The organism is Pedococcus sp. 5OH_020, assembly GCF_027812955.1.
GTDB lineage: Bacteria > Actinomycetota > Actinomycetes > Actinomycetales > Dermatophilaceae > Pedococcus.
Genome location: NZ_JAPYZV010000007.1, coordinates 223,215 through 279,357, shown reverse-complemented (window position 1 = coordinate 279,357; position 56,143 = coordinate 223,215). Strand labels below are relative to the sequence as shown.

General features: G+C 69.6%; 53 protein-coding genes and 2 tRNA genes (2 of these 55 only partly in view). 26 read left to right on the top strand and 29 right to left on the bottom strand.

The genetic code is table 11. The annotated features are described in order from the left end of the window. The 10 genes from PHA84_RS14950 to PHA84_RS14905 all read left to right on the top strand — a co-directional run. A protein-coding gene (locus PHA84_RS14950; RefSeq protein ID WP_270888918.1) for a hypothetical protein crosses the window boundary here: on the top strand, positions 1–443 show its 3' portion. 445 nt of this gene lie to the left of the window's left edge; the window shows 443 of its 888 coding nt (coding positions 446–888); its start codon lies off the left edge, out of view; it ends in the stop codon at positions 441–443. Between the two features lie 4 nt (positions 444–447). After that, on the top strand, positions 448–1,923 hold the full coding sequence (locus PHA84_RS14945) for a type IV secretion system protein (RefSeq protein ID WP_270888917.1): 1,476 nt from the start codon (positions 448–450) through the stop codon (positions 1,921–1,923). Between the two features lie 45 nt (positions 1,924–1,968). Beyond that, complete coding sequence (locus PHA84_RS14940) at positions 1,969–3,474, top strand: SCO6880 family protein (RefSeq protein ID WP_270888916.1); 1,506 nt, start codon at positions 1,969–1,971, stop codon at positions 3,472–3,474. A 3-nt stretch (positions 3,475–3,477) separates the two neighbouring features. Continuing rightward, positions 3,478–4,524, top strand: a complete 1,047-nt coding sequence (locus PHA84_RS14935) for a hypothetical protein (protein WP_270888915.1) — start codon at positions 3,478–3,480, stop codon at positions 4,522–4,524. 35 nt (positions 4,525–4,559) lie between these two features. Continuing rightward, on the top strand, positions 4,560–5,006 hold the full coding sequence (locus PHA84_RS14930; RefSeq protein WP_270888914.1) for a hypothetical protein: 447 nt from the start codon (positions 4,560–4,562) through the stop codon (positions 5,004–5,006). A gap of 24 nt (positions 5,007–5,030) precedes the next feature. Then, positions 5,031–6,599: a peptidoglycan DD-metalloendopeptidase family protein gene (locus PHA84_RS14925; protein WP_270888913.1), complete on the top strand. Its 1,569-nt coding sequence runs from the start codon at positions 5,031–5,033 to the stop codon at positions 6,597–6,599. Positions 6,600–6,700: 101 nt separating this feature from the next. Further along, complete coding sequence (locus PHA84_RS14920) at positions 6,701–7,150, top strand: hypothetical protein (protein WP_270888912.1); 450 nt, start codon at positions 6,701–6,703, stop codon at positions 7,148–7,150. Between the two features lies 1 nt (position 7,151). Further along, positions 7,152–8,636, top strand: coding sequence for a type IV secretory system conjugative DNA transfer family protein (locus PHA84_RS14915; protein WP_270888911.1), 1,485 nt, complete (start codon positions 7,152–7,154; stop codon positions 8,634–8,636). A 14-nt stretch (positions 8,637–8,650) separates the two neighbouring features. Continuing rightward, on the top strand, positions 8,651–9,304 hold the full coding sequence (locus tag PHA84_RS14910; RefSeq protein WP_270888910.1) for a hypothetical protein: 654 nt from the start codon (positions 8,651–8,653) through the stop codon (positions 9,302–9,304). Positions 9,305–9,657: 353 nt separating this feature from the next. Further along, positions 9,658–10,836, top strand: a complete 1,179-nt coding sequence (locus PHA84_RS14905) for an IS110 family transposase (protein ID WP_270888909.1) — start codon at positions 9,658–9,660, stop codon at positions 10,834–10,836. 101 nt (positions 10,837–10,937) lie between these two features. Here the strand turns inward: PHA84_RS14905 and PHA84_RS14900 are convergent, their stop codons facing one another. Further along, positions 10,938–11,624, bottom strand: a complete 687-nt coding sequence (locus PHA84_RS14900; RefSeq protein WP_270888908.1) for a maleylpyruvate isomerase family mycothiol-dependent enzyme — start codon at positions 11,622–11,624, stop codon at positions 10,938–10,940. Between the two features lie 11 nt (positions 11,625–11,635). Next, positions 11,636–12,220 carry a mycothiol-dependent nitroreductase Rv2466c family protein gene (locus PHA84_RS14895; RefSeq protein ID WP_270888907.1) on the bottom strand — a complete coding sequence of 195 codons (585 nt, stop codon included), beginning with the start codon at positions 12,218–12,220 and terminating at the stop codon, positions 11,636–11,638. 118 nt (positions 12,221–12,338) lie between these two features. Here PHA84_RS14895 and PHA84_RS14890 point away from each other — a divergent pair, with 118 nt between their 5' ends. Further along, the gene (locus tag PHA84_RS14890; protein WP_270888906.1) at positions 12,339–12,773 is read left to right on the top strand and encodes a MarR family winged helix-turn-helix transcriptional regulator; all 435 of its coding nucleotides are present in this window, start codon (positions 12,339–12,341) and stop codon (positions 12,771–12,773) included. A gap of 266 nt (positions 12,774–13,039) precedes the next feature. Here the strand turns inward: PHA84_RS14890 and PHA84_RS14885 are convergent, their stop codons facing one another. Then, positions 13,040–13,696 (bottom strand): response regulator, encoded by a 657-nt coding sequence (locus tag PHA84_RS14885; RefSeq protein ID WP_270888905.1) that lies wholly within the window; start codon positions 13,694–13,696, stop codon positions 13,040–13,042. After that, on the bottom strand, positions 13,693–14,835 hold the full coding sequence (locus PHA84_RS14880; RefSeq protein ID WP_270888904.1) for a sensor histidine kinase: 1,143 nt from the start codon (positions 14,833–14,835) through the stop codon (positions 13,693–13,695). Before PHA84_RS14880 ends, PHA84_RS14885 begins: the two co-directional genes overlap by 4 nt. A 140-nt stretch (positions 14,836–14,975) precedes the next feature. Between PHA84_RS14880 and PHA84_RS14875 the strand changes: the two genes are divergently transcribed. The 4 genes from PHA84_RS14875 to PHA84_RS14860 all read left to right on the top strand — a co-directional run bounded on the left by PHA84_RS14875 (position 14,976) and on the right by PHA84_RS14860 (position 18,463). Next, a complete protein-coding gene (locus PHA84_RS14875) occupies positions 14,976–15,875 on the top strand; it encodes an ABC transporter ATP-binding protein (protein WP_270888903.1) in 900 nt (299 codons plus the stop codon). Continuing rightward, positions 15,872–16,684, top strand: a complete 813-nt coding sequence (locus tag PHA84_RS14870; RefSeq protein WP_270888902.1) for an ABC transporter permease subunit — start codon at positions 15,872–15,874, stop codon at positions 16,682–16,684. The genes PHA84_RS14875 and PHA84_RS14870 overlap by 4 nt, the downstream gene beginning before the upstream one ends. 121 nt (positions 16,685–16,805) lie before the next feature. Continuing rightward, the gene (locus PHA84_RS14865; RefSeq protein ID WP_270888901.1) at positions 16,806–18,305 is read left to right on the top strand and encodes a DUF4389 domain-containing protein; all 1,500 of its coding nucleotides are present in this window, start codon (positions 16,806–16,808) and stop codon (positions 18,303–18,305) included. Further along, positions 18,302–18,463, top strand: a complete 162-nt coding sequence (locus PHA84_RS14860) for a hypothetical protein (RefSeq protein ID WP_270888900.1) — start codon at positions 18,302–18,304, stop codon at positions 18,461–18,463. Before PHA84_RS14865 ends, PHA84_RS14860 begins: the two co-directional genes overlap by 4 nt. Before the next feature lie 207 nt (positions 18,464–18,670). Here PHA84_RS14860 and PHA84_RS14855 read toward each other — a convergent pair whose 3' ends face one another. The 12 genes from PHA84_RS14855 to PHA84_RS14800 form a co-directional block, all read right to left on the bottom strand. Continuing rightward, the gene (locus PHA84_RS14855; RefSeq protein ID WP_270888899.1) at positions 18,671–22,006 is read right to left on the bottom strand and encodes a LysM peptidoglycan-binding domain-containing protein; all 3,336 of its coding nucleotides are present in this window, start codon (positions 22,004–22,006) and stop codon (positions 18,671–18,673) included. Then, positions 22,003–22,506, bottom strand: a complete 504-nt coding sequence (locus PHA84_RS14850) for a TadE/TadG family type IV pilus assembly protein (protein ID WP_270888898.1) — start codon at positions 22,504–22,506, stop codon at positions 22,003–22,005. The genes PHA84_RS14855 and PHA84_RS14850 overlap by 4 nt, the downstream gene beginning before the upstream one ends. Positions 22,507–22,510: 4 nt before the next feature. Further along, positions 22,511–22,963 carry a TadE/TadG family type IV pilus assembly protein gene (locus tag PHA84_RS14845; RefSeq protein ID WP_270888897.1) on the bottom strand — a complete coding sequence of 151 codons (453 nt, stop codon included), beginning with the start codon at positions 22,961–22,963 and terminating at the stop codon, positions 22,511–22,513. After that, positions 22,960–23,286, bottom strand: coding sequence for a TadE family protein (locus tag PHA84_RS14840; protein WP_442952904.1), 327 nt, complete (start codon positions 23,284–23,286; stop codon positions 22,960–22,962). Before PHA84_RS14840 ends, PHA84_RS14845 begins: the two co-directional genes overlap by 4 nt. A 100-nt stretch (positions 23,287–23,386) precedes the next feature. Beyond that, positions 23,387–23,587, bottom strand: coding sequence for a hypothetical protein (locus PHA84_RS14835; protein WP_270888895.1), 201 nt, complete (start codon positions 23,585–23,587; stop codon positions 23,387–23,389). Between the two features lie 159 nt (positions 23,588–23,746). Further along, complete coding sequence (locus PHA84_RS14830) at positions 23,747–24,583, bottom strand: hypothetical protein (protein ID WP_270888894.1); 837 nt, start codon at positions 24,581–24,583, stop codon at positions 23,747–23,749. Further along, positions 24,580–25,458: a type II secretion system F family protein gene (locus tag PHA84_RS14825; protein ID WP_270888893.1), complete on the bottom strand. Its 879-nt coding sequence runs from the start codon at positions 25,456–25,458 to the stop codon at positions 24,580–24,582. The genes PHA84_RS14830 and PHA84_RS14825 overlap by 4 nt, the downstream gene beginning before the upstream one ends. After that, positions 25,455–27,032 carry a CpaF family protein gene (locus PHA84_RS14820; protein WP_270888892.1) on the bottom strand — a complete coding sequence of 526 codons (1,578 nt, stop codon included), beginning with the start codon at positions 27,030–27,032 and terminating at the stop codon, positions 25,455–25,457. The genes PHA84_RS14825 and PHA84_RS14820 overlap by 4 nt, the downstream gene beginning before the upstream one ends. Then, the gene (locus tag PHA84_RS14815; protein WP_270888891.1) at positions 27,029–27,829 is read right to left on the bottom strand and encodes a MinD/ParA family ATP-binding protein; all 801 of its coding nucleotides are present in this window, start codon (positions 27,827–27,829) and stop codon (positions 27,029–27,031) included. Before PHA84_RS14815 ends, PHA84_RS14820 begins: the two co-directional genes overlap by 4 nt. Positions 27,830–27,832: 3 nt before the next feature. Next, a complete protein-coding gene (locus PHA84_RS14810; RefSeq protein WP_270888890.1) occupies positions 27,833–28,552 on the bottom strand; it encodes an SAF domain-containing protein in 720 nt (239 codons plus the stop codon). Between the two features lie 18 nt (positions 28,553–28,570). Continuing rightward, positions 28,571–29,002, bottom strand: a complete 432-nt coding sequence (locus tag PHA84_RS14805; protein ID WP_270888889.1) for a hypothetical protein — start codon at positions 29,000–29,002, stop codon at positions 28,571–28,573. 497 nt (positions 29,003–29,499) lie between these two features. After that, positions 29,500–30,075 carry a hypothetical protein gene (locus tag PHA84_RS14800; RefSeq protein ID WP_270888888.1) on the bottom strand — a complete coding sequence of 192 codons (576 nt, stop codon included), beginning with the start codon at positions 30,073–30,075 and terminating at the stop codon, positions 29,500–29,502. A 367-nt stretch (positions 30,076–30,442) separates the two neighbouring features. Here PHA84_RS14800 and PHA84_RS14795 point away from each other — a divergent pair, with 367 nt between their 5' ends. The 3 genes from PHA84_RS14795 to PHA84_RS14785 all read left to right on the top strand — a co-directional run bounded on the left by PHA84_RS14795 (position 30,443) and on the right by PHA84_RS14785 (position 32,263). Then, positions 30,443–31,222, top strand: coding sequence for an SDR family NAD(P)-dependent oxidoreductase (locus PHA84_RS14795; protein ID WP_270888887.1), 780 nt, complete (start codon positions 30,443–30,445; stop codon positions 31,220–31,222). A 38-nt stretch (positions 31,223–31,260) separates the two neighbouring features. Then, positions 31,261–31,707, top strand: coding sequence for a GAF domain-containing protein (locus tag PHA84_RS14790; protein ID WP_270888886.1), 447 nt, complete (start codon positions 31,261–31,263; stop codon positions 31,705–31,707). 148 nt (positions 31,708–31,855) lie between these two features. Continuing rightward, positions 31,856–32,263, top strand: coding sequence for a hypothetical protein (locus tag PHA84_RS14785; RefSeq protein WP_270888885.1), 408 nt, complete (start codon positions 31,856–31,858; stop codon positions 32,261–32,263). Here PHA84_RS14785 and PHA84_RS20815 read toward each other — a convergent pair. The 4 genes from PHA84_RS20815 to PHA84_RS14770 all read right to left on the bottom strand — a co-directional run bounded on the left by PHA84_RS20815 (position 32,241) and on the right by PHA84_RS14770 (position 34,568). Continuing rightward, complete coding sequence (locus PHA84_RS20815) at positions 32,241–32,678, bottom strand: helix-turn-helix domain-containing protein (RefSeq protein ID WP_442952902.1); 438 nt, start codon at positions 32,676–32,678, stop codon at positions 32,241–32,243. The genes PHA84_RS14785 and PHA84_RS20815 overlap by 23 nt on opposite strands. 79 nt (positions 32,679–32,757) lie before the next feature. Beyond that, on the bottom strand, positions 32,758–33,948 hold the full coding sequence (locus PHA84_RS20810) for a tyrosine-type recombinase/integrase (RefSeq protein ID WP_442952908.1): 1,191 nt from the start codon (positions 33,946–33,948) through the stop codon (positions 32,758–32,760). Between the two features lie 76 nt (positions 33,949–34,024). Further along, a complete protein-coding gene (locus PHA84_RS14775; protein ID WP_270888884.1) occupies positions 34,025–34,255 on the bottom strand; it encodes a helix-turn-helix domain-containing protein in 231 nt (76 codons plus the stop codon). Positions 34,256–34,495: 240 nt separating this feature from the next. After that, a tRNA-Arg gene (locus PHA84_RS14770) sits at positions 34,496–34,568 on the bottom strand. 392 nt (positions 34,569–34,960) lie between these two features. Here PHA84_RS14770 and PHA84_RS14765 point away from each other — a divergent pair. Beyond that, complete coding sequence (locus tag PHA84_RS14765) at positions 34,961–36,823, top strand: phosphoenolpyruvate carboxykinase (GTP) (protein WP_270888883.1); 1,863 nt, start codon at positions 34,961–34,963, stop codon at positions 36,821–36,823. A 267-nt stretch (positions 36,824–37,090) separates the two neighbouring features. After that, positions 37,091–38,557 (top strand): hypothetical protein, encoded by a 1,467-nt coding sequence (locus tag PHA84_RS14760; RefSeq protein ID WP_270888882.1) that lies wholly within the window; start codon positions 37,091–37,093, stop codon positions 38,555–38,557. Between the two features lie 35 nt (positions 38,558–38,592). Here PHA84_RS14760 and PHA84_RS14755 read toward each other — a convergent pair whose 3' ends face one another. Genes PHA84_RS14755 through PHA84_RS14740 form a run of 4 tightly spaced genes read right to left on the bottom strand, consistent with a single transcriptional unit; the run spans position 38,593 to position 41,985 of the window. Continuing rightward, positions 38,593–38,997 carry a universal stress protein gene (locus tag PHA84_RS14755; RefSeq protein ID WP_270888881.1) on the bottom strand — a complete coding sequence of 135 codons (405 nt, stop codon included), beginning with the start codon at positions 38,995–38,997 and terminating at the stop codon, positions 38,593–38,595. Then, positions 38,994–39,824 carry an ATP-binding cassette domain-containing protein gene (locus PHA84_RS14750; protein WP_270888880.1) on the bottom strand — a complete coding sequence of 277 codons (831 nt, stop codon included), beginning with the start codon at positions 39,822–39,824 and terminating at the stop codon, positions 38,994–38,996. Before PHA84_RS14750 ends, PHA84_RS14755 begins: the two co-directional genes overlap by 4 nt. Next, positions 39,821–40,846 carry an ABC transporter permease gene (locus PHA84_RS14745; protein WP_270888879.1) on the bottom strand — a complete coding sequence of 342 codons (1,026 nt, stop codon included), beginning with the start codon at positions 40,844–40,846 and terminating at the stop codon, positions 39,821–39,823. The genes PHA84_RS14750 and PHA84_RS14745 overlap by 4 nt, the downstream gene beginning before the upstream one ends. 2 nt (positions 40,847–40,848) lie before the next feature. Beyond that, positions 40,849–41,985, bottom strand: a complete 1,137-nt coding sequence (locus PHA84_RS14740) for a substrate-binding domain-containing protein (protein ID WP_270888878.1) — start codon at positions 41,983–41,985, stop codon at positions 40,849–40,851. A gap of 155 nt (positions 41,986–42,140) precedes the next feature. On the opposite strand from PHA84_RS14740, the gene PHA84_RS14735 reads away from it, so the two are divergent. Next, positions 42,141–43,136 (top strand): LacI family DNA-binding transcriptional regulator, encoded by a 996-nt coding sequence (locus PHA84_RS14735; RefSeq protein WP_270888877.1) that lies wholly within the window; start codon positions 42,141–42,143, stop codon positions 43,134–43,136. Positions 43,137–43,421: 285 nt separating this feature from the next. On the opposite strand, the gene PHA84_RS14730 is transcribed toward PHA84_RS14735, so the two are convergent. After that, complete coding sequence (locus PHA84_RS14730) at positions 43,422–43,850, bottom strand: hypothetical protein (RefSeq protein ID WP_270888876.1); 429 nt, start codon at positions 43,848–43,850, stop codon at positions 43,422–43,424. Positions 43,851–44,020: 170 nt separating this feature from the next. Here PHA84_RS14730 and PHA84_RS14725 point away from each other — a divergent pair, with 170 nt between their 5' ends. The 4 genes from PHA84_RS14725 (at position 44,021) to PHA84_RS14710 (ending at position 49,639) form a co-directional block, all read left to right on the top strand. After that, the gene (locus PHA84_RS14725; protein WP_270888875.1) at positions 44,021–44,755 is read left to right on the top strand and encodes a response regulator transcription factor; all 735 of its coding nucleotides are present in this window, start codon (positions 44,021–44,023) and stop codon (positions 44,753–44,755) included. Further along, complete coding sequence (locus PHA84_RS14720; protein WP_270888874.1) at positions 44,752–46,227, top strand: sensor histidine kinase; 1,476 nt, start codon at positions 44,752–44,754, stop codon at positions 46,225–46,227. The genes PHA84_RS14725 and PHA84_RS14720 overlap by 4 nt, the downstream gene beginning before the upstream one ends. A gap of 75 nt (positions 46,228–46,302) precedes the next feature. After that, entirely contained in the window at positions 46,303–48,369 is a 2,067-nt protein-coding gene (locus PHA84_RS14715; RefSeq protein ID WP_270888873.1) for a glycosyltransferase family 39 protein, read from the top strand. 10 nt (positions 48,370–48,379) lie between these two features. After that, positions 48,380–49,639: a glycosyltransferase gene (locus tag PHA84_RS14710; protein ID WP_270888872.1), complete on the top strand. Its 1,260-nt coding sequence runs from the start codon at positions 48,380–48,382 to the stop codon at positions 49,637–49,639. A 72-nt stretch (positions 49,640–49,711) separates the two neighbouring features. On the opposite strand, the gene PHA84_RS14705 is transcribed toward PHA84_RS14710, so the two are convergent. Continuing rightward, positions 49,712–49,801: transfer RNA gene (locus PHA84_RS14705), tRNA-Ser, on the bottom strand. A gap of 101 nt (positions 49,802–49,902) precedes the next feature. Beyond that, on the bottom strand, positions 49,903–51,477 hold the full coding sequence (locus PHA84_RS14700; protein WP_270888871.1) for an LCP family protein: 1,575 nt from the start codon (positions 51,475–51,477) through the stop codon (positions 49,903–49,905). Positions 51,478–51,672: 195 nt separating this feature from the next. Here PHA84_RS14700 and PHA84_RS14695 point away from each other — a divergent pair, with 195 nt between their 5' ends. After that, positions 51,673–53,586 (top strand): penicillin-binding transpeptidase domain-containing protein, encoded by a 1,914-nt coding sequence (locus tag PHA84_RS14695; protein ID WP_270888870.1) that lies wholly within the window; start codon positions 51,673–51,675, stop codon positions 53,584–53,586. 113 nt (positions 53,587–53,699) lie between these two features. On the opposite strand, the gene PHA84_RS14690 is transcribed toward PHA84_RS14695, so the two are convergent. Then, positions 53,700–53,903 (bottom strand): cold-shock protein, encoded by a 204-nt coding sequence (locus PHA84_RS14690; protein ID WP_056915917.1) that lies wholly within the window; start codon positions 53,901–53,903, stop codon positions 53,700–53,702. Positions 53,904–54,291: 388 nt separating this feature from the next. After that, on the bottom strand, positions 54,292–56,143 hold the end of the coding sequence (locus PHA84_RS14685; RefSeq protein ID WP_270888869.1) for an OmpL47-type beta-barrel domain-containing protein. It continues 6,971 nt past the right edge of the window; 1,852 of the gene's 8,823 nt are visible here — the last part of the coding sequence; its start codon lies beyond the right edge, outside the window; it ends in the stop codon at positions 54,292–54,294.

Genomic DNA, 56,143 nt, shown 5'->3' with positions numbered 1-56,143 from the left:
AGGTCTACGAACAATGGGCGCTACCAGGCGGGGCAGGCGTGGCCGGCTGGGCCCTGACCAAGAACGTCCAGACCTTCCTCGCCAGCGCGGGGCAGGGGCAGAGCAAGGACTCCACGGTCGCGGTGACCGCGATCCCGGCGGCCGGGCAGGTGAAGGCCACGGACGGGCCCGACTGGGCGCTGGCCTGTGTCCTGCTGGACGTGCGGGCGACCATCACCGTGCAGGCCCGCATGGGCTACGGCTACTGCGAACGCATGCAATGGCACGCCACGCCGACAGGGAGGGGCGGCCACGGCGGACGCTGGATGATCGCGCCCGGCGCGCCGGCCGCGGCCGCACCCTCGACGTGGCCGGGAACCGACATCGCCTTCAAGGCCGGGTGGCGAACCTGGGCCAGCAGCGACGAGACGGGCGCGGCCGGCACCTCGACCAGTACGGAGTAGCGCCATGGACTTCCTCAACCCGTTCACCTATCTCGGTTCAGCCGCCGGCAAGGTCGTCGCCGACGGGTGGACCGCGGCGATGCTCGGCCTGTGGAACGCCGGGCTGTGGCTGTTGAAGCTGGTCCTGACGATCGTCGACGCGTTCACCGTCCCCGACCTGCGCGAGGGTGGCGCCGGTGCGCAGGTGTACCAGATGACGTTCTGGATCGCCGGAGCGCTCATGCTCCTGCTGGCCATGGTGCAGCTGGGGCTGACCGCCGCCCGGCGGGACGGCAAGTCGATGGCGCGGGTCCTGGTCGGGACGGGCCAGTTCGTGATGGTGTGGGCCGGCTGGATCGCCCTGGCGGTGCTTGTCGTCGCCGCCTGCGGAGGACTCACCCGCGCCCTGATGTCCACGCTGCTGCACATCGACAAGTGGGCCCAGTTCGACCCGCTCGGCACCCAGATCTCGACCCAGGACATCAGCGACGGCACCGTGGCCACCGTCCTGGGGTTCATGGGGATCTTCATGGTGTTCGCCGCGATCGGACACCTGCTGGTCATGCTCACCCGTGCGGGCGCGCTGTTGGTGCTGGCCGCGACCACGCCCATCGCCGCCGCGGGCCTGGTCAGCGACGCCGGGCAGAGCTGGTTCTGGAAGAGTTTGCGCTGGTTCATCGCCGCGGCGTTCACACCCGTGGTGATGGTCCTGGTGCTGGGCATCGGGGTGCAGATGACCTCAGGGGTCGCCACCGGAATGACCGACAACCTGCAGAAAGCCATCGGGACTGCCGTGCCCGGCGTGGTCCTGATCTGCATCGGTTGCTTCAGCCCCCTGGCGCTGTTCAAGCTCTTGGCGTTCGTCGACCCCGGAACTAGCTCCGGGTCCGCGCTGCGCGCCGGTCTGGGCGCCCAAGGTGGGCTCAGCGGTGTCCTCGGTGGCCAGGGTCAGGCGCAGGGCGGGTCCGCGGCGGCGTCGATGACCGACGCGAACGGCCGCTCCCAGGGTGAGAGCTCCGGGCAGGACTCCACCAGCGCGCGCTTCAGTTCCGGTGCGCGTGGGCTGATGGGCCAGGTCGGGGGCGGGCTCGGGCAAGCCGTCGGCGCAGGCATGGGAGCCATGGAGAGCATCGGGCCGCGCGGGGCAGCGGTGGCCGCCGACGTGACCAACCAGATGGGTGTCGGCCACAACAACTACGTGCCTGACTTCAGCAAGACCAAGTATGGGTCGAGCCAAAGCCGCGGCGGCGGCACGCAGGCAGACGACGACAACCCCGAGATCAACGGCTCCGGCCCCAACACCACGGCGGACCGCGGCATCCCTTCCCCCGCAGCACCTCGGATCGGGACACCGCGGATCGGGACACCGCGGATCGGGACACCGCCAGCGCCGACACGCTCCCCAGGCGGACTGGGCGGTGCCGGTGGCGCGGGTGGCGCGGGCGCCGCAGGGGGCGAGGCCACCGCTGCCGCAGCAGCCGTGCCGATCGTCCCGGTGTGACCACCCAAACCCGAATCCCATTGTTCGAAAGCAGAGGAGAGTCTCATGGCGGTCATCTACAGCGACTACAGCCGGGCACGGATCGGGTGGTTCTTCGGGCTGTCCGGGTGGCAGCTGGCAGTCGTCGCCGGCTCGACGATGCCGGTGTTCTGGTCCGTCCAAGCCGGCGCCTGGATCTCGGCGGTGCTGTTCCTGGCGCTCTGGGCCACGATAACCGTGGTCACCGTGACCCCCGTCCGGGGCCGGTCCACCTTCGGCTGGGTGGCCGCCTGTCTGGCGTTCGCCACCGGTGGCCTGGCGGGGTGGACCCGCTTTCGTTCCAAGGCGACCCGAGGGCAGGTGGACGCCCTGCAGGAGGCAGACCTGCCCGGAGCGCTGCACGCCGTGCAGATCCACGACGGACCACCGCAAGGGCCCTCGTTCTCACGGGTGGCGATCATCCAGAACCACAGCACCCGAACGTGGGCGGTGACCGCGGCCGTCGTCCACCCGGGCATCGGGCTGCGGGAGATCGAGGAACGGCAGCGGCAGGGCCGGGGTCTGAGCGAGCTGCTCGACATGGCCTCCCAGACCGAGCTGATCGACGAGATCCTGCTGTTGGTGCGCACCGTGCCCGAGGACGGTGCCGAGCGTGACCAGTGGCTGGCCCGCCACCGCCGGCCCGGCGGTTCCCAGGGCGCCCGCCAGGTCAACGACGAGCTGCAACAGGCCCTGACCAAAGCCAGCGTGCGCACCGAGTCCTTCGTGACGGTCGTCATCCCCGAGGGACGGCTGGGCAAGGCGGCCAAGGAGTCCGGCGGCGGGCTCGAGGGGCGCGCCCGCGTGATCTACGGCGTGTTGGGCGAGATCGAGGCGCAGTTGCGCGGCGGACTGGGCATGACCAGGGTCACGTGGCTGAGCAGCCCCGAGCTCGCACTGGCCTGCCGGACCGGGTTTGCCCCAGGGGATCGGGCAGGGATCATCGACGCCCTCGGCGCCCGCCAAAGCGATCCGGGCGTGAACGCCGACATCCCGTGGGCGCTGGCGGGACCCTCTGGAGCCGACCTCGTCGCCCGGCATTACAGCCACGACGCGTGGAACAGCATCAGCTCCACCATCAAGCTCCCCGTCAAAGGGGCGGCCATGGGTGCGTTGCTGCCGGTGCTGACCCCGACCGAGCCGGGGGAGCGTCGCTCCTTCCTTGTGGCCTACCCGATCCTGAGCCAGTCGGCGGCCGGCCGGCAGAGCGCCACCAGCGAGTGGGCCGCGGACATCGGCGAGGAGCTGCGCGCCAAGGTGAAGGTGAAGCAGAACGCCAAGGCCAGGGACGAGGCCGAGAAGGTGCGCCGGCTGGACGGCAAACTCGCCCGCGGCAACTCCCTGATCCGCCCGTACGCCCTGTGCACGGTCACCGTGCCCAAGACCGTGAGGGTGGCGGAGTTCGGGCGGCGGCTCGATGCGTCCGTCCGCCGAGCCGGGTTCGCGCCGCTGCGCCTGGACCTGGCCCAGGACGTGGCGTTCGCCGCGTCGACCGTCCCGCTGGGCGTCAGCCTCACCCGGAAGGGGGACTGAGCGATGAGCGGATCCCCCCGCACGCCGCGTCGCCCGAACGGGGGCCGCACCGTCTCCCGGCTGCTGGCCGACTTCGGCCACGACCTGCCCTGCGTGCCGCCCGTGCAGCAGGGCGCCAGGGAGGCGCGGCTGTTCCGGCACGCGTCACGGCGAGGGCCTCGCAGGGCCGGCGGCGGCTGGGCGCCCGCGCCCGCGCCCGTCTCGGCCTGGCGCATGACCTCCGACCAGGCGCCGGTGCTCTGGCCGTTCATCTCCACCCCTGGCCTCCCGCCGACCGGTGCTCAGATGGGCATCGACATGCTCTCCGGCGGCGCGTTCTACGCCGACCCCAACGGGTGGATCCTCGACGACGACGTCCCGGTCACCAACCCCAACATCTTCAGCTTCGGCAAACCCGGCCGCGGCAAGTCAGCGACCACCAAGGCGTTCTGCCTGCGGATGACCGACTTCGGCTACCGCATCCTGGTGCTCGGCGACCCCAAGGACGAGTACGAGGGGCTGTGCCGGTTCTTCGGGGTCGAACCATTCGCGATCGGGCACGGCCTGCCCACCCGGATCAACCCCCTGGCGTTCGGGCCCCTCCTGCAGGGGTGGGAGCAGCTGGACGCCGCGCAGGCGCAAGGCCGCGCGGCGGTCGTCTTCGGTCGCTGGCTGACCCTGGTGCGAGGCCTTGTCGGAAGCCAACGGATCGGCGAGGAGCGGGTCCCGTTCGGACCCACCGACGAGGTCGTCGTCAAGGCAGCCCTGCAAACCCTCACCGGGTACGCCCACGGCCAGTCCCAGCTGACCGAGACCACCATCCCCGCCCTGTGGCACCTGCTGGACAACCCCACCGGCGACCTGGTCGCAAAGTGCCGGTACGCCGGCGAGCGGCACTTCCTCGACGACACCAGGCTCCTGCGGGACGCCCTGGGCCAGCTCGTCGGCGGCGCCCTGGCCGGGCTGTTCGACGACCACACCACCATCGACGTCGACTGGTCCGCCCCCATCCAGTCCCTGAGCCTGTCTCGGCTCGAGGCACTGGGGGATGAGCAATCGGGATCGCGCTGACCTGCCTGAACTCATGGGGTCGAGGTATGCGGGAGATGGCAGCACCGGAGGATCTGCGGGTGGTCGTGCGGGACGAGTCGTGGAAGCAGCTGCGGCTCGGGCCGGAGGCGGTCAAGTCCTTCGACGCCGACCTGCGCCTGTCCCGCCGCGACGGGGACGTCCAGTTCGCCGTCGCGCACAAGCCCTCAGACCTGCTCTCAGCCGGTGACACCGGCTCCCAGGCCGTCGCCATAGCCAAGGACCTGCTGCACCTGGCCGACGTGAAGATCCTGCACGGCCAGGACCTGGGGGTGGCCCGCGAGCTGGAGAACATGCTCGGGCTGGGTCCGATGGCCCGCGACCTGGTCACCGGGTGGGCGATGCAGGGCAAAGGCCGGGCACTGTGGTGCGTGGGGGAGCAGCACTACAAGGTGCAGACCGTGCTGCACCCGGTCGAGCGCGAACTCACCTTCACCAACCAGGCCATCGCCGGCGCTGCCTGACCAAGGCTGACCGGAGCCGACCCCATGAAGAAGATCGCGCTGTTCCTCATCCCAGCACTGCTGCTGGTGCTCGGGCTGCCGGTGGCCGTCGCCCTGATCGTGATGACGGTGAGCGCACCGGCGGCCGCAGAGCAGCTGCGCACGATCGCCTGTGCCGGTGTCATGTCGGTCACCGGCGCCTGGCGGCCCCCGTTCGCGCAGGCCTACACCGTGGGCCAGCGCGGCTTCGGCCAAGAGTTCCATCCGATCTACCACGACTGGCGCCTGCACACGGGGCAGGATCTGGTGTCACAGCCGGGACCGGGCCCAGTGGTGGCGATCGGGGCGGGACGGGTCGTCTTCGCAGGCGGTATGGGCGGGTACGGCAACGTCGTCGACGTCCAGCACGTCGACGACCCCACCGGGGCAGCGGTGGTCAGCCGCTACGCCCACCTGGTCTCCGTGAGCGTGACCGTCGGCGCGACGGTCACCGGCGGCCAGCAGTTGGGGGTCGAGGGCTCGATCGGTACCAGTACCGGCGACCACCTGGACGTCGAGATCCGGGTCGGCGGGAAGCCGGTCGACCCAGTGCCGTGGATGCTGGCTCACGGTGCGCCGCTCAATGGCCAGGCAGTGGGCACCTGGACGCCACCACCGGGAGAGGCGGTCGAGGAGGGCGGGGTCGGCTTTTGGCTGCCGCCACCAGGCACGCCCAGGCAGGCGTCTCTGCACAGCCCGGCGCAACCAATCCCCGCCCAGGTCAAGAGCGACTACCTCGCGGCCGCCGCCCGGTACAAGATCCCGTGGGCCCTCCTGGCCGGGATCGGGATGGAGGAGACCGCCCACGGCCGCAACGCCGGCACCAGCTCCGCCGGAGCTCAGGGCCTCATGCAGTTCATGCCCGCCACCTGGGCCACGATGGGGGTCGACGGCGACGGCGACGGCCGCGCGGACATCACCAACGACGCCGACAACGCCATGTCGGCCGCGAACTACCTCACCCAGTCCGGCGTCACCAACGGTCCGGCTGGCGTTCGGGCAGCCATCTTCGCCTACAACCACGCCGACTGGTACGTCAACGACGTCCTGTACTACGCCGCGGCCTACGGCAGCGGCACCGTGCTGGGCAGCACGACCGAATGCGGGCCGGGACACGGGAACCCGAGCCTGCCACCGCTGACCAGCAACCGCCTCCGAGTCGTCCTCACCTGGGCCACCAGCCACCTCGGCGACCGGTACATCATGGGCGCCAACGGACCCAATGCCTGGGACTGCTCCTCGTTCACCCAGGCCGCCTACGCCCAGATCGGCATCACCACGCCCAGAACAGCCCAAGCGCAACGCGACTGGCTCGCCGCCGGGAATGGCTTCCGCGTCGACCCCCAGCAGGCCAGACCAGGCGACCTGATCTTCTACGACTCCTACCTCGGGCCCAACACCATCGGCCACGTGGCCCTGGTCTTCGACCCCAGCAAACAGTCCACCATCGAGGCGATGAACAGCCGAGACGGCGTCACCTACGGCAGCTACGCCGGCAAGGCGGCCACCAAGCACATCTTCGAAATCTGGCGGGTCGGCAACGTCTCCGACCAGCCGTCCCGGACGGCCGCCTGACGGCCGAACGTCCCGTGCGCGCGGACGCTTGCGCGGGCATGTCGCAGGTGTGACCACCCAGGGCCGCCCCCGGGCATTGGGTGGCAGGAAGGAAGCAGCCCATGCAGCGAGCACGACGAACCAACCCCTACCCGTTCACCTGGGAGATCCCCATGGCGGCAGTCGTCGCCACGGTCCTTCTGGTGGTCCTGGGGATCCACGCCGGGGGAGCGTGCGCCAACCTCGTCGCCGGAGGGGGGCTGATCCTGCCCTCCCGGGAGACGCTGTTCACCAGCGTGCCCGCAGTGCTCGGTGGGGACGCCGGCGCAGGCCTCAGCGGCACGGCCGCCCACCTGGCCGGGGCGACGGCAGTCAGGGTGTGGGTGGCCGTAGTCGAGGCGGTGGTCCTCACCCTGACCGTCCGGGTGGCCAAGGTCGGTCTCGGCCGGTGGGGGCCCGGCCGAATCCAAGGCATGGCTACGCGGGAGGAAGCCGAACGGCTGCTCGGCCGGAGCCGGCTGCGCAAGGTCGGCGCCGTCGTCCGGCCGGATCTCTACGGGAAGGGACGCTGAGATGGCGCTGCTAGGCGACCGCCGGCGGGCACCGTTGCGTCCCGAACAGGTTGGGTGGCGACTGGGCAACGGTCAGGAGCCGCGCGGCGGCAAGCTGTGGGTGCCGTGGGACCGCACCGCCGGTGTAATCGGCCCGCAGGGCAGCGGCAAGACCCTCGACCTGCTCATCCCCGCTCTCCTGCGGGCACCCGGAGCCGCCCTGGTGACGCTCACCAAGGTCGACGACCTGCTGCTCAGCATCACCGCCAGGCAGGCGCCGCGGGCGGAGGAGGATGAGCAGCGACCGTGCGTGGTGCTCGACCCGTTCGGTCTGGCGGTCGGTCTTCCGGAGCTGGTGTGGGATCCGATCGACGGCTGTGTCGACCCGATGGTCGCCGAGCGCCGAGCCAAGGCATTCACCGCGGGCACCGTGAAGGGGGCCGTCGCTGGCGGGCACGGCGACGACGCTGCCCGGTTCTACGCCGCCGAGGCCGCCAAGGTGATCCAGGCCTACTTTCACGCCGCGGCGCTGACCGGGCGGGACCTGGAGGACGTGCTCCGTTGGGTGGCCAACCCGCTGAGCGCCACCGACCCCACCGAGATCCTGCGCGAGCACCCTCACGCTGCCCCCTTCTGGCACGGCCTGCTCCATGGGGCTCTGCACGGGGATGATCGCACCGCCGGTAACACGATCACCACGGTGCAGCAGGCGCTGAGCCTGTTCTTCCAAGAGCCGATCCGGCGTCGGTGCGTTCCTGGTCCGGGACGCAGCGCCACAGACATCGTCGACGTGATCCGCCGTGGCGGCACTATCTACCTGCTCGGCCGAGAGGACCCATACGCCAGCGCGTCTCCGCTGATGACCGCCGTGGCGGAGCACGTGCTGGACACCGCATTGGTCGAGGCGAATACGTCGCGGTGGGGTCGGCTGTGCCCACCCATGTTGGCCTGCCTGGACGAGCTGCCCTCCACGGCGCCATTGCCGACGCTGCGTACCCGGATGGCCAACGAGCGCGCCCTTGGCATCTCGTTCATCTGGGCCGCGCAGACCAGGCCGCAGCTGTCCGCGATCTTCGGGGACCAAGAGGCTCAAACACTGCTCGGCTTGACGAACAACCTGATCCTGTTCGGCGGCTCGAAGGACGTCGCGTTCAACCAGGAGATCTCCGACCTGCTAGGGCCGGTGCGGATCTCGCGGACCAGCTGGCAGAGCGGCCAGATGGGCGGCCGCACCACCACCGCGGAGGACATCCCCATCCTCACCGCCGCAGAGGTACGGCAACTGAAGGAACGCCACGCCCTGGTCGTGTCCGAGAACGGCAAACCCATGATCGCCCGGCTCACCCGGTGCATCGACGGACGGGCCGGCCGCCGCCTCCTGGCGCAGCAGGAGCAGGCGAGGACCCTCCTCGGGCGCAGCCGGCACACCACCGTGTCGGTCGATGTCCGCCGCACCGCCGCACTCGTCGAGGCTCGCCGAGGGGGCCTGTCCAACGACCTGACTTGACGACGGAGACGAGCATGAACCCGAAGAGCAGCCCGGACCCGACACCCGGCCCGATGGTGGCCACGTTCCCGCACCCTGGGCGCCAGCTTGAGCAGGCGTACCGGGAACTCGACCTCGCCCTCAACGGGACCGACGAGCAGCGCAAAGCGTTGGGCAGCCTCAAAATGCTCCCTCGGCCCTGGGACCCGGACAGCCTCACGCGTCCGCAGCTGCGCCGTGAACTGTGGGACTGGCTTGACGCCTTCACGATCTGGCTCAACAGCGAGTACGTGTGGGACGTCGTCGGTGTCGTCCCACACTGCTGGCCGCAACACGAGCACCTGGTGCGTGAACTAGCCGTGCTGGCAGACCAACGTCGACGAGCCGCGCTGGCGCTCGGCAGCGACGCCCTCGAGGAATGGCACCGCTACGCCCTCCCCGCGTTCATCGACCGGATGCGTCAGAGGGTCAAGGACCACTGCGAAGACGGACACCAGCAGTGGCCAGCCAAAGGCCGCCACTCGCGCCACCTGGCCGAACCCGCCACGACCCAACGCGCGCAGGCATTCGACCAAGATGCCGCACACCACAGCCCGCCGTCAACGAGCAACGAAAGCACGCCGCCACGGCTCCGGGTCGTCGACGGCCAGACCATCGATACCGGCACTGGCGAGATCGTCGACTCTTAGCAGCATCCTGCTCGCACTCCGGAAACGGAGAGGACCGCTGCGGCCCTTCCTCGACTGGATTCGCAACTGGCCATCAGATGGAGAACGTCCGGGTCAGTCAGACGTCGGTGGGCGGGTTATGGCGGCTACTTGACGATTGTCGGCAGGACCGGTGTCCGGCCAGACTCGGTCCAGGTGCTCGGCGGGATTGCTCTCCTCGCGGCTGCCCACCGGTTTGTTGGTGTGGCTCTCTATCGGTTTGCGGTCCCATCGGGCGCCGTGTCGGCGCGTGGCTCCAGAGGGGTCTGCCCAGCTCTCAGTAGCAATGCTCGCCCGGCGTTCTCAAACCGACAACGGCGCGAAGCGAGGCAGTCATGGCGAAGGTGTTCATCGGGGTCGTCGACCAGCGCGAGAGGGTGGTGGCGACGGGTCGGTTCGGCACCGACAAGGTCGGGTACGCCGCGATGCGCAAGCACGTCCACGCCTGGCCGGAGCGGGTCTGGGCGGTCGAAGGCAGCAACGGCGCCGGCCGACCGTTGGCGCAACGGCTCCTAGCCAACGGCGAGCATGTGGTCGACGTGCCGGCGAAGCTGTCGGCCCGGGCCCGGTTGTTCGACACCGGTCACAACCGCAAGACCGACGCCCACGACGCGCATGCGGTGGCAGTGGTCGCGGTCCGCACTTCTGGTTTGCGCGTGCTGTCCTATGACGCCGAGCTCGAGGTGCTGCGGATCCTGGCCGACCGCCGTGAGGAACTCACCCGGGCACGGGTCCAAGCCGTCAACCGGCTGCAACGGCTGCTCTCGGAACTGAGGCCCGGTAAGGCGAAGAAGGACCTCACCGCGTTGCAGGCCAAGACAATCCTGGCCTCGGTACGGCCACGGGACCTGGCCGGCAAGACCCGCCGCCGCCTCGCCGCCGAGCAGCTCACCGACCTGGTCGGCATCGAGAAGAAGATCAAGTCGCTGACCAAGGAGCTCAAGGCGCTGGTCCTGGCCCGCGGATCCACCCTGATGGAACTTCCCGGCGTCGGCCCAGTCGTCGCGGCCCGCGTGCTGGCCGACGTCGGCGACGTGGCCCGGTTCGCCAACCGCAACCGGTTCGCCTCCTGGACCGGTACCGCACCCATCGAGGCATCCTCCGGCGAGATCGTCCGACACCGACTCTCCCGGGCCGGGAACCGGCGGATGAACCACATGATCCACATCGCCGCGGCCACCCAGATCCGCCTCGAGACTCCCGGCCGGGCCTACTACCGGCGCAAGCTCGCCGCCGCCAAGACCCGAGCAGAAGCCATGCGCTGCCTCGAGCGACGCATCTCCGACGCCATCTATCGCCAGCTCCTCATCGACGCCAGAGCCGGCCTGGGCGAGCAGGTGGAGGCGGGCCCGGGAGGGCACCGCGGGGCGTCACATCAATCCAGCGCGGCCGGCTCGCACCCGCACACCGGCACTTCGGATCAGCCACTTCCCGGACCCGCACACCCGACGCTACCCGCGCCCGTACTGACGCGGAAGACCGTTGACTCAAGGCCGCTCCAACCCGCCTCTTGACATCAGAGGGGTGCCGATATGACGCACGTTGATCGGCATGACGGACCGGCGTCCACGTGAGAGTCCGATCGTGGTCATGCGTGAGCGTCGGTGCCGTCCGTTTACGCGGATCGGGTCTGGGTGAGACGGAGGGCGTCCGCGCCTTTGCCGGCGAGCTGTTCTAGAGCGGCGGTCCTGCCGGTGAGCAGGAGCAGGATGGCGCCGATCGGGCCAGCCGCCTCGGGTCCTTGGCCGCGGCTCCAGTCGGTGTCGGTGGCGGTGAGCCGGCAGTTGGCCCATGGCAGTCGGTGGTTGACGCTGGCGAGCCAGGTGTCGCGGGTGTCCCACCGACGGGTAGCGGCCAGGGCGCCCAGTGCGGGCGGCATGGGCAGGTGCAGGCCGAGGGGAATGGCGATGTCCTGGCTGTGGACGAGGATGTCGGTCAGCGTCTCCAGGGGGGTGAGCCCGGGATTGTGTCGACGTGATCCCATGCCGTTCCTGATGGCCGCGACGATTTGCTCGGTGGACATGGCCTGCGCCTGCATGACGCCGGCGTCGTGGATGAAGGTGTTCAACGGCATGCTCCGCAGAATTCGCGGATGACGGCTGATGAAGCCCATCGCATCGCGCACTCTTTGCTGCTGCATGGTGAGGTGCGCGGCGACGTGTCGCACGGTCCAGCCCTCGCACAGCGACGGGTGCTCCCATTGCTCGGGTGTGAGGCCTTCGAGCAGTGCGGCGGTCCGGCCTCGTTGGTCGTCGACCCCCGCCCACAGGGCGTCTGCGTCGGTGGCGGTCAGAGTTGCCATCTCTTCCTCCTTCAGGTGAAGACCGGGGGTTGGACCCGGGTGCGCTTGAGCTCAAAGAACTGCGGATAGCCCGCGAGAAGCCGCGCGCCCTCGAATACTTGGACTGCGCGCCGGCCCCGAGGGATGGCGTTGAGGACCGGGCCGAAGAAGGCGACGCCCTCGATGGACGTGATGGGCGTCCCCACGTCGCTGCCGACCAGACCCACCCCAACGTCATGGCTGGTGCGCAGGGCCTCGTCGTACTCATCGGACTCCATGGCGTCCTCCAGGTCGGCCGGCAGCCCCACTTCGGTGAGGGCAGCAGCGATCACCTCGTGATACTCCCCAGCGGTGGGTCGGCGCCATACGTCGAAGACCCGCCTGCCGAAGGCGGTGTAGAAGTCGATGAGTGCCTTGGGGCCGCATCGTGTCACCACGGCAGTTGCCACCTTGGCAGGTCCGCGGCTCGTCTCGACGTTATGGCGATACTCCGCCGCGATGTCGGTGCGCTCCTGGTTCAACAGGTAGAGGCTCAGGACGTGGTGGTGCACGGTCAGCGGCCTGCGCTGGCCCACCTCGTGAAGCCAGCGCGAGGCAGTCCAGGAGTAGGGGCACACCGGGTCGAACCAAAGTCGACCACCGTGTCGCGTGTCGCGGCCATGACGCCTCCGAGGTAGAACTAGTCCTAGCAGCGAACTATTATAGTTCGTTGATAGGACTATGGGAAGAGGTCACATGGAGCGCGAACTGCCGGCGAGCCTGCTGATGTTCATCTCCTCGCGATCGGCCGCGAACCGCATCTTCGAGGCGCTCCAAAAGCAGGGCTTCGGCGACCTAACGATCGCCCAGAGCCGGCTCATGATGGGCATCGATCCCGAGGGGACCCGGCTGAGCGTGCTCGCCGAACGCGCCCAGATCGCCAAGCAGACGGCGACAGCCCTGGTCGACAAGCTCGAACGTGCTGGCTACGTAGAGCGCGTTGCCGATCCCACGGACGGCCGGGCCCGCCTGGTGCGCATGACCTCCCGCGCGAAGAAGGCCATCCCGCATGCCCGCGCTGAGGAGGACCGCATCGAAAGGGAATGGCGCGCACACCTCGGCACTGAGCGCATGCAGTTGCTGCGCGAAGCCCTCACCGACCTACGGAAGATCACCGACCCCTACCAGTGATCGCCAACCTTTGGCGGCGAAAAGACTCACTACGCGGCCAGCCTCATGTCGGCTGCCGACCAACGGATCCCCGGCGACACCCGCGTGGTGTTGGAAGAACTGATCACGGAAACCGGGTGTTGACTGGCGAATATCGGGATGGACAACGGCACCCAGCTCACCGCACACGCGATGCGCGGCTGGCGCCGCATCTCCTTGACGAGACCGCGTTCATCGAATCCTGCTTCCTTGGCGGAACGGCTTCTCCGAGTCCTTGGACGGCGGCGTCAGTCCCCCACCCGGCCGGTGTCGTAGGCCCACATCGCGATCTCGACCCTGTTGCGGGCGCCGATCTTGGTCAGCAGGCTCGCGACGTGGGTCTTGGCGGTCGTCAGGCCGATGAAAAGGTCGGCGGCGATCTCGGCGTTCGTGCGGCCTCGGGCGACCAGCGCCAGCACCTCCTCCTCGCGTTCGGTGAGCGGCTCGATCGGTTGAGCACGTCGTTTCGACAGTCCCCTGGCGGCTAAGGTGGACAGCAGCCGCCGGGTGATGTTCGGCGCGATCAGGGCATCGCCGACGGCGGCGGCATGCACGGCCTGGACGAGCAGCTCCGGCCCGGCGTCCTTGAGCAGAAAGCCTCGGGCGCCGGCCCGGAGCGCGCCGTGGACGTACTCGTCGAGGTCGAAGGTCGTGATCACCACCACCGCCATAGGGTCCGGGACGCCCCGCCCGGCGAGGAGCTCAGTCACCTCGATGCCGTCGAGCCCGGGCATCCGGATGTCGACCAGGCACACGTCGGGGTGGAGCCGACGCGCCAGCTCGACCGCGGCGTGGCCGTCGGCGGCCTGACCGACGACCTCGATGTCGGGCTGGGCGTCCAGGATCATGGACAGCCCGGTACGCACCAGATCCTGGTCGTCGGCCACCAGCACTCGCACCGTCATCGGCGGACCTCCGTCGGCAGCTCGGCGTCGACCGTCCACCCGCCCCCAGGCGTCGGCCCGGCACGTAGTGTGCCGCCGAGCAGCTGCACGCGCTCGGTCATCCCCAGCAGCCCGAAGCCGTGGTTCGACGCCCGCGCCGGATCTATCTGTCCGTCGTCGGTCACGTGTAGTCGCAGCCTTCCCCCACCCTCACCGACCCGGATCTCCACGCGCGAGGCGTTGCGGGCGTGCCGCAGGGCGTTCGTCAGCGCCTCTTGCGCCAGCCGGTAGACCGCCGCGTCGACCTGGAGCGGAAGTTCGCCTAGGTCACCCGGCACCTCCACGTCGACGACCGGCACCGGTTCGCGGCGGGCGAGCGACACCAGGTCGGCAACGCCGGGCTGGGGGGTGTACTCCGCCGGCGCTCCCTCGCGCAGCACACGGACCATCGCCCGCATCTCCGCGAGCGTTCGCGATGCTTCCCCTTCGATGACCGCCAGCGCCTCGAGCCCCGCTTCGGGTCGCTGTCCGGCCATCGCCCGGCCCGCCTGCGCCTGCACCGCGATCGCCGAGACGTGGTGGGCAACCATGTCGTGCAGCTCGCGCGCGAGGCCAACCCGCTCCTGGCTGCGGACCTGGTCCAACGCCCGGCGCCAGCTCTCAGCGCGGTAGCGGAACGCCGCTCCGCCTGCTGCTGCAGCTGTCAGGATGCCGAACCCGCCGACGAAGTCGGACGGGCCGGTGTAGTCGGCGACCGTACCGATGACCGCAGCGACCAGCACCACCGTCAGCCCGATCACGATCTCGCGCCCTGAGCCCCAGCGGACCAGCGCGTAGACGAGCACCAGGATGTAGATCAGCGAGGGGAGCCCCACACTGCGGGGCCCGCCCGCCAGGGTCGCCAGTCCCAACGCCATCGCGGTGCCGAAGCCCACCACGACACAGGCCAACGGCTGGGTACGCCGCCAGAACAGCACCGGCGCGAGGCCCACAGCTACGATCGTCGCGAACGGCCGCCAGGCGACATCGTCCCGGAAGACCCCCTCGAGCAGCGCCGTCACCATGACCACCCCGACCAGCACCCAGTCGCGCCACATCCGGTCGGGAGCGTCGGCCGCGCGGGGCTCGGCCCATAGCGAGCGGAGGGCGTTGGTGACCACCCGCCCAGCCTAGGGACCACCGAGGCCTCGGGGACCGACCGAAAGAACGAGCCCCCCTCCTCCTAGCTCCTTCCAATGGGCGAGGAGGGTGCGGCCTCGACGCCGATGTGCGCACGCCGGGACGCGGCGAGGGTTGTCACATGATCACTGTTGAGTCACTGACCCGGAGGTACGCCGGCTTCACCGCCGTCGACAACGTCTCCTTCACCGCCCTGCCCGGCCGCGTCACCGGCTTCCTCGGCCCGAACGGCGCCGGCAAGTCCACCACGATGCGCGTCATGGTCGGCCTGACCGCCCCCACGTCCGGCACCGCGACCATCAACGGAGAGCGGTTCGCCAACCTCCCCAACCCCGGCCTCGAGGTGGGCGTCCTCCTGGACGCCTCCGCCCAGCACGCCGGCCGCACCGGACGCGAGATCCTCACCGTTGCCGCCGACACCATGGGCCTGCCCCGCACCCGTGTCGAGGAGATGATCGAGCTCGTCAGCCTGACCCCCACCGAGGCCAAGCGCCGAGTGCGCAACTACTCCCTCGGGATGCGTCAACGCCTCGGCATCGCCACCGCACTCCTCGGGGACCCCAAGGTGCTGATCCTCGACGAGCCCGCCAACGGGCTCGACCCCGCGGGGATCCGGTGGATGCGCGACCTGCTGACGAACTTCGCCAGCCAGGGCGGCACCGTGCTGTTGTCCTCCCACCTGCTCCACGAGATCGAGGTCATCGCCGATGACCTGGTCGTGATCGGCAACGGCAAGATCGTCGCGGCCGGCAGCAAGGAAGAGCTCCTCGTCGCGGCCGGGACGCTCGCCCGCTCGACGTCACCGCGCGACCTCGCGCACGCCCTCGAACAGGCGGGGATCCCCAGCACGCTCGCCAGCGACGGCTCGGTCCGTACGGACGCCGATCCCGCTCGGGTCGGGGCCGTAGCCCTGACAGCTGGCATCGCCCTCACCGACCTCCGGTCCGCCGAGGGCGCCGGCCTCGAAGACATGTTCTTGTCGCTCACTGCCGACACCCAACGCGAAGGAGTTGCGGCATGACCGCCACGATCGTCCCTCCCGACACCATCGAGGCCGAGCCGGCCCGACGGACCGCGCAGCCCATCCCGACCAGCCGACTCGTCAAGGTCGAGCTGCGCAAGATGTTCAACACCCGCTCGGGATTCTGGATGCTCATCAGCATCGGCGTCCTGTCGCCCATCTCGGCCGGGTCGCTCCTCGTCTTCGGCCTTAACAGCGACGTGACCTACCAGAACTTTGTGAGGGCGAGCGGGTTCCCGATGTCGGTGATCTTGCCGATCATCGCGATCCTGGCCGTCACGGGTGAGTGGAGCCAGCGAAGTGGGCTCACGACGTTCACGCTGGTGCCGAGCCGAGGCCGCGTGATCGGCGCCAAGGCGATCGCGACCCTCCTGGTGGGCCTCGGCGCCGTCTCCGTCGCCTTTGCGGTGGGCGCCCTCGGCAACTTGGCCGGGTCCGCACTCGCAGGCGTCGACACCGCGTGGGACGTTTCGTTGTCCATGGCACTCCAGATGGTGCTCTACAACCTGGTTGGCATGGCCTTCGGCTTCGCCCTCGGTGTCGTGCTGCGCAACTCCGCGGCCGCGATCGTGGGCTACTTCGTCGCTTCACTGGTCATGCCGGGCATCCTCGCGCTCCTGGCTCAGGTGCGTTCGGGGTTCGAGGACCTGCAGCCGTGGATCGACTGGCACTACACGCAGGTGGCGCTCCTCGATGGCGCCACGAACACTGTCAAGGAGTGGGCGATGCTCGGCTCGACCACGACGATCTGGATCGTCCTTCCCCTCGTCTTCTGGCTGCTGTCCCTGCGCCGCTCCGAGGTCAAGTAGTCACACACGGGCGGCGCTGTCCGACACTCATCTGTGCGTTCCAGACATCGCCGTTTCGTGGTGGATCGGCTTAGCGCCGCGGCCATGACGTCGCCTGGCGACGAGAAAGGAGACCACAACCATGACCACCTACACCCCACCACCTGAACCAGGCCGCACCGGTTCACGCAGGAACCGCCGGGTCCCCCTCATCATCGGCATCCTGCTCGCGCTCGTGGGCTTCCCGCTGCTGCTCGGAGGCCTCGGCCTCGGCTGGGCGATGGCCACCCAGCGCGACGACGACGGATTCTTCAGCACCCCGACCGAGCAGCTCACCACCGAGACGGTGGCCCTCTCCAGCGAGGTCGTGAACCTCGGCGAGGCCGGCCCCGACGACTGGTGGGCCGACCGTCACCTTGCCACCGTGCGGCTGAGCGCCCGGTCCGAGGGCGCAAGAGCCGTCTTCATCGGGATCGCACCGAGCGCCGACGTTGCGCGCTACCTGGGCAGCGCGTCCTACGACGAGATCAGCGACCTGCGCATCGACCCGTTCGACTACTCGCTGACCCGGCGTGGCACCGGCGGTGACCTGACCGCGGCTCCCACGGCCCAGGGGTTCTGGACCGCGCAGAACAGCGGCCCCGGCACCCAGGCGCTGACCTGGGACCTCAAGCCCGGCACCTACACCGCCGTGGTCATGAACGTCGACGGCTCGCCGGGGGTCGCGGTCGACCTGTCCGCGGGCGGACGCCTCGGCTGGCTCACACCTCTGGCATGGAGCCTCGGCCTGCTGGGTGGCGCCCTGATCCTCGGCGGCGCACTGCTCGTCGTGTATGGCGCCAGGCCGCCGGGACCGCGGGTCCCCCGCCAGGCCGCGCCCGGTCAGCCTCCGGAAGCAGTCCGGCCCGACACCCCGGTGACCCTGGTCGGCGCGAAGGACCCTCGGCTGAACCGTGGGCTCTGGCTGGTCAAGTGGTTCCTGGCGATCCCGCACTTCGTCGTCCTCGCGCTGCTATGGCTGGTCTTCGTGCTGCTCACCGTGGTGGCGTTCTTCGCGATCCTGGTCACCGGCCGCTACCCCCGTGGCCTCTTCGGCCTCAACGTCGGCATCCTGCGGTGGACCTGGCGGGTGCAGTTCTACGCGACGGCTGCGATCGGCACCGACCGCTACCCGCCGTTCACCCTCGACCACACCGACTACCCGGCCGACCTCGACATCACCTACCCCGAGCGGCTCTCGCGCGGCCGGGTGCTGGTCAAGTCGTGGCTGCTGGCACTACCGCACCTGGTCGTGCTGGGCGTGCTCGCGGGCACGTGGCAGTTCGGTGACGCGCACGGCTACCAGTTCGCCGTCGGTGGTCTGATCGGCGCGCTGACGCTGGCTGCCGGGCTGCTGTTGCTCTTCACCGGCCGCTACCCCGCATCGTTGTTCGACCTGCTCGTCGGCCTGAACCGATGGGTCTACCGAGTGACCGCGTACGTCGCGCTGATGACCGACACCTACCCGCCGTTCCGGCTGGACCAGGGCGCGGCGGACCCCGGTGGCGTCGCGCCCAGGCCGAGCACCCCCGACGCGCCGGCCCGAACCGGTCTCGGCTGGCCGGCCGAGGAGCGTCGTTCTGAGCGTGAGGTGGAGGTGTGACGATGCCTGCCCTCTCCGCGCTCCCCGCGAGCACCCGGCCGAGCGGTGCCGGGTCGACGGAGTCGTCGCGGCCCTCGGCAGGGCTGGCGATCCTGCTGGCCCTGCTGGGGCTCGGCGCGATGGCCACGGCCCTGCTCAGGCCGCTGGCGCTCGGCTGAATCTACTACCACGTGTCGTCGGGGGCGGCCGACCAGGTGCGCGGCGGTGACGTCGCGGGGCTGTGAGGGCGACGGCGTACCTTCGTTCGCTGGGTGCCTGCCGTCCGCGTCGAGGAGCTGTGTCTTAGTGGGCGGTTCGACGCGGGTCCGCACGCGACCCGATTGTCACTGCGGGAGGGGCTTGGGGCTGCTGACACTCTGGCTAGCTCAGCCGGCCTTTCGGGTTCGCTCGTGCCATTCGCGTGTGGCGATGACCCGTTTGGTTCGGTCCGAGAGTTCGGGCGGGGCGTCCTCGTCGTCGGTGCGGTTGCACACCTCGTCGCGCAGGATCCGATCTGCCTCGCCGGGGTGACCTTCGGCGTCGGCGACCGCGGCGAGGTCCAGTCTGGGGATCTCTTCGTCGGGGGCCGCGAGGGCCGCCGTCTCTGCGGCCAGCCGGGCTTGGCGGGTATCTCCGGCTTGGAGGCTGTAGGTGGTGACGAGGTGCGCGACGTCGACGATGGCGCAGATCATGTGCTGGTCGAGGCGGTCTCCCCCGGACAGGAAGGACCATCCGCCGTCGCGGAGCCGATCGAAAGGCCGGCCCTGGACCAGTCGAAGCGCCTTGCGGAGGTCCTCGACGCCGTCCGGACCACGCGACTCCCCCCGAACGCGGAGCCTGCGGAACAGGTTCGCGTCGACGAGCAGGTCGAGAACCTGGTACACGCCGACACCTCTGGCGATCGCCGCTGGCGCCCTGCGTGCGTCGGGCAGGTGGGCCTCGCCGGTCCGCGGGTTCCTGCCGAGCCAGTCGCGGACGATGCGGACGTAGTCTCGGGCCTTCGCCGGGGTGATGCTGAAGGCCTCGGCAAGCTCTTCCGGGGTCGCGCCGTGTGCCCGGGTGGCCAGGTACGCGAGCATCTCGGTGTAGTACGGCTTGCGCTTGGTGACCGGGGTGCCGCGGGTCCGGGCGGCGACCGGTCCGAGCACGGTCAGCCTGGGCAGCGGGCAATCCTGGGACCACCACATGGCCAGGTCGTCGTCCAGGGTGGGGTCTGCGTCGGCGACCGCGTCGCTCACCCGCTCGGGTACCTTGGGCGCGAGGGTTTGGAGGTCGTCCTGCGTGGTGGCGCAACTGCGCAGGTAGTCCTCGTCGTCGTGCTCCAGGAGCGAGACCGCCCGGGCGTCGCCGCTGGCCGGGGCGTGTCGGGCGATGGTGTGTTCCTCACGTAGTGCGCCGGCCTCGTCCGACCAGGCCCGCCACCCGTCGCGGGCGTGCTGATCGACGGGCATGGGCGCGTCGACCAGGTCCTCGCTCAGCGCCAAGAGGGCGGCGCAGCCTTGCGCCTCATCGCTGGTCAAGCCGACGGCCACCAGGTCGAGGCCTGCATGAGGGAGGCTGACCCGGCCGTTGCCGGTGACGCGCAGGACCACGCCCGGGGTGCCCTCCCGCTCGCCGCGGACGACCACAGAGGTGCCGGTCTGCCCGGGGTGCTGATAGACCGTCTCAAGCAGCTGCTCCAAGGCTGGTTGCAGCCCACGCGCCGCGGACTCACCGGGTGAGCTTTCGTTGTCCTCGGCCGCGTCGACCAGCAGGAGCCGCGCCGGCCATGCGTCGGCGCCGTCTTGGCGTGCCCGGGCGGTGGCGATGTCGGCGTCGGCCGCGGCGCTGCGGTCGATCATGGTGATGGCGTCGGCCAGGGCCCCCGCCGCGGGATCTGCTTCACCGCTGGTGTGGACGTGTATGCGGTCGGTGTTCATGGCCGCGACCTCGTGTGCGACGCCGACCAGGTCGACGCGGACCCCGTGCGACCAGGGGTTGCAGGCGATCTCGGCGGCCAGGTACCGGGCGAAGTCGCGCCCGAACGTGGCGTCCCCGGTGATGCTCAGGTCGAGGTCCTCGATGTTGAGCAGCCACACGTTCCCGTCGTCGCCGGCTCCGATGGTGACCAGCAGCGGGTACGGGGCGGGCTGGTCGGGGGTGAGCGGACCGACGTCGCGCAGGTCGGCGCCAGCGGGCAGGGTCCAGTGCAGCTGGTCGGTGCTCCCGACCCAGGGTGGTTGCAGTGGCGTCGGGGTCGACAGGTGCAGGGTCAATGCTCGCTGGGCCAGCTCTACGGCCGCCAGCTCCGGCATGGGCGCGGTCTCCGCGGCGAGGCGTCGCAGGGCCTCGTCCATGACCTTGACGTCGATGCTCGCTGGGCCGCCTGCCGCGGTGAGTGTCTTCTCCACGGGTGCGAGCAGCGGTTCTGGGGTGGCGATGGTGCGCCCCGGGCGCCGGGCCCGGAACTGGGCTTTGCGGCGGCTGCGAAGTGCCAGCAGCATGGCGCCGGCTAGCATCGCTCCCCCGCCGGTCAGACCGGCCAGCATCCACGGCGCATGCTTGGGGTCAGCATCGTCGTGGGAGTCGTGGTGGGTGTCACCGCTGGTGGCCGCGGGGGTGCGCTCTGGTTGCCGGCGTGACGGCGCGTCCGCCGCTGGCGTGGCCGGCGACTGCGGTGCCGCCTGTGGGGCAGATGTCTGCGGGGTCGGCTGGACCGGGGCGGCCGGCTCGGAGGACCCGGGTCGGGGGTGCTCGGTGCCGGCTGGCGCGCGCTGCGCGTTCGCGGTCGCAGGGGCGGCTGCCTTCACGGCCGGGATGGAGAGCTCCCAGCCGGGCAGGATCAGGTCGGGGTCGCTCAGGTGGCGACCGTCGGGCTGCACGGTGTCCTTGGATGCCTGGAAGATCTCGGGATACCTGTCCGCGTCGCCGAGCTCCTCCTCGGCGATCTGCGACAGGGTGTCGCGACGGTGGACGGTCACCACGTGTCCCACAATCTGTCGATCTGAGTGGGCGCCGGTGGTCGATGCCGCGGCCGGCACCTGGAGGACCTCGCCTACGGTGAGGAATCCGGGGTTGGGTCCGAGGACGTCACGGTTCAGGTCAGCCAGTTCGGTGTAGCGGCTTCCCGCCCCCAGGTACCGCTCCGCAAGGGACCAGAGCGTTTCGCCGCGCTCGACGACGTGTTCCACGGTCGCGGGGTCGGGCCTCGCCGTCGTGGCCTGCGCCGGGGAGTGACTGGCCGTGTTGCGCGCGCGCTCTGGCTCTGGCGTGGGTATGTCCTGATGAGCGCGGGTGACGGGGGTGGCTGCGCGGGCGGCCGCGGTGGTGACGGCCTGGGTCGTCACCTGCATCGTCATCTGAGCGGCCTTGGCGGGGGTGCCGGTCATGGGGGCGGCCACGAACAGCAGGATCGCCGCGCCGACCAGGCCCGCAGCAGCCGTCTGGGGCACGTTCAGGCCGCGTAGCCGCGGCGCGCGGACGCCGCGTGCCCGGGCCAGGATCTCCAGCGCGATCGACCCGGCCAGGAACAGCCAGGCCGCCCACCCGAGAGCCTTGAGCGCACCCAGTGCCAGGGTCCCGTCGTCCGGGTTGGTCAGCGCGGCCGCGACCTGGTCGAGGGTGGGCCAGGTGTCGGGTAGCGGGTTGGCTCCGGCAGCGAGGAGGGTGATCGGCAGGGCGATCACGATGGCGACTATGGTCAGGGCTGCGATCAGTGCGGTGAGCCGGGTTCGTAGTGTCATCGCTGCACCCCTTGCAGTGCTCTGGTGATGGTTGCCTGCGCGTGGCCGGTCACGGTGAGGTGGTTGATCCCGATGATGGACAGGAACTTGGTGGTGTAGACCGCGGTGGTGGTGACCTCGATGGTGTCTCCGCCGGTGACCCGGGCGGTGCCGGCGACGTCGCCGGCGGCGAGGTACGTGCGGGCGGCCTGGACTGCTCGGGAGGTGTCCGCGATGGCGCCTTCACCACGAATGGCCGGTGCGGCCTGGAGTTGCTGGCCGCCGGCCCGGGCTGCCTGGCGGGCCACGTCTCGGGCGTGCTGTTGTGCGTACACCTGGCCACCCAGGTCCACAGCCATGCCGACCAGGACGATCATGACGAAGCCGGCGGTCACGATCCAGATGGTGACGGAGCCCCGCTCGACCGCGACGGCGACCCGGCGGCCTCGGCCGAGGAAGCGGCTCAGCCGGGCTGTGGGACGGCGGGTCGAGCTGACGAGCTGGGGGGTGGTGTTGTGCATGGCCTCACCGCTCTCGGTAGGTGTCCAGCGGCGAGGACATGCTCGCTGACACGGTTCGGGTGCCTGGTGCTCCGGGTACGGAGAGGTCGGAGAGGTTGACCACGCAGGTGATGGTGGCCCGGACGCTGGCGGGGGTGCCGACGGGCGAAGCGAAGCCGCTGGTGTCGACGCTGATGGTCATGCGCAGGCAGTTGACCTTCTGGTTGCTCAGGGCCTGTGTGGCCGCGGCCGTTGCCGTGTCCGCGGCCTGGGCCTGGGTCCGTGAGATCGAGGCGGAGCGGGCGGCTTCGGTGGCCGCCGAGCCTACGGCCTGGTTGGCGATGGCGACCCGGCCGGCGAACACGATGAGCCCGACGAAGAGCATGAAGGCAGGCGCCCCGATGGCGGCCTCGATGACGGCCGACCCTTGCTCGCGCTCCGCGGCCCCAAGGCGCGGCCGGCGCCGTGGGTGGCTCACTGGGTGATCCTCTCGACGGGGGCGCTGGCGCTCTGGGTGACGGTGGGTGTCCATCCGGGGATCACGCTGAGCGAGCGTCCGGTGACGGTCAGGGTGGCGGTGGTGGTGCTGCGGGAGCTGCGGGCCCGGGGTGCCTTGAGCACGTCGTCACCGCCGGCGGCGGTGACGAAGGCGTAGGCGTCTTGGGCGCCGGCCGCGCCGGACCCGCCCAGTCCGGCCGCGGTCCGGACGCCTTCTTGCGCGGCGGCCAGGGCGACGGTCCGTGCGTGGTAGAGGAGGGCAGCTTGCATGCCGAGGAACATCACCGCGAACAGCGCCGGCATCAGCAGCACCATTTGGATCGAGGTCGATCCACGGTCGTGTTCCCTGACCGCTGTCCAGCGGTCAAGGAACACGAACCTCCGGGGCCGGCGCATGCGAGGGTTACCGGATCTCTGCGGCCTTGGTGCGCACGTAGTTGGTGATCGCGAGGACGACGATTCCGACGATGCCGATGACGGCCACCGCCCAGATGACGTTCTCAATCGTCACCGAGCCGCGCTCGGGGTCCTTGGTCGCCTTGCGGATGGCGGTGTCGCGCATCTGGACGCCGAGGGTGTGCAGTGTTGCTGAGAGGTAGGTCATAGGGTTTCTCTCCCCGTGGTCTGGTCGGGGCTAATGCCCCGGGCGGTTGGGTGGTTCAGTGGGTACTGACCGGCTGGTGAGGTCTTCAGGTGCTGCCGGCGGTCACGCGCAGCAGGGCCGGTGCGACGAGGATGGCCAAGAAGATCACCCCCAGCAGGCTCATCGGGATGGACATCTTTTCGCCGACCTCGTTGGCCTTGCTTTCTCGGCGGCGAGCATTGCGCTGCGCATCCCTGCGGAGCGGGCGCGCAGGCTGCGGTAGATCTGGGCGCCCTCCTCCCCGGACAGGCGCATGATGTCGGCCAGGTCGTCGAGCTCGGGGAGCCCCAGCTCGAGGGCCAGACCGTGCAGGGCATCCCATGGGGTCAGCCCGGACCACCGGGTGCGGGCAAGCTCCTCGCCGAGGCGGCGGAACACCCAGGAGTCGCCGACGCCGGCGGCCACCTCCATGGCCTGGCGGGGCCCGGCGCCGGAGTTGCGCTCGAGCGCCACGAAGTCGATGTAGGCGCCGAGGCCGCGGCTGAACTCGGCCCGTGCCTTCTTCGCGTCGTCGCGGACGTTGTAGTTGGGCAGGAAGAACATCACGGTGGCCAGACCGAGCGTCGCGACGGCGGGGATGAAGATGGGCAGGCGTGCCCCGAGGAGGGTGAAGAAGGTGGTCAGCAAGGGCGGGATGGCCAGGCCGAGCAGGGCGAACATGATCTTCTCGCCGTAGTAGCGGCTGACGGGAATCCGCAGGATCGCCAGCTCCTGGACCGGGGTGGTGCCCCAGGCGCCGGCCGGCAGGGTCTTCATCCCCCAGACGCCCAACCGTTCGCGGGTGTCGCTGGCCGGGTGAAGGGCCTCGACGGCCCGCTTGGCGTGCTCGGGTGACAGCCGCCCGAGCGCGTCGCCCAGATCGGGGTCTGCGGGGGTCAGACGCCAGACCAGCAGCGCCACCCCGAGACCGATGAGGGCGCCTGCGGTCATCGCCAGCTGCAGACCGGTGGCCATCATCGGGCTGCCTGCCTGGCGGCGGACCCGATGAACCTGGGCAGCGGCTTCCCGGTCGACATCGTGCGCATCCACAGCAAGGTCGCGACGTACAGGCCGAGCAGCAGCACCAGCAGCATCTGCCCGATCGGGGTCCCGTAGGGGCGGACGTAGTCCCCGGTCAAGGCCAGGACACCGAGAACGGAGATCGTGATCAGGGTGACCCAACGCGCGGTCGACCGCGGCTTGGCCCGGTCCGCCTCGATCTCTCGCCTGGCGGCGACGTCGGCTGCGGTGGACTCAGCGAGGGCTTCCAGGACGCTGGCCACGCCGGCGCCCCGGCGCCGAGCAGCGAGGATGAGGTTGCCGGCGATCAGGTCGCCCGTGGCGTCGTCGAGCTCGTCGGCGAAGGCGCGCAGGGCGTCTTCGGTGGCCCACCGGGCACGGAGCCGTGACGCAAGGCGGCTGACCTCGGGCCGGATCGCCTCAGGGGTTGAGCGGAGGGTGGAGATCAGTGCCTGCTCGAGGCCGACGCCGGCGGTGAGGATGCCCGACAGGGAACGGGTCCACTCCTCCATCGCCTCGAGCCGGTGGATCTTGCTGGCCGAGGGTGGGGCGGACAGCAGGACGGGCACGCCGGCGGCCGCCGCCGGCACGAGCGGGATCGCGATGATCCAGCCGGTGAGCAGTGCGACCGCGACGCCCACCGCCGCACCCGCGGCAAGTAGCAGCCGGGTGCGCCGGTCCAGCGCCGCGAGCCGTCCCAGCGCGGCGCCCTTGACGATGGCACTGCGTTGGGGTGCCGGGGGCGGAGCGGGGCGAGACCGTAGGCCGGCGACGACCCCCAGCAGGCCGGCGACGACCAGCGCTCCGGCCACGGCCGGGACCAGCGGGGTCATGAGGCGGCCTCGCTGCGCCCGTAGAACTCCTCGAGGGCGAAGCCCCACCCGGCGAGCTCCCGGTACTCATCGGGCAGGACCGCAGGCTCGGCCTCCCGGCTGCCGGGTGGTGCGAGGAACACCCGCTGGACGGCGTACCCCTTCTCCCGCTCCCCTGGGGTCAGGGTCAGGATCTCGGTAACCCAGCGAGAGCGTTGCGCGGTGCCGTCGGCCATCGGGGTGGTCTCCAGGTGGACGTGCACGATGATGTCGATGCTGGCCGCGATCGCCCGCACGGCGTAGTCGTGGGTGATGTGCGGCCCGGCCTCCATGGCGCAGGTCACCAGCTTGCCGATCGCTCCTTCAGCGTTCTTGGCGTGGGTGGTGGAGATCGAGCCCGCACCGGACTCCATGGCCTTGAGCATGGCCAGGACCTCCGGTCCTCGAACCTCACCCACGATCTGGCGGGACAGGTCGAACCGGAAGCTGTCGAACAGGGCTTGGCTCAGGGTGAACTCGCCGGCCTGGCTGCCGTCGGCGGCCCGCTCGCCCGAGCCGGGGCGCGCCTCCCACGGGAAGACATAGGGGTGCTGGTCCTTGAGCTCGTGCAAATGGAGTTCGTACTCGGTCTCGAAGGTGCCGATGATCTCGTGCTTGGGGATCTCCGCGCACAGAGCCCGGACGAGCGTGGTCTTGCCCGCCCCCTGGGCGCCGGACACGACGATGCTTCGACGGGCCTTCACGGCCGCGGACAGGAACGACGCCGCCAGCTCCGTGAGCGTCCCCCGGTCGACCAGGTCGGCCAGGGTGACCCTGCGCAGCCGGTGCCGCCGGATGACCACCGATGGACGAGGTGTGACCCATGCCGCCGCGGCCAGCCGTGCACCGCCGTCCAGACGCAGGTGCAGCCTCGGCTGCCCCTCCGAGAACGGCCGCGCGTTGACCTCCGAGCGCGAGGCCAGGAAGACCAGGAAGTCGATCAGCTCCTGATCCGAGTCAGCCACGGGTGGCCCGGGGATCACGCGGCCGTCGGTGAGCTCGAGGAACACCGAGTCGCAGCCGAAGATCAGGATGTTCTCGACCCGGTGGTCGTCGACTAGCGGTTGCAGTCGCCCGAGCCCGAACAGGGAGTCGTCGATGGCCTTGGCCAAAGCGTCCTGCTCGGCGGCGTTCCAGGCATCCTGGCCGGCGCTGACCCGCTCGTCGTGCTCGCTGTTGAGCAGGTCGAGGATGATCGCTCGACCGCGCTCACGCTGCGCGGCCGAGCTCAGGTGGCCCCGGTCCTCCCCAAGGCCCGCACTGAGCCGGTCCGAGGCCTGTCCCCGCAGGGCGGTGACCAGGCCCCAGTCGATGTCGGAGCCGTGCCGGTGGATGCGGGGCATGTCCTGGTCGGCGCCGTCAGGCTCTGTGGGGGTGAGCGGGCGCGACACGGTCGGTGCCAGGTCGGCGGATGGTGACATCGAGAACGATCCCCGCACCCTGCCCGGGCGGCCGGCGGTCCGGCGGTCCGGCGGTGGCGCGGCGAACAACGGAAGGGATGCCGGGTCCGTGGGGTGGTTGCGCGGCTCGCGGGCAGCACTGTTGTCGTTCGTCATCCGGTCCCCCCGACGATCTGCGTGGCGAGCTGGCCGCGGTTGGTGGTCACCGCGGACTGGATCGAGGTCCGCGCCGCGGCGAGGCTGCGGACGAGGCGGGAGGAGTCGAATCGGCGCGGGGCCTGGGCTCCCTTGGCGAACACGTCGGCGGCCGCGGGGTCCCAGGCCACGGAGGCGATCACCGGGATCTGCAGGACCTTCTGGACGTCGCGGGCAGGGTAGGGCTGCCCCTCCCCCACGAGCAGCAAGCCCAGCGACGACGTCCCGCCGACTCCTTGGAATCCGGTTCGCAGGGTCTCGGCCCACGACCGTGCCGCCGACAGGGACACCAAGTCGGTCCTGGTCACCATCAGGGCCAGATCCGCCGCGTAGATGAGAGGCTCCGGGCTCCCGGCCAGGCCGAGCCGTCCGGCGTCGACGATGACGTCCTGGCCCGTGGCTTCCAGTGCCTTCAGCTCCGCGGCCAGGGTCTCCCACAACGGCAGCAGGCTGCGCCCTTGCCCGTGCGCGCGGGTGCCTGGTAGCAGGGAGACCGCCGAGCCGGGTGGCCCTGGCATCCGCAGCGTGGACTGGGCGATCGCCTCGCTCAGCTGCCCGTGACGCTGCGCTAGCGCCAGATCGATCAGCGAGTTGGTCGGCGCCGACTCGGCACGCAGGTAGCCGGCGAAGACAGCGGACCCGCCTGTCGGGTCGCCTTCGACCAGCAGCACCGGCCGGGACCATGTCAGGGCCAGCCCCAGGGTCGAGGCTGTGACCCCGGGCGACCCGGAGGCGGAGAACAGCACGATCAGGGCCATGGCTCAGCGCTCCCGGCTGTCCAGGACCAGCGCCACCTTGCCGGTTGCCGCCCGAGCCGCCAACTCGGCGGCCTGCTCATACGGCACCTCGAGGGAAACCACCGTCTGCCCGTTCTCACCGTCGGGGTAGAGACCGACGACGGTCGCGGAGATGGCCGCGGGCGGCTCTTGTCCCACGTCACCCTGCTGGCCCGGGGTTGCCACGATGCGCACCTGGTCGCCGGCGAGCAAGGTCTCTCCGGGCATCAGCGAGGGCGGCAGCGCGACCCCCACCACGGACATGCCCTTCCCGGGGAGGACCGTGGTGGTCACGTCCGCAGCGGTGACCAGGCTGCCGGCGGCCATGTCCATTGCCGCACGCTGGCCCACGAGGCTGCCCAGGCGATCGCCCGGTATGGTCTTCAGCGCGGGATCCAGTGCCACCTGAACCGTCATCAGGTCGCCTCGCGTGATCGTCTCCCCGCGGGTGACGGTCTGGCGCAGGGCCACCACCTCGTGGGTGTTGCTCGTCGACGACCACGTCCATGCCCCCAGCAGTGCGCCGAGGATGACGGCCGCAACCGACGCGGCGACCAACACCGGTCGGCGACGAAGCTTCGGTGCCGGCGTCACGGACGCCTGACCGCCGTCGGCGCCGCTCTTGACTCGACGCCGGCGGACCGGTCGCGTGCCTCGTCCCTCGCTCACAGCGGCGGAGTCGGCCGTCTCGGTGGTCATCGTCATCGGTCCTCCTCGAGCTGCTCAGTTGGTCAGCACCTGGGCTTCGCCCATGGTGATCGTGGTCGTGTCGGTGAAGTCCAACGGGATCGTGCCTCTCAGGCCGATCCCGGCCCAAGTGACGATCCAGTACGTCGTGGCCCGCACCGTGTAGGTGCCCTGGCCGGTGTAGGTGTGCCCGCAGGTCGGGGACGACTGCTTGCCGTAGGAGTCGGCATACGGTGTGCCTGGCCCGGTGCACGTGACGGTGGCGCCGTCGCCCATAGCCCAAACCGTGCGCTGAGCCTTCGCTGTTGCCGTGACGGTGAAGCCACCTGCCGACGCGGACTGGGTTTGCGGCCCCCACGTGGTCGCCCCAGGGTTCTGAGCCCACATCCACGTCGGCATCCCGATGATCCCAATGCTTCCCGGACCGGGCTCGGGCACGATGCCGATGTTGATGGCGTGGAGGTTCATCCGCGCGATCGCCCGCCGCGTCAGTACACGCGGATCCGGCGGCGCACCATTCGGTGGGGTGGCCAGCCAGATCCAAAAGGTGACAAACGCGAACGGACCGCCGCCGAGCACTGGCCTCGTGCATGCGTAGACCTGGCCGGTCGTGCGGCCGCCCCAAGCTGGGTCACTGAATGGCGGCTGTGGCTGCAACGCCTTGGCGTAGCACTGCTGGGACTGAACCCACCATCCATGAGATGTCGAGCAGGGCACCTCCTTCGTCGGAGATGTCAGAGTCCAGGTGCACGTTGGCAGATCGACGGGCTGGTCGCCTCCACCGCTCCCACCACCGCCGCCAGGGTCACCCCCATCGCCGGGATCCGCGACGACGATGATGCACTCCCCCGTTCTCGGAGAGGGAATCGTTCCGGGAGGGCAGCTGATCGGTGCATCCGCTGCCAGTGCGGGCGTTGCTCCCCCGAGAACCCCTGCCACGGCCAGTGCGACGACCGCCAACCGCTTCAGCATGGTTTGCCCTTCAGCGTGTCAATCGTGACGAAGAACCCCTGTGGCGCCTTCACGACGGTGTACGTGTACTGCTGACGATCCGGGCGCCCTGGCTTCACGACAGACTTGCCGGCCTTGTCGATGACATTGACCTTGGAGAGGTCAATGCACGCCGTCACGGCGAAGGTCTTGCCGTCCTTCGTCGTGGCCGTTGACGACTGCACCACCGACTGGCCGATCTGCTTCCAGCCGTGAGCTTGCAGGGTTCCTAGCTCGATCCGCGACTGATTCGCTGCTTGGTCGCGTGCAACTGTGGCGACGAGGTTTAGGCTCTTCTTCGGGTCGGCGGCCAGCTCGTCGAGGACCTTCCAGTAGCGGCCGATCGTCTGCTCCGCCGACTTGATGTCCTTCTCGGCGGGAGTCAGAGGTGTCGGCGTCGACGTCGTGCTGGTCGTCGACGTGGCCGCGGAGGTGGTGCCGGTGGTTAAGGTCGTCGCAGGTGGCTTGGGGTCGTTGCAGGCCGATGTCAGAACCACTGCCGCCAAGCTCACTGCCAGACCGATCGCGCGGGCTCGGCTTCGGGTCGTCATCTGCTTTCTCCTCGATCTCATTCGGCTTAGGCCCGTTGTGGCCTCACTGACGGACAGTAGTGGCCGACTTCGAGATAAAGAGACTAGTGCATCTATCTCACATGGGGTAGTTCGAAACGGCGCGTTTGCCTGAGCGGCGTGTTTGCGGATGGCAAACGCTGCGTTCAACGTGCTGTCCCCTGGCGTCTGTCCGGGCCAGCGTGAAGGCGGGCGCGGATCGCGGCTATGTTGCAGGGGACCAGGCCGATGGGCTCCTAGCGCTGGCCCATCCCGAGAGCAGAGCGTCCCGGGCGCAGTGGGGGAAGGATATTCCATGTTTCGGCCGGTATCCAGAGCTCGGGAGCGATGGCGTCCGCATCTTGCCGTTGTGACGGGCGCGGGCGGAGGCATCGGCGCCACCTTGGCCATGCAGCTCGCCGAGTCGGGGTGCGCTCTGGCGCTCGTGGACAACAATGCGGCCGCACTTTCCGCCACAGCGGCGCGCTGTGAGTCACGCGGCGCCGTAGTCGTGCAGTGGGAGGTCGACGTCGCCGACAACCGCGCCGTGACCAGGATGAGGCGGGAAGTCATCGACGATCTCGGTGCCCCAGACGCCCTGTTCAACCTGGCTGGGGTGATCCATGCTGGACGGCTCGTCGACTCAGATCTCGATGACGTGCGGCGGGTTGTCCAGGTCGACCTCCTCGGCACCATCGCCTGTTGCCACGCCTTCCTACCAGCACTGTCGAGCACTCCCGCCGCGCGCATCGTCAACGTCTCGAGCGCCTTCGGACTGGTGGGTGTGGGTGGCTACAGCGCGTACAACGCCGCCAAGTTCGCCGTGAGGGGCTTCACCGAAGCCCTGCAACAGGAGGCTCCCCCGCATGTCAAGGTCAGCTGTGCCTACCCCGGCGGCGTCCGCACCGACATCATGCGCAATGGCCTCTACGCGTCGACGGCGGACCGGGCGGGGATACAGGAGCGGTTCGACGATCTGATCGCGCGAACCTCGCCCGAGGCGACCGCTCGTGCGATCCTCCGCGGCTCGGCCAGGGGTCGCCGCCGCATCATCGTTGGCGCGGACGCGCGTACCGCCGACGCCCTGGCCAGGCTCACCGGCGCCCACTACCAGGTTCTGACTCGGCGCCTTGGCACCGGGCCCGCCTAGACTCTTACCGATACGCACCGTGGCTGGAGGCGCCTCCGATGTCGGATCGTTGGCTACTGATCGAAACGTTCGGCGGCGACCGCCCGCCGAGCGTGATTGGCGTGGGTGCGACGCCAAAGCGCATGGTGCCGCTGGCCACGATCCTTGGCCGTGGACGATCGCTGCAGGCGGTGGAGGCGGCAGTGGCCAAGGTGGTCGCGGCGGGCTCCCGCGAGGAGTTCCTTACCCGTGACTATCAGCGCCGGATCGTGGCCGACCCATTGCTTTCCTACCGTGGCGACGTTCACGGCGTCTGGACGTGGGTCGGTCGGGCCGACGATGAGCCGCCGCAACGCGACCCTGCCGGTGCCTGGCATTTCAACCTAACCACCCGACACCATCGGCGGCAGCGACGACCTGCTCGACCTCTACGGCGTCGCGCCGGAGCATCGGCAAACCGAGCGGGCTACCGCCGAGGCATTCACCCGCCTCGTTCCGAACACTGACGACGCCGCGGCGTTAGCCCTGCTCATCCGATCCCGGCCGGGCGACGAGCACCAGGCCGTGTGGGCAATCCGACGCGACGACGGGCAGATGCGAGCCGGCCATCTCTCCTGCCGCGCCGTGGCAGAGAGCCGACGAGGCAAGACTGAGGTGGTTCTGCGAGGAATCACCCACGACATCGGCCCGGCCGAGGCGACCCCGGCCGCCCCTCCCCCTGCAGTCCTCGAACACCGCGTGCTTGAGAGCATGGCCCAGCCCGGTGAGCACCGGGCTCTGTTCAACCTGAAGAACCTTCGCATCCTGCGCTGGCTCGACGACCCGCTCCCCCATCTGCACTGGACCATCGACCCAGCCCACCCCGACCCGAGGTGGATCCACCCCGAGGACCAGCGGGCAGCCCAGATGCTCTCGGACTCGCTGCGGACCGGTCGGACCACCGGGCAGCTGCGGCTCGCCGCCGAGGGAGGCGGCTGGATGACGGTAGAGATCGTCGGCAACATCGTGCTCCTCGACCAGCACACGACCGCCGGCCTGTTCACTCTGCGTCGCGCCGAGTAGACCTGAGCGCAGCCGCCACCTCGGCCCGTTTGACGCCCAAGATTTCGGCCAGGGCGTCCAAAGCCGACTGGGATGGCAACCGGTCGATCTGACCCGATTCCCACCGCGCATAGGTGGGGAGGGACATGTGCGAACGTTTCGCCACCTGTCGCGCGCTTAGGCCGGCGAGAACCCGCAACCGCCTCAGGTCTGGTTCCCTATCCGATGGGATCAGGAGACTCTGAGCTTGCACCTCGAGGACCTCTGCGATCCGGTGGAGAACCTCCGGACGCGGCTCCGAGGCACCTCTCTCCCAACGCGAAACCCGCTCTCCACCAGCTACGCCGATCAACCGCGCGAGCTCATGCTGAGTAAGTCCAGCCCTCTCCCGGGCGGAGCGCAAAGCCCTGGGGTCAACGACGGGAATGGAGGGCATCGCGGCACACCCTATTGGCCGAGCGCTGCGGAGTCTTGCCAGATCCGGCATCAACGCCTCGGGGAACTGGCGCCCGACCCTAGCCCTGGAGATGCAGGCTGACGTCCTGGCTCGGATTTCCAGGCCACAGCGCGGCACCCATCCGTCGGGCTGCCTCCACCCGAAGCTCGTCCACCGCATGGGCGTACCGCTGCGCAGTCGCCATTTCCGTCCATCCCATGATGGCCATGACTGTTCGAAGGTCCACGCCCTGCACCAGCAGGAGGGTCGCGGCAGTGTGCCGCGCGTCGTGCAGTCGCGCATCACGCACACCTGAAGCTCTCAAAATCGCCTTCCACTCACGCCAGTCGCGAGCTGGGTCCATCGGGCGACCCACTTCGTCGGGGAAGGTCAGATCCAGAGCCCTCGCCCAGGCGGGACCCACACGAAGGCCTTCCTGCGCCTGGTCACGACGGTGCAGCCGCAGTTCTTGCACCAAGGGTGGGGGCAGGGAGATGGAGCGCCTGGAGGCGTTGGTTTTTGTCTCCACCAGGCGGATGCCCCCATTTCGCCGATTTGGACAGTCAGCCCCGCGCTTCCGGCCGCATGAGGGCTGGGAACCGCCAGCTGCGAGGCGGCACCCGTGCTCCCAGGTTTGACGCTGCACGGCTCGCTGGATCCGCAAGGTGCCGTTGTCGAAGTCGATGTCGGACCACTGGATACCGAGGGCCTCGCCCTGACGTAGACCAAGAGACAGCGCGACTGACCAGCGTGCAGCGTTTCTGCGAGTTCGAGCGGCGCCAAGGACCGCCACGCACTCGTCCCTGGTGAGCGGTTGGACCTCGTGCCTGGGCATGCGGGGCGGTCGAGCGATCATGGCTGGGTTCGATGCAAGACGCTGCCGCCGAACCGCTTCGTTCAGCCCGGATCGGAGCACACGGTGGACCGCGTGGACCAAGCTGGCCGAGTTGCCGGCCTCCAGCATTCGCCGATAGTGTTTTTCAAGGGTTTCCGGGCGCAACGAGCTGAGTCGAATGGAACCCAAAGCAGGAACGATGTGCACTCCCATCTGGCTTCGGTACGTTGACAGCGTCTTCCACCGCACCGTGGAGGGCAGGACGTTCTCGAGCCAGTGCTCCAGCCACTGACCCAGGGTCGGGTCGGACTCGGTCCATGTGTACTGGCCGGTGTCGCGGGACCGTTCCAGCGCGCGAACTGCCCGGTCCAGATCGCCCTTGGCACTTCGACTGATGTGCTTGCGATCAGGACGGCCATCTAGTCGCGTCCCCATGGTCACCCGCGCGTGCCAGCGACCGTCCTTACCCCGGTACTTGGACGAGGTGGTCTCCTCGGCTGAGAGTCGGCGCCTACCCTTCATCGGGGGCGCTCAGAGACTTGAGGTAGCGGTTGAGCTCGCGTCGCTCGACGCGCACGGAACGGCCGATGCGAACGACGCGTAGGTGATGGCGCGCTACTTCACGCTCGACGCTGCGGCGGGTACACCGCAGATGCGATGCGACCTCGCCAAGCGTCAACAGAAGGGTTGGCTGGGTGTCCTCGGTGGTCCAGTGTGCGGTTGCGGTCTTCATGCCCGACATAGGCCACCCTGGCGACGTCTGGTGGTCACTTGGGAGGACGGTTCTGCGTCCGAATGCGGCGCGACATGACTGGAGCACACATCCAGTCTCCACGGCCGACTCGCGCCCCTGGTTCTCAATTGTTGGGCCCATTCTTGGGCCCATGGAGTGCCCCAACGGGCCCGATCAGCGTCGGCGACGAGTAAGGCCCCGACCGCGTCTCCGCAGGTCAGGGCCCCAACCGTCTGTCTCAACACAGAGTGCGCCCGAAGGGATTCGAACCCCTAACCTTCTGATCCGTAGTCAGATGCTCTATCCGTTGAGCTACGGGCGCGGATGCTGCCCCGAGGATCGCCCAGAGCAACGACGGGAAAGACTACCGGGTGGACCGTCGGCGGCGAAATCAGGGTGCCGCATGCCACCCGCGGGTGGAGGCGCGACGGCGACCGTGGTGAGCGACCGCATACCAATTAGCAAGGAGCGCAACGCTTTCCGTGTGGTTCTTGCAGTGAGTGCAAGAACCTCGCAGCGCGCTGCACGGCGAGCGCCGGCTGTGAGCCGTCTCACGAGTCGTCTCGACCGTTCGTGGTACCTACCGGCGAGTTGCCCAGCGTACGGTGACCAGATCAGGAGCGTTCACCCTCTGGGACAAGGCCAGCGCGGCATGGACGCATGACCTCATTGATCCACGGGCCTCGCCCGGGACGAAAGGGACGGCCGATCAGAATGACGACCGAGGCGACGCAGCAGACGAACGAGCGGGTGGGCGGCACCACACATGCAGGCCTGCAGGCATGGGTCGACGAGGTGGCGGCGATGACGACGCCCGACCGCATCGAGTGGGTGACCGGCTCGGACCAGGAGTGGGCGCGCCTCACCGACAAGCTCGTCGCAGCCGGCACGTTCGTGCGCCTGGACGAGCAGAAGAAGCCGAACAGCTTCTACGCCGCCTCCGACCCCACCGACGTCGCCCGTGTCGAGGACCGCACCTTCATCTGCTCTGTCGAGGAGAAGGACTCCGGGCCGACCAACAACTGGATGGCCCCCGGCGAGATGAAGGACCTGATGCGGGGCTTGTACGCCGGCTGCATGAAGGGCCGGACGATGTACGTCATCCCCTTCGTCATGGGTCACCTGAACGCCGAGAACCCGATGTTCGGGGTCGAGATCACCGACTCCGAGTATGTCGTGGTGTCGATGCGCGTCATGGCCCGCACCGGGGTCAACGTGCTTCGCCGCATCGAGGAGCTCGGCGAGGACGCAAAGTACGTCCCGGCGCTGCACTCCGTGGGCGCACCTTTGGAGCCCGGGCAGCAGGACGTGAAATGGCCCTGCAACCCCGAGAAGTACATCGTCCAGTTCCCCGAGGAGCGGATGATCTGGTCGTACGGGTCCGGCTACGGCGGCAACGCCCTGCTCGGCAAGAAGTGCTACTCCCTGCGCATCGCCAGCGTGATGGCGCGCGACGAAGGCTGGCTCGCCGAGCACATGCTCATCCTCAAGCTCGTCTCGCCCGAACAGCAGGTCTACTACGTCGCTGCCGCGTTCCCGAGCGCGTGCGGCAAGACCAACCTCGCCATGCTGGCCCCCACCATCCCCGGGTGGAAGGTCGAGACCCTCGGTGACGACATCGCGTGGATGCGGTTCGGCGAGGACGGCCGGCTGTACGCAGTGAACCCCGAGTTCGGCTTCTTCGGTGTCGCCCCGGGCACCAACGAGCACACCAACCCCAACGCCATGAAGACCATCAACAAGGGCAACTCCGTGTTCACCAACGTGGCGCTGACCGACGACGGCGACATCTGGTGGGAGGGCTTGGAGAACACTCCCGCCCATGCCACCAGCTGGAAGGGCGAGGACTGGACCCCTGAGATCGGAGCCTCCGGCGTCCTCAGCTCGCACGCGAACAGCCGCTACTGCACGCCGATCGAGCAGTGCGACATCCTGGCCAAGGAGTACTACGACCCCCAGGGCGTGCCCATCTCCGCCATCTTCTTCGGGGGGCGGCGCAAGACGACCGTTCCGCTCGTGACCGAGTCCCGGGACTGGGTGCACGGCACGTTCATGGGCGCCACGCTGTCCTCGGAGACCACCGCGGCCGCCACCGGAGCCGTCGGCGTCGTGCGTCGCGACCCGATGGCGATGCTGCCGTTCATCGGCTACAACGCAGGCGACTACTTCCAGCACTGGATCAACCTGGGCAAGGACGCCGACGCGGCCAAGCTCCCGAAGATCTTCTATGTGAACTGGTTCCGCCGGGAGCAGAGTGCGGACGGCTCCTGGGGCCCCTTCCTCTGGCCCGGCTTCGGTGAGAACAGCCGCGTGCTGAAGTGGGCGATCGAGCGCATCGAAGGCAAGGCCGCCGCGGTCGAGACGCCGATCGGCCACGTGCCCACCCCCGAGTCGCTCGACACCGAGGGCCTGGCCCTCACCGAGGCCGCGCTCGAGGCGGCTCTCAAGGTCGACGCCGAGGAGTGGAAGGCCGAGATCCCGCAGATCGAGGAGTGGTTCGCCAAGTTCGGCGACACGCTGCCCACCCAGCTGCGCGTCGAGCTGGACGGACTCAAGGCCCGCCTCGGCGTGGAGTGAGGTTCCCGAGCCGTGGGCTCAGCCAGGCCTTGTAGGGCGTTGGCCGGGTCACGGACCGAACTCCGTGGCCGGTACACGTACTGCCACGGACGTACCGGCACCGCCACCGCCAGAGGCGCAGCAGCGACACTGTGCGCTCCAGCTGAGCGGCGGACAGGCTCTGGTCCACGGCGCCTCCGCGAAGGGATGGGACAAGAGGAAGATGGCGGGCCGACCGCCCGTCGCTGCGACCTGACCGCGGACGACCTCGCTGACATACTCCGCTCCATGGCTCACAGCGGCGTGGTGTTCCCCGAGGTCGACGGCCGGCGCAGCACCTCGGCCCTCGGGCGTGCGGTGGTGGCGGACGCGCTGAGGGGCGTCGACCCGGTCGGCGCGCGGTCCGCCGAGCGCGACACCGCCTGGCGACAGGGATACGTCAGCCACTTCAGGCGCTTGGTAGAAGCGGGACTCCTGGAGAACGGCGGTGCCGCCGTGGGCATCGCGCGTGCGGGTCTCGCCTCGCTGCACGGGCGGATGCGCGTCAGCGTGGAGGACGGGGAGGTAGGGCTGGAGCAGGCGTTCGACACGCCGCGTGGTGCCGCGCTGGAGACCGCGACGGTCCGCGGGCAGGGCGAACGGGTGACGGAGCTCGGCATCCCCCTGCACGGACGACGGCTGAAGGGCGATGCTCTGGCGCACCAGCTCGACGCCTGGGTGGCTCGAGGCGTCATGGAGCCCTCCGCGGCGGAGGCCGTCCGCCAGGTCATGGCCAACCCGGGGTGGCTGGACCTGTCCGACCAGCGGCTCGTGGTGCTGGGTGCCGGTGCGGAGATGGGCCCGCTACGGGCAGTCCTGTCGTGGGGAGGCGACGTGGTGGCGGTCGACCTACCGCGCCCCGACATCTGGCGACGCGTGCTGGGGGTGACCGCCGGATCCGCAGGCACCGTGCACGTCCCGGTCGCGGCGACGAGCCGGTGGTCAGCACCTGACCTGGCGGCCCATGCCGGCGGCGACCTCGTCCACGGCCTCCCCGAGCTGGCGGACTGGCTGTCCGGCTTGGACGGAAGGCTCGTCCTGGGCAACTACGTGTATGCCGACGGGTCGACGAACGTACGCGTCTCGACAGCTGTGGACGCGTTGAGCGCGGAGCTCCTCCGCCGTCGCCGCGACGTAGCCCTGGCCTTCCTCGCCACCCCCACCGACGTCTTCGCCGTACCGCGGGATGCCGTCGAGTACTCGACCCGGGGCTATGGCTCGCCCTCCGCCGCGATGCGGCTGCTGCGGCCCGCCCTGCGGACCGTTAGCGCCGGCAGGCTGCTCCGGCGCAACTACGCCCCGGGCGCGGACCCTGGCATCAACGACAGCCTCGTGCCGCAACAGGGCCCCAACTACGCGTTGGCCAAGCGGCTTCAGCGCTGGCGTGCCACGGTGGCGGGCCACGACGGCGTCACCGTGTCGCTCAACGTCGCACCACCGACGCGCACGCGGTCGGTGCTGAAGAACCGCGCGCTCGCCTCCGCGTACGCGGGCGCGCACCGCTTCGGGATCGAGGTGTTCGAGCCGGCCACCAGCAACACCCTCATGGCCGCCCTGCTCGTCCATGACCTCCGGACGGCACCGCTCCGCTCCCTCGCGCCGTGGGAGCAGGAGGCTCGCGGGGCCGTACACGGCGGACTCTGGCGCACACCGTACGATCCGCGAAGCGCGCTGGGGCTCGCCGTGGTCCTCGGCCTGGGAGCCGCCCGCGGCTGAGCGGGGCCCAGGTATGCCCTGAGCCCCGCCCCTCCTCAGGCTGCCGGTGCCTTGACCGCCAGCACCGCGCAGGAGGCGTCGAGCAGCACCTGCTGAGAGGTACTGCCCAGGAGGAGCTTGCCTACCGGCGTCCGGTGACGCATGCCGATCACGATCAGCGAGGCGTCCTCTGTTTCTGCCACCCGCAGGATCTCGTCCGCGGCGGCGAGGCCACCGGTGGGTTGGACCACGTCGAAGGACAGACCCGTCCGCGTCAGCTCCGCCGTGATGGCGTCGATGTCCTCGGGCGTCGCGAAGATCGGGCTGGCGAAGTCGCCGTGGTGGCCGGTGTTCACCACCACGAGCCGAGTGCCGCGGAAGAGTGCCTCGTCCTTCGCGCGCTCGAACGCCGCTATGCCCTCGGGCGTGGGGATGTACCCGACGACGATGCTCTCGCTCACGCGGCGTCCAGCCGCTTGGCTCCGGTCATGATCGCGACGCCTTCCCCCATGTCATGGGTCTGCGGCGTGATGACCCCGGCGCGGCCGCCGAGACGTTGGATGTGGATGCGGTCGGCGACCTCCCAGACGTGGGGCATGTTGTGGCTGATGAGGATGATGGACAGGCCTTTGTCGCGGAGCTGCTTGACCATGTCCAGGACCATCCCGGACTCTTTGACGCCGAGGGCGGCGGTCGGCTCGTCGAGGACGACGACCTTGCTTCCGAAGGCGGCGGCGCGGGCGACAGCGACGGCTTGGCGCTGGCCGCCGGAGAGCGTCTCCACCGCTTGGTTCATGTTCTGGATGGTCTGGATGCCGAGGTCCTGGACGGACTGTCCGGCGCGGCGTTCCATGCCCTTCTTGTCGAGCATCCGGAAGATCGAGCCGAGGGGGCCCTTGCGGCGTTCCTCACGGGCGAGGTAGAGGTTGCTGGCGATGTCCAGGGCGGGGATGACGGCCAGCTGCTGGTAGACCGTCTCGATGCCTGCCTCGCGGGCGTCCTGAGGCTTGCGGAAGTGGACGGTCTGGCCGTTCATGGTGATCTCGCCGGAGTCCGCGACGTAGGCGCCGGTGAGGCACTTGATGAGGGTCGACTTGCCGGCGCCGTTGTCGCCGATGACCGCCAGTACCTCTCCCGGGTAGAGGTCGAGGTCCACCCCGTCGAGGCCGACCACGCGCCCGAAGGTGATGACCAGCTTGCGCGCCGAGAGCACGGGCTGCTGGGTGTAGATGTGCTCCTTGCCGGCCGGGGTGCCTCCGTGGGCGACCTCGAGGTCTGTCACAGTCATGCCTTGACCTTCCTGATCCACTGGTCGACGGCGACGGCCACGACGACGAGGATGCCGGTCGCGAGCACACGCCACTGCTGGTCGACGCCCATCTGGGAGAGCCCGAACTGCAGGGTCTGGACGATGAGGGCGCCGATGAGGCTGCCGACGAGCCGGCCGCGGCCGCCGAACAGGCTGGTGCCGCCGATGACGACTGCGGTGATGCTCTGCAGGTTGGCGTCCGGGACGGCGTTGGGGGTGGCGGCGCCGGCGCGGCCGATGAGGACCCAGGCGGCGATGCCGTAGATGAGGCCGGCCACGGTGTATACGGCCAGGAGGATTCGCTTGCTCGGGACGCCGGACAGGCGAGCCGACTCGGGGTCGTCGCCCACGGCGTACACATATCGGCCCCAGGCGGTCTGGGACAGGGCGAAGCCGACGACGGCGTAGATGATGACCACCACGACGATGCCCCACGTCAGCCGGAACGCGCCGATGCCGAACCCGTCACCGAGGAAGTTCAGCAGCCCCGGCAGGTGTGCGGACTGGATGCTCTCCCCGCCGGAGTACAGCAACGCGATGGCGGTGTAGATGCTCAGTGTGCCGAGGGTGACGATGAACGGTGGCAGGTTGATGCGAGTGACCAGCAGCCCGTTGAGAGCGCCCGCCCCCACCGCCAGCAGCAGTCCGACGAAGAGCCCCAGGACCCCCGGCATCCCACCGTCCTTGGACAGGGTGGCCATGACCATCATCGACAGCACCATGATGGCCCCGACCGACAGGTCGATGCCCGCGGTGAGGATGACCAGGGTCTGGCCCACTGCCAGCGCCGCCACGATCGCGGTCTGCTGCAGCAGGATGCCCATCGAGTTGGCCGTCAGGAAGGTCGGCGTCGCGACGAAGAACGCCACGAACGCGACGAGCAGCAGGAACAGTGGACTCAGCCAGGGCCGGCCGTGTAGCTGATGCTGGATCCGCTGGACCGGCGACTGCTGCCGCCGAGCGAACTCGGCGGCAGCAGAGGTGACCGTGGTGGCAGTCATGGTCAGTTGCCCCAGCAGATCTTGGCGCCGTCGTCGGCCGAGATGCTGTCGACGCCGTCCGCCTTCTTGTCGGTGACCAGGGCGACGCCGGTGTTGAAGAAGTCCAGACCTGGCGAGGTCTTCGGCTTCTCACCGCCGCGGGCGACCTTCGCGATCGCCTCCATGCCGAGCGTCGCCATCTTCAGCGGATACTGCTGGGCGGTGGCGCCGATGACGCCGCTCTTGACGCTGCTCACGCCGGCGCAGCCACCGTCGACCGAGACGATGAGCGCGGTCTTGTTGGCCGCCTTCAGTGCCGCGTTGGCGCCGACGGCCGTCGGCTCGTTGATGGTGTAGACGAGGTTGATGTTGGGGTTCTTGGACAGGCACTTCTCCATCGCGGTGCGCCCGCCGTCCTCGGCACCGTTCCCGGCCTCGTTGCACACGATCGTGTAGTCGCCGCCCTTGCCGCCGGTGTACTTGCCGGTCTTGGCCTCGTCACCGTTCTTCTTGGGGTTCTTGACATCGATCCCCATGCCCTCCAGGAAACCCTGGTCGCGGTTGTAGTCGACGGAGACGATCTTGTCGTTGAAGAGATCGAGGAGGGCGATGACTGCCGGCTTGCCGGCCAGCTGCGCCGCCGCCCACTGTCCGTCGAGCTTGCCGGCCTGACGGTTGTCCGTGGCGAAGGTGATGTCCACGGTGCTCGGCGGGTCCGGGGGTGTGTCGAGGGCGATCACGAACAGTCCGGCGTCCCTGGCCTTCTTCATCGCGGCGTTGACGCCGGTGCTCATCGGCGTGATGAGGATGCCCTTGTCGCCACGGGCGATCGAGTCCTCGATCGCCGTGATCTGGCCCTGGTCGTCGCCCTCCTGCTTGCCGGAGGCGACCGTCAGCTTGACGTTGTTCTTGCTGGCGTCGCCCTTCGCGCCCTTCTGCATGGCGACGAAGAACGGGTTCGTGGAGTCCTTCGTGATGAGGCTGACTCCGACCGTCTTCTGCCCTCCACCTCCGCCGCCGCTGCTCGCTCCGGCAGAGTCGGACGGGCTGCTGCGGTTGCAGGCCGCGAGGGTGACCGCGGTGGAGACCGCAGCGGTGATGGCCAGGGCGGTACGGCCTGCCCGACGGCGGCCACCGCTCTGGGGAAGCACTGCATACATAGGGGACTCACTTCCTGGGGCAGGCGCCCCGTATGACAACGTTGTCGCATGTGATTTCTACTCACCTATTGGCATGCTGTCAATAGTCCGCTACAAATAGTCACATGCCCTTGACATCGTTGTCAGGCCGAGATGGCCGGCGTCCACGCTCCACCATGCGCGACGTCGCGGCTCTTGCGGGGGTGAGCCTGAAGACCGTCTCGCGGGTGGTGAACAACGAGGCGGGGGTCTCCCCCGTGGTGACGGCCAAGGTCGAACGCGCGGTCCTCCAGCTCGGCTACCGGCACAACCTCGCCGCCAGCAACCTGCGTCGCGGAGATGCACGGACCTCGACGGTGGGCGCACTGCTCCAGGACGTCAGCAACAGCTTCTCCTCGAGCCTGCTACGCGCCCTCGAGGATGCCGCCCACCAGCGCGACGTGGCCATCCTCGCGTCCAGCCTGGACGAGGAGCCGAGCCGGGAGCGCACGCTGGTCGAGAGCCTGCTGCGCCGCCGCGTCGACGGACTCCTCATCATGCCGGCGACCGAGCGCCAGGACTACCTCGTGGACGAGGTCCGTGGCGGCCTCCCGCTCGTCTTCGTCGACCGTCGACCGCAGGGCGTCGACGCCGACAGCGTGACGGTCGACAACATCAGCGGCGCGCGTCAGGCCGCCCATCACCTGGTGGGCCAAGGCCATTCACGCATCGCCTTCCTCGGCGACCTGACCGCCATCCAGACGGCCGCAGAGCGCCTGAGCGGGTTCGAGAGCGGCCTCGCGGAACGCGACATGGTGCTCGACCCGCGGCTGGTGGTCACCGAGATCCGCTCGGATGCCGAGGCCATGGCTGCGCTCCTGGAGGTCCTCGCGCGTCCGTCGCCGCCGACGGCGGTGTTCGCCGCGCGGAACACCGTGGCGATCGGAGCCGTACGCGCCCTGCGCCACAGCGGCCTGTCCTCGAAGGTGGCACTGGTCGGCTTCGACGACTTCCCACTCGCCGACGTACTGGAGCCGGGCCTCACGGTGGTCAGGCAGGACGTACGCCGCATCGGGGAGGAGGTGGCGCGGCTGCTGTTCGCTCGCATCGACGGCGACGTCTCACCGCCGCACCACATCGTCATCACCCCGGAGCTCGTGGTCCGCGGGTCGGGCGAGATCCGTCCTCAGTGACCCTGGTTCGAGGTAGGCACGCCGGTGTTCTCCGGCGTCTTTACCTGGAACCGCAGGGGATTGGGGGCTCGACAGTGCCGGTGGCGGAACGCTGGTACGCCAGAGGTCGTATGCCGCCGCAGACAGGCACCGCGCCGAAGTCTTTGACCTGTGCCGATTTTTCGCCTTGGCGCGAGCTCTGGTACTTGCCTCGCCGCCCGAGCACCGAGGCGCCGTACCGGATCGCTGACCTCCACCACTGCGCGGGCCCGACGGGCAGCCGGCCGGAGTGGAGCCAAAGGGTGGTCATGTCGTGCTCGGGTCTTGAGAGGTGCTTCCCGGCAGCTGCGAGGTGGTGCCGTTCGGGCCTTGCTGGAGCTGTCCGCCCGGAGGTTGCTGGAACCGTCCTCGGGCGCCGCCTGGCCCGCCACGGCCGGGGCTGAAGCCGCCACGCTGGAACTGGGCCTGGTCTCCTTGGAACGACCCCGTGGGCACAGCCACGGCGGCGCCGGCCGCACCCACCGACGAGATGCCGATCGCGAGGGCCGCGGCGATCGCGGTCTTGCGCCCCGACCAGGTGGGGGGGTTGAGCGCAGGGGCAGACGTGGCGGCGACAGGCAGCGCGACCGGCGGTTCCGTGACCGGGGCGGTGGCGGTGGTCGCATACGACGTGCTGTGCGTGGTGGCCCACGTCGGCTCGACGGTCTCGTCAGTGCTGCTCACAGGGCTGGTCATGGGTTGCTCCGAAAGAGTGGGCTGGATGTCGTTCTCCGAGACTCCCGCCGAGCGCTGTGGGGTTCCTGTGGCCCCGGTATCGCGTCGCTGAGCATCGCGCAAAGCCGCCTCACAGCGTTCACACAGGAGGAGCCTCGCCACTGCCCAGGAATCCGGTGTTTGCTGAGCCCATGAACACGCAGCCCACCACCTCGTCCCGCCTCCAGCGCCTCGACGGCTCACCGGTGCGCGTCCTGGTCGTCGACGACGAGAGCAACCTCACCGAGCTGCTGAGCATGGCTCTGAGGTACGAGGGGTGGGACGTGCGCACGGCTGCGAACGGCGCCTCCGCGGTGCGCGTTGCGCGAGAGTTCCAGCCCGACGCCGTGGCGCTCGACATGATGCTGCCCGACTTCGACGGTCTCGAGGTCCTGCGCCGGATGCGCGCCGACTCCCCCCATGTCCCTGTCCTGTTCCTCACCGCCAAGGATGCCGTCGAGGACCGGGTGGCGGGGCTCACCGCCGGCGGCGACGACTACGTCACCAAGCCCTTCAGCCTCGAGGAGGTCGTCGCCCGCCTCCGCGCCCTGATGCGCCGTACCGCGGTGGTGGCGGACGAGGCGTCGTCGGTCCTGGCCGTCGGCGACCTCACGATGGACGAGGACAGCCACGAGGTGACCAGGGCCGGTCAACACATCCAGCTGACCGCCACGGAGTTCGAGCTGCTGCGCTATCTCATGCGCAACCCGAAGCGCGTCCTGTCCAAGGCGCAGATCCTCGACCGCGTCTGGAACTACGACTTCGGCGGTCAGGCCAACGTGGTGGAGCTCTACATCTCCTACCTCCGCAAGAAGATCGACGCGGGGCGCGAGCCGATGATCCACACGATGCGCGGGGTCGGGTACGTGCTCAAGCCGGCAGCATGAACCGTGCTGCCGCAGCGCCGGGCTCCATACGGGCGCGCCTCTCCCCGCCCACCTGGTCGCTGAGCACCAAGCTCGTCGCCACGGTGGTCGGGCTCTTTCTCGCCGTGACGCTGGCGACCGCCTCGCTGATCGTCGTGCTGCTCGACCAGTACCTTGTGGGGCAGCTCGACGACACCGTACGAGCGAGCGCGATGCGGCTCAGCGGAGGCCTGCGTGGACCCGACCATGCGGGGGACGGTGACGAGGTGCCGTTGGGCGGGCCCCCGGGAGCGGGTGGCGAGCAGCTGAGCCTCATCCTGGTCGACGGCACCGCCGTCCTCAACCGGGTCGAGCGGGGCGAGACCATCAGTGCCCTCAGCGGGGCCCAGATCGACCAGCTCAAGCAGGCCGGGATCGGCGGTACCCCCCAGACGGTGAGCATCAAGGGCCTCGGCGACTACGTCGTCGTGGCGGGACTCAACCGCCAGGGCCAGACGGTTCTGGCAGGTCTGCCCGCGGCGCCTGTGGCGAGGATCGTCAACCAGGTGACCACCCTGATCACCGGTGGCACCATCATCGGGTTCGTGCTGGTCGCGGCGGGCGGGACCTGGCTGGTACGCCGCAACCTCGCTCCCCTGCAACGAGTCGCCCATACCGCCAGCCATGTCGCCACACTCAAGCTGGACTCGGGCGACGTGGCCCTCGCCGAACGCGTGCCGGCCTTGGACACCGACCCGCGGACCGAGGTCGGGCAGGTGGGCCTGGCGCTGAACAACCTGTTGGACAACGTGGAGGGGGCCCTCCAGTCGCGCCACGAGAGCGAGCAACGCGTGCGTCAGTTCGTCGCGGACGCGTCACACGAGCTCCGCACGCCACTGGCGTCGATCCGCGGGTACGCGGAGCTCTCGCGTCGCGAGCGCGACCCCGTCCCGCAGACCGTGAGCCACGCCCTGTCCCGGGTCGAGTCCGAGGCGCTGCGCATGCAGGACCTCGTCGAGGACCTCCTGCTGCTGGCTCGGCTCGACGCGGGCAGGCCGCTGGACCGCGCGCTGGTGGACCTGTCCCTGCTGGCGGTGGACGCCGTCAGCGACGCGCACGCCGCCGCGCCAGGTCACCGCTGGGAGCTCGACCTGCCCGAGGAGCCGGTCGAGGTGACGGGTGACCACGCCCGGCTCCACCAGGTGGTGGCCAACCTGTTGGCGAACGCACGCACCCATACGCCCTCGGGCACGAAGGTCGTGACCTCGGTGCGGCCCGACGGGGCCTGGGTGCGGATCAGCGTGACGGACGACGGACCGGGGATCCCAGACCCCCTGCAGCCCAATGTGTTCCGGCGCTTCACCCGCGGCGACGACTCTCGCAACCGCGCTGGCGGCTCGACCGGTCTGGGGCTGAGCATCGTCGATGCGGTGACGAGGTCGCACGGCGGCCACGTGGAGCTGGACAGCACGCCGGGACACACCCGGTTCTCCGTCCTGCTGCCTGCTGCCTGACGCTCGGCCGCGCCTCATCGAGGCACCTCAGGATGGTCACAGCAACCGCACAGTGCGCCGCCCCAACGTTGAGTCATGGACACCCTGACCCTGCACCGCCAGGCGGACGACTCCGCCGCTCCCCTGCCTCGCTCCACTCCCGCCACGGCGAGGACCACAGCTCCCACACGGGTCCACCGCCTGTGGCGAGGGGTCGAGGGCGACCCCGAATGGGCCTGGCCCGCTCTGTTGGGCCTGCTGTTGGTCACAGGCCTCCTCTACGTCTACAACCTCACCTCGAGTGGCTACGCGAACTCGTTCTACTCGGCGGCGGCCCAGGCCGGCAGCACGAGCTGGGAGGCGTTCTTCTACGGCTCCTCCGACGCGGGCAACTCGATCACCGTCGACAAGCCGCCGGCGGCCCTGTGGGTCATGGCACTGTCCGTCCGGCTCCTCGGGCTCAGCTCTCTCGCGATCCTCCTGCCGGAGGTCCTCATGGGCGTCGGGACCGTAGCCGTGGTCTATGCGACGGTGCGACGGCAGTTCGGTGCCGCCGCCGGGCTGCTGTCCGGAGCTGTCCTGGCTCTCACCCCGGTCGCCGTCCTGATGTTCCGCTTCAACAACCCGGACGCCCTCCTCGTCCTGGTCATGGCGCTGGGCGCCTGGGCCACGATGAGGTCCATCGAGCGGGGCTCGACGAAGTGGTTCGCCCTCGTGGGCGCTCTCGTCGGACTCGGCTTCCTGACGAAGGCGCTGCAGGTGCTGCTCGTGGTCCCTGCGTTCGGGCTCGCCTACCTGCTCTTCGCTGACACGACCCTGCGTCGACGCATCACCGGCGCGCTCGTCGGAGTGGCGTCGATGGTGCTGTCCGCCGGGTGGTGGGTAGCCATCGTCCAGCTCGTGCCGGCAGGCATGCGCCCCTACATCGGTGGCAGCCAGGACAACTCGTTCCTGTCCGTCACCTTCGGGTACAACGGTCTGGGTCGGATCAGCGGTGCGGAGACCGGCTCCGTGGGCGGCGGGAACGGCTGGGGAAGCACCGGCATCGGGCGGATGTTCAGCGCGTCCCTCGGGGGCCAGATCTCCTGGCTCATCCCTTCGGCGCTGATCATGCTGGTGCTGGGTCTGGTCCTGCTGCGCCGTGCACCACGCACCGACGCCCGACGCGCGGCGTACGTCGTGTGGGGCGGCTGGCTCCTGGTGACCATGGTGACGTTCTCCTTCATGGCGGGCATCTTCCACGAGTACTACACCGTGGCGCTGGCACCCGCTGTCGCGGCCCTGGTGGGCATGGGGGCCACCCAGGCCTGGGAGCACCGCGGCAAGGCGGTGGGCTCTGTGACGCTCGCGACGGCCACCGCGGTGGCGGCCACCTGGTCCTTCGTCCTGCTGTCCCGCACGGAGTGGAGCAGCATCCTCAGGGTCGCCATCCTGGCCGCCGGTCTCGCCAGCGCGCTCCTGCTTCTCCTCGTCACGCAGCTCCACCGGCGGGCGGTCCCGCTCGTGCTGGCCGGGGCGCTCGTGGCGGTCCTCGCCGGGCCGGCCGCGTACAGCGTCGACACCGTGCGGACCCCTCACACGGGCTCCATCGTCACTGCGGGACCGGCAACCGGGCGCAATGGCCCCGGCGGCGCGGGTATGCCTCGCTTCGGCGCCGGTGGGACGCTGCGCGGCGGCGCGCTCCCCGGTGGGACGCTGCCCGGCGGGACGGCCCCGGGTGCACCCGGGACGGGCGCCTCGCCGGGCGGACTCCTCGACGCGAACACGCCCAGCACGGAGGTGGTGTCAGCCCTCAGCGCAGACGCCGGCTCCTACCGATGGGTCGCAGCAGCCATCGGCTCGCAGAACGCGGCCGGCCTACAGCTCGCGACAGGGCTGCCGGTCATGGCGATCGGCGGGTTCAACGGCAGCGACCCCAGCCCCACGCTGACGCAGTTCCAGCAGTACGTCGCGGCCGGCGAGATCCACTACTTCGCCGCCAGCGGTGCAGGAGGGGGACGAGGCGGCATGGGCGGCATGGGCTCGAGCGGCACGGGCAGCGAGATCTCCACCTGGGTGGCGGCGAGCTTCGCCTCTGCCACTATCGGCGGCTCGACCTTCTACGACCTCACCCAGCCCCTCGCGTCAGCCTCGGCCGCGGCGACGACCACGCAGACCACCTGAGCGGCGCGCCATGACCATCACTCCCGTGCTCGATGTCGTCATCCCGGTCCACAACGAGCAGCACACCGTCGGCGCCTGCGTCCGCCGGGTGCACCAGCACCTCGTGCAGACGTTTCCCTACCCCTTCAGGATCACCGTGGCGGACAATGCGAGCACCGACGGGACCGCGGGGGCCGCCTCGATGCTGGCCACCGAGCTGCCGGGCGTCGCGCTGGTCACGTTGGCGGAGAAGGGCCGGGGACGGGCGCTCAAGGCGACGTGGCTCGCCTCGGACGCGCCCATCCTCGCCTACCTGGACGTCGACCTCTCCACCGACCTCGACGCTCTCTGGCCGCTGGTGGCCCCGCTCATGTCGGGGCACTCGGACCTCGCCATCGGGTCCCGTCTGGCGCACGGCTCGCGGGTCGTCCGCGGGGTCAGGCGAGAGGTGATCTCGCGCGGCTACAACGCGATTCTCCGAGGGGCCCTGGGGGCCAGGTTCTCGGATGCGCAGTGCGGGTTCAAGGCGATCAGGGCCGATGTGGCCGCCGAGCTGCTGCCCCTGGTAGAGGACCCGACCTGGTTCTTCGACACCGAGCTGCTCGTGCTGGCGGAACGCTCGGGCCTGCGGATCCACGAGGTGCCAGTCGACTGGTTCGACGACCCCGACTCACGCGTCGACCTGGTGAGGACGGCGCTGGAAGACCTCCGAGGGGTCCGGCGGCTACGTCGTTCCCTTGCCTCCGGGGCCCTTCCCGTGGCTGCCCTGGCTGCCCGGATGGGGCGTACGGCGCCGGGCTCGGGAACGTGGCGTCAGCTGAAGCGGTTCGCCGCTGTGGGGGTGGCAAGCACCGTCGTACACCTTGGGCTGTTCGCGGCGCTGAGCATCACGCTCGGCTCCGCTCAGCTGGCCAACCTGGCGGCCCTCCTGGTCGCCACGCTCGCCAACACGGCGCTGAACCGGCGCTGGACCTTCGGCATCCAGGGGCCCGGGGCAGCGGTGCACCAGCTCCAGGGACTTGCGGTGTTCGCGGCGACCTGGCTCGGGACGGCGGGCGCCCTGGGGCTGCTGCATCTCCTGGCCCCAGGCGCGACGACGCCTTGGCAGACGGGCGTGGTGGCGGTGGCGACCGCGCTGTCGACGGTCCTGCGGTTCGTGGCCATGCGGTCCTGGATGTTCCGGACGGTGACCACACCTCGGCACCCGGCCAGCACAGCGGCCCCCACTGCGGCCTCCACTGCCGCCTCCACTGTGGCCAACAAGGCCTCCAGCGCCGTGGTGACGCGCTGACACCCCGGCCGAACCACCGGCCCAACACCGAAGTGGACCCCGACGAGAGAGTCGGGGTCCACTTCGGGTCGGCGGAGGCGGAGGGATTTGAACCCTCGATGGGCGATAAACCCAAACCGCATTAGCAGTGCGGCGCCATAGACCGGACTAGGCGACGCCTCCACGCCGGACCGACCAGTCGACCCGAGCCCGCACAGGGTATCCGGAGGCTGGCAGCCGGGGCAAAGCGGTCCGAGGCACGGCGCCGGCACCGGCGGACGCGATCAGCTGCAGATGTCCTGGTTCGCAGTCCTGGCGGCGATCGTCTCCGTCGACTTCGGCGTCGTGGCGGTCACGGAAGGCTTGGGCAGCGGCTGGTTTCCGGAACGGTTCGGCACCGCCACCGCCGGTGGCGAGCCCAGCCCCATACTCAGCTCCACCGTGGAGCCCAGCAGGTCGTCCTGGCGGATCTGGGCCCCCGGGTACACCGCCGCCACCGTGCGCGCGGCCTCCTTCATGCCCGCGCCATACCTCACCACGACGCCACGGGTGGGCGCACCGGTGCCCGTGACATAGGAGGAGACCCTGAACCCCTGCACCTCCAGCTCGGCAGCGGCTTGCTTGGCCAGGCCGGGTACGCCGGAGTCGTTGCTGATCCGGACCTGGATGCTGCGCGGAGCGACCGTCAGCGGCGCCGGCGTCGCGGTCGCCGTAGACGTCGTGGTCCCCGAGGGTGCCTTGGTGCCAGGCAGCGGCTTGTCCTCACGGATGGCCGTCCAGATGGTCTCCGCGGCGGGGGTCCACTGCACACGGTTGGGGTCCGGCGCATACGTCGTCGTGGGCAGCTTGACGAAGCGGATCTGGTCCGTCCCGATCCTGGCGACGCTCTGCGCGATGTCCTTCATCTCCCCCACGCCGAGATCGGTCGTGGTGGCCTTGGTGGCGGCGTCGAGGAACCTGAAGAGGCGGTCCGGGCGAAGCAGCATCGAGGACCTCGTCGCCTCCTGGATGACGGAGGACAGGAAGGCCTGCTGACGGTCGATCCGGCCGAGGTCCGACCCGTCACCGATCGTCTTGCGGACCCGCACGTACCCGAGCGCCTGCTTGCCGTTGACCTTCGTCTTGCCAGCGGGCAGTACGAGGTGGCTGTCCTTGTCGTCGATGGGCGTCGGGGTGCAGACCGTCACCCCGCCCAACGCGTCCACCATGTTCTGGAAGCCGCGGAAGTCGATGACGACGTAGTGGTCGACGTAGATGTTGGTCAGGCCCTCGAAGGTCCTGATGGTGCACGCCGGGCCACCGAGCGTGAAGTTCTGGTTCCACTGGCGCATGACGCCGTTCTGGACGGTGTCGTTCTTGTTCTTGCAGTCCCGGGGCGCCTTGGTCATGGAGTCCCTGGGGATGGACACCACGATCGCCGACTTCCGGTCCGCGGAGAGGTGGACCACGAGGTTGGTGTCGGAGCGCGCACCCGTCATGCCGTACTCGGTCTGCCCCTTGCCCAGCTTCGTCCCCGCGCGGCTGTCCGACCCCATGACCATCATCGTCAGCGGTGCCAGGTTGGTCACGGCGTCGGTGGTGGCGTGGGGGGTCGGCCGCTGCCCCAGAGCGTTGGAGAGGTCGAGTCGGTGGATGTTCCCGTTGAGCTTGACGTATGCCGCGACGGCAAGCACCAGGACGACGACGACCAGGGCGGCGACGGCGATGAGGGCCCGACGTAGCCACGGATGCCGGTGCCCCTTCCGGGCACCGGCGGTGTCCCGCTGGGCGTCCTCGGACGAGGCAGCCGGCCCCCCGGCACCGGTCTCCCGCTCCGGACCGGTCTCGGCCGGCGTAGAGCCCGTGGTGGGGTCGCTCACGTAAGACCTCTCTGGTGTGGACGTCCACCCTCGAGGTGGCCGGCGGCAGCCCGCCCGGGGTGAGTGTACGGGCGCGGCCTGAGCCTTTCCGCCTGGTGGCTCTCTTTCACAGACGTCCGGGAGGGCGGTTTGGTTGCTTCAGGCGCACCAACCGCCCAGACAGCCGCCCTGTTGCCGGTGTTGTTGGATGGTTCCATGACGCGGCGTGGACTCATCGGGGCCCTGACGGCAGCAGCTCTGGCCGTGGCGGCCGCAGGCGGCGTCTGGTGGCGGCACACCGAGTCGGAGCGGGAGGCGGACCGCGCAGCGAGCTCGCAGATCGCCCGCTTCGCGCGCGCCTGGCAGCAGCGCAGCTTCACCGGCGCCGGGCTTCGGTTCAGCGGCACGACGCCTGCTGCCGTGCAGGCAGCCTTCACGGCGACCACCGCTGGCCTGGGCAGTGGGCCGCTCACGGTCACCGCCGACAGCGTCCGTCGTAAGGCAGAGTCGGCGAGCGGTACCCTGCACGTCCGCTGGACCCTGGCGGGCGGCGTGCCGTGGTCGTACGCCGTCCCGGTGCGGGTCGTCGCGGGGACGCAGGGGTGGGCGGTTGCCCTCCCCACGGCTGGCTCGCCATGGCATCCGGAGATCGGTCCCGCGGACAAGCTCACCGCGACGAGGACGTGGGGTCGGCGGGGTGATCTGCTCGACCGGGACGGCCGTCCCCTGATGCCGCTGGGAAAGGTGTACCCCGTGCAGCTGGACCCCAGCAGAGCCACCCCGCAGGTCGCCGCCCAGCTGGAGGGCATCGTCGGCGAGCCGGCCGGGTCCCTGGTCGCGAAGCTCAAGGCGGCGCAGAAGGCAGGCAGCAAGGCGCCGCTGCCGGTGATCACCTATCGCCAGACCGACTTCGACCGGCGGAAGGCCGCGCTGGATGCGCTCACCGGCGTCGTCTATCCGTCCCGCGCGCAGCCGCTCGCCAAGTCCAGGACGTTCGGGCAGCCGCTCCTGGGTTCCTTCGGGCCCGTGAGCGCGGAGCTGGTCGCCTCGGGCAAGGGCCGGTACACGGCAGGCGACTACGCAGGGACGAGCGGCCTGCAGGGCCGCTACGACGAGACGCTCGGGGGTACGCCGGGCGTCCGGGTGACGTCGAGTGCGCACCCGGACGTGCCGTTGTTCGCCAAGGAGGCGGTGCCCGGCCGCGACGTCGACACGACGCTGTCCCCGCAGGTGCAGGATGCGGCCGAGTCGGCAGTGAGGTCGACCGGCGCGGTGCCTTCGGCGCTGGTCGCGGTCGACGTGAAGACCGGAGATGTACTGGCATCGGCCAACTCCCCCGCCCTGGGCTTCGACCGTGCCGTCAGCGGCCACTACCCGCCGGGTTCTGCCTTCAAGATCGTCACGACGTACTCGTTGCTGAGCCAGGGAAAGGTCTCGCCCCAGACGCCCGTGTCCTGTCCGCAGAGCTTCGTCGTCGACGGGCGGCGGTACAAGAACTACGAAGGGGAGTCGCTCGGGCAGCCGGACTTCACGACGGACTTCGCCCACTCCTGCAACACCGCGTTCGTGGCGCTCTCGACCAAGCTGGGCGACGACGACCTGGCCAAAGCGGCCACCGCGCTTGGCCTGACCGGCTGGGCACGGACCGTGGGCGTCGGCAACGCGTTCGACGCGGCCGTCCCCGTCAACAACGGCAAGACGGACAAGGCGTCAGCCGCCATCGGACAGGGCCGCAATGTCGCCTCGCCGTTGGCCCTGGCCGTCCTGGCGGGAAACGTAGCCAGAGGTTCAGCCATCCCGCCGCTGGTGGCGACCGACCCTCGGGCAGCTGCGGCGGACCGCACTCCCACGCCCCTGGACGGCGCGGTGGTGGCACAGCTCCGTGAGCTGATGGGAGAGGTGGTCTCACGTGGAACGGCCACGGTGCTTCGGGGTACGCCGGGCGGGCCGGTGCGTGGGAAGACGGGCACGGCGGAGTTCGGCTCCAAGAACCCGCCGCAGACGCATGCCTGGTTCGTCGGCTACCAGGGCGACGTGGCGTTCGCCGTGCTTGTCGAGGAGGGGAAGAGCGGTGGAAGCGTGGCAGCCCCGGTCGCCAGGAGGTTCCTCAGTGCGCTGAATGCCGGGTGAGACGGAACGGAATGCCGAGGGAGACAGAACAGAATGCCGAGGGAGACAGAACAGGGCCCCCATCCTGACGATGGGGGCCCTGCGCTGAAGACTGTGGTTGAGCAGTCCTCGGGTCAGATCGGGCGAACGGCGTCAGCCTGGGGACCCTTGGGTCCCTGGGTGACCTCGAACTCCACGCGCTGCGCCTCGTCCAGCGAGCGGTAGCCCGAGGAGTCGATCGCCGAGTAGTGGACGAACACGTCCGGGCCGCCGCCGTCCTGGGCGATGAAGCCGAAGCCCTTCTCAGCGTTGAACCACTTAACGGTTCCCTGTGCCATGGGGTAACTCTTTCTTTTGTAGCCATTGGGAATCCGCACTTTGCGAAGCCCCAGGTGCCGTACACAACCCCACCGGCGAGACATGCCCGCCTCAGATGAGAAAGGCCCGCTCTGTGGTGCTAGGGCGGGCACTTCGTCGACCTGTGAGGAACTGCTTGGTGCAACCGCGACAGACGCTAGCACGCCCCCAGCGGTCGCGGGAGGCACCCCACGTTCAATTTTCCGGCTGCATCGCACCCAGGGCCCTTGACGCACTGACGGGGTGCGGGACGGTCACCTGCACCGCCCGCACCCCGCAGCACCCCCGCGCGTTATCGCTGCGGTGTCACCACCGCCGCGACCACGGGAGGCCCGGCCGCCGGTCCGGGCCCCCCGTGTGCTTCGCCCCCTACTTCAGGCCGATGTTGACGAAGTACGTCTGCCCGTCGTCGAGCGTGACGCCCACCCGCCAGTAGCTACCGGCCTGGGTCTTGTCGGTCTTCCAGTTGAACTGGTACTGCGTGCCGTCCCAGACGTACGTGGCTCCGGTGGTCGCCGTGTCGGTGGTGGCCGTCTCGTTCACGGCCGCCGCCGTCGTGCTGACCTTGACCGGGGCGAGCCACTTCGGCGCCGAGCCCGCCTGGATGACCTGGCCCGCGGAGTTCTTCAGCTGGAACTTCATCGGGATGGTCTGCCCGGCGTTGAACACGCTGGTGGACAGGCCGGTCTGGTGGGCGGTGTCGTTCACCGGCTGCAGGAACAGCGTGGTGCCGTACCCGTAGACCACGGTGTAGGTCGCCTTCGCCGTGCCCGTGTTGCCCGCCTTGTCGGTGGCGGTCGCCGTGTACGTGAAGGTGCCCACGCCGTTCGCGGTGCCGCCGGTCCTGGTGCCAGTTGCCGGTGCGGCCAGCCCACTGGTGCCGTCGGTGGCGCTCGCCGTGGCGGTCGGGACCGCACCGATGACGTACTGCGCGCCGTCCTTGACCCCGCCGATGGTCACGCTCGGGGCAACCGTGTCGACGTTGATCCCGCCGACGGTGGTGGTGCCCTTGTTACCTGCGTTGTCGACGGCCGTGCCCGTGGCGCTGTTCGCGCCCTGGGCGGCGAGGGTCGCGTCCGGCTGGCAGCTGGCGATCCCGCTGACCGCGTCCTTGCAGTCGAACTGCACGGTCACGGGGCTGCTGTACCAGCCAGCGGCGTTCGGGCTGGTGGTCGCCTTGCCGGTGATCGTCGGCGCGGTCTTGTCCACCAGGACGGTGGCCGTGCCGGCTGTCTCGGTGTTGCCCGCGTTGTCGACGCTCCAGTAGGAGACCTTGTGGGTGCCCTCGCTGGTGATGCTGACCGAGGTGCCGGCCTGCTGCGCACCGCCGTCGACCGTGTAGTACGTGCCCGCCACACCCGACAGGTTGTCCGTTGCGCTGAGCTTCACGGTGACGTCGGTGCTCTGCCAGCCGCTGGGGGCGGTGGCGTCGGTGCTCGGGGCGTGCCGGTCGATCTTGACGCCCTTCACTGTGGTGCTGACCGTGTTGCCGGCCTTGTCGCTCACCGAGGCGCTGGTCGACAGGGCGCCGCCCTCGCTGGTGATCGTGCTGTCAGCCGGGGTGGCGCCGTCGATCCCGGACAGGGCGTCGCCGGCGGTCCACTTCACGGTGACGTCGCCGTTGTACCAGCCGTTGCCGTTCGGAGCCGTGGTGACGGCACCGCTCAGGGTCGGGTCGGTCTTGTCGACGTTGACACCGGTGATGCTGAAGGCGTCGCTGGCGTTGTCCGCGGCGTCGGTCGCAGTGCCACCGGCGCTCTGGTTCGCGCCCTCGCCCAGGGTCTTCGCCGCGGGGCAGGACAGGATGCCGGAGAGGCCGTCCTGGTCGGCGCACTTGAACGTCGTAGTCACGTCCGCCTTGAACCAGCCGTTGGCGTTCGCGTCAGCCGAGAGCGTGCCGGTGACAGTGGGCTTGGTCTTGTCGACGTTGACCGTCGTCTCGTCCGTGGCGCTGTTGCCCGCCTTGTCCGTGGCCTTCCCCTCGACCTTCTGGGCCGCGCCCTCGCCCTTGGTGACGGGGTCCGTGCAGCTGGCGATGCCAGATCCGGAGTCGGTGCAGGTGAAGGTGACGGTCACGTCGCTGTTGTTCCAGCTCCGCGTGTTGGCGGCCGGTGCCTGCGTGTGGCTGATGCCGGGAGCCGTCTTGTCGATCTTCACCCCGATGTTCTGCTGCGCCTCGACGTTGCCGGCGACGTCCACGCTCCACACCTGGAGCGTGTGG

Coding starts and splice junctions, on each gene's coding strand:
- PHA84_RS14940 (WP_270888916.1), top strand. CDS start 1,969: ATGGCGGTCATCTACAGCGACTACAGCCGGGCACGGATCGGGTGGTTC.
- PHA84_RS14915 (WP_270888911.1), top strand. CDS start 7,152: ATGGCGCTGCTAGGCGACCGCCGGCGGGCACCGTTGCGTCCCGAACAG.
- PHA84_RS14720 (WP_270888874.1), top strand. CDS start 44,752: ATGAACCGTGCTGCCGCAGCGCCGGGCTCCATACGGGCGCGCCTCTCC.
- PHA84_RS14805 (WP_270888889.1), bottom strand. CDS start 29,002: ATGAACCTCCACGCCATCAACATCGGCATCGTGCCCGAGCCCGGTCCG.
- PHA84_RS14760 (WP_270888882.1), top strand. CDS start 37,091: ATGGCTCACAGCGGCGTGGTGTTCCCCGAGGTCGACGGCCGGCGCAGC.
- PHA84_RS14810 (WP_270888890.1), bottom strand. CDS start 28,552: ATGACGATGACCACCGAGACGGCCGACTCCGCCGCTGTGAGCGAGGGA.
- PHA84_RS14855 (WP_270888899.1), bottom strand. CDS start 22,006: ATGACACTACGAACCCGGCTCACCGCACTGATCGCAGCCCTGACCATA.
- PHA84_RS14790 (WP_270888886.1), top strand. CDS start 31,261: ATGTCGGATCGTTGGCTACTGATCGAAACGTTCGGCGGCGACCGCCCG.
- PHA84_RS14725 (WP_270888875.1), top strand. CDS start 44,021: ATGAACACGCAGCCCACCACCTCGTCCCGCCTCCAGCGCCTCGACGGC.
- PHA84_RS14765 (WP_270888883.1), top strand. CDS start 34,961: ATGACGACCGAGGCGACGCAGCAGACGAACGAGCGGGTGGGCGGCACC.
- PHA84_RS14840 (WP_442952904.1), bottom strand. CDS start 23,286: ATGCCGGCGCTGTTCGCGGTGATGTTCCTCGGCATGCAAGCTGCCCTC.
- PHA84_RS14735 (WP_270888877.1), top strand. CDS start 42,141: ATGCGCGACGTCGCGGCTCTTGCGGGGGTGAGCCTGAAGACCGTCTCG.
- PHA84_RS14745 (WP_270888879.1), bottom strand. CDS start 40,846: ATGACTGCCACCACGGTCACCTCTGCTGCCGCCGAGTTCGCTCGGCGG.
- PHA84_RS14850 (WP_270888898.1), bottom strand. CDS start 22,506: ATGCACAACACCACCCCCCAGCTCGTCAGCTCGACCCGCCGTCCCACA.
- PHA84_RS14910 (WP_270888910.1), top strand. CDS start 8,651: ATGAACCCGAAGAGCAGCCCGGACCCGACACCCGGCCCGATGGTGGCC.
- PHA84_RS14815 (WP_270888891.1), bottom strand. CDS start 27,829: ATGGCCCTGATCGTGCTGTTCTCCGCCTCCGGGTCGCCCGGGGTCACA.
- PHA84_RS14925 (WP_270888913.1), top strand. CDS start 5,031: ATGAAGAAGATCGCGCTGTTCCTCATCCCAGCACTGCTGCTGGTGCTC.
- PHA84_RS14920 (WP_270888912.1), top strand. CDS start 6,701: ATGCAGCGAGCACGACGAACCAACCCCTACCCGTTCACCTGGGAGATC.
- PHA84_RS14775 (WP_270888884.1), bottom strand. CDS start 34,255: ATGTCGGGCATGAAGACCGCAACCGCACACTGGACCACCGAGGACACC.
- PHA84_RS14710 (WP_270888872.1), top strand. CDS start 48,380: ATGACCATCACTCCCGTGCTCGATGTCGTCATCCCGGTCCACAACGAG.
- PHA84_RS14900 (WP_270888908.1), bottom strand. CDS start 11,624: ATGGCAACTCTGACCGCCACCGACGCAGACGCCCTGTGGGCGGGGGTC.
- PHA84_RS14875 (WP_270888903.1), top strand. CDS start 14,976: ATGATCACTGTTGAGTCACTGACCCGGAGGTACGCCGGCTTCACCGCC.
- PHA84_RS14935 (WP_270888915.1), top strand. CDS start 3,478: ATGAGCGGATCCCCCCGCACGCCGCGTCGCCCGAACGGGGGCCGCACC.
- PHA84_RS14870 (WP_270888902.1), top strand. CDS start 15,872: ATGACCGCCACGATCGTCCCTCCCGACACCATCGAGGCCGAGCCGGCC.
- PHA84_RS14740 (WP_270888878.1), bottom strand. CDS start 41,985: ATGTATGCAGTGCTTCCCCAGAGCGGTGGCCGCCGTCGGGCAGGCCGT.
- PHA84_RS14835 (WP_270888895.1), bottom strand. CDS start 23,587: ATGACCTACCTCTCAGCAACACTGCACACCCTCGGCGTCCAGATGCGC.
- PHA84_RS14800 (WP_270888888.1), bottom strand. CDS start 30,075: ATGACGACCCGAAGCCGAGCCCGCGCGATCGGTCTGGCAGTGAGCTTG.
- PHA84_RS14830 (WP_270888894.1), bottom strand. CDS start 24,583: ATGATGGCCACCGGTCTGCAGCTGGCGATGACCGCAGGCGCCCTCATC.
- PHA84_RS14885 (WP_270888905.1), bottom strand. CDS start 13,696: ATGACGGTGCGAGTGCTGGTGGCCGACGACCAGGATCTGGTGCGTACC.
- PHA84_RS14690 (WP_056915917.1), bottom strand. CDS start 53,903: ATGGCACAGGGAACCGTTAAGTGGTTCAACGCTGAGAAGGGCTTCGGC.
- PHA84_RS14865 (WP_270888901.1), top strand. CDS start 16,806: ATGACCACCTACACCCCACCACCTGAACCAGGCCGCACCGGTTCACGC.
- PHA84_RS14905 (WP_270888909.1), top strand. CDS start 9,658: ATGGCGAAGGTGTTCATCGGGGTCGTCGACCAGCGCGAGAGGGTGGTG.
- PHA84_RS14890 (WP_270888906.1), top strand. CDS start 12,339: ATGGAGCGCGAACTGCCGGCGAGCCTGCTGATGTTCATCTCCTCGCGA.
- PHA84_RS14825 (WP_270888893.1), bottom strand. CDS start 25,458: ATGACCCCGCTGGTCCCGGCCGTGGCCGGAGCGCTGGTCGTCGCCGGC.
- PHA84_RS14715 (WP_270888873.1), top strand. CDS start 46,303: ATGGACACCCTGACCCTGCACCGCCAGGCGGACGACTCCGCCGCTCCC.
- PHA84_RS14945 (WP_270888917.1), top strand. CDS start 448: ATGGACTTCCTCAACCCGTTCACCTATCTCGGTTCAGCCGCCGGCAAG.
- PHA84_RS14730 (WP_270888876.1), bottom strand. CDS start 43,850: ATGACCAGCCCTGTGAGCAGCACTGACGAGACCGTCGAGCCGACGTGG.
- PHA84_RS14750 (WP_270888880.1), bottom strand. CDS start 39,824: ATGACTGTGACAGACCTCGAGGTCGCCCACGGAGGCACCCCGGCCGGC.
- PHA84_RS14930 (WP_270888914.1), top strand. CDS start 4,560: ATGGCAGCACCGGAGGATCTGCGGGTGGTCGTGCGGGACGAGTCGTGG.
- PHA84_RS20815 (WP_442952902.1), bottom strand. CDS start 32,678: ATGCCCTCCATTCCCGTCGTTGACCCCAGGGCTTTGCGCTCCGCCCGG.
- PHA84_RS20810 (WP_442952908.1), bottom strand. CDS start 33,948: ATGGGGACGCGACTAGATGGCCGTCCTGATCGCAAGCACATCAGTCGA.
- PHA84_RS14820 (WP_270888892.1), bottom strand. CDS start 27,032: ATGACGAACGACAACAGTGCTGCCCGCGAGCCGCGCAACCACCCCACG.
- PHA84_RS14695 (WP_270888870.1), top strand. CDS start 51,673: ATGACGCGGCGTGGACTCATCGGGGCCCTGACGGCAGCAGCTCTGGCC.